General features: G+C 34.0%; 45 protein-coding genes and 9 pseudogenes. 11 read left to right on the forward strand and 43 right to left on the reverse strand.

The annotated features are described in order from the left end of the window. Nucleotides 1–53 precede the first annotated feature (53 nt). The 17 genes and pseudogenes from J2S72_RS07915 to J2S72_RS07995 all read right to left on the reverse strand — a co-directional run bounded on the left by J2S72_RS07915 (nt 54) and on the right by J2S72_RS07995 (nt 16,226). Entirely contained in the window at nt 54–494 is a 441-nt protein-coding gene (locus J2S72_RS07915; protein ID WP_307495296.1) for a hypothetical protein, read from the reverse strand. A 53-nt stretch (nt 495–547) separates the two neighbouring features. Then, nucleotides 548–844 (reverse strand): RNA methyltransferase, encoded by a 297-nt coding sequence (locus J2S72_RS07920; protein WP_307495297.1) that lies wholly within the window; start codon nt 842–844, stop codon nt 548–550. Between the two features lie 105 nt (nt 845–949). Further along, the gene (locus J2S72_RS07925; protein WP_000700631.1) at nt 950–1,429 is read right to left on the reverse strand and encodes a Csac_0668 family 2Fe-2S cluster-binding (seleno)protein; all 480 of its coding nucleotides are present in this window, start codon (nt 1,427–1,429) and stop codon (nt 950–952) included. 398 nt (nt 1,430–1,827) lie between these two features. Then, nucleotides 1,828–2,777, reverse strand: a pseudogene (locus tag J2S72_RS07930) (IS3 family transposase); the annotation flags it as partial. 318 nt (nt 2,778–3,095) lie between these two features. Then, a complete protein-coding gene (locus J2S72_RS07935; RefSeq protein WP_307495321.1) occupies nt 3,096–3,749 on the reverse strand; it encodes a class I SAM-dependent RNA methyltransferase in 654 nt (217 codons plus the stop codon). 225 nt (nt 3,750–3,974) lie between these two features. Then, on the reverse strand, nt 3,975–4,637 hold the full coding sequence (locus tag J2S72_RS07940; protein ID WP_023055108.1) for an MgtC/SapB family protein: 663 nt from the start codon (nt 4,635–4,637) through the stop codon (nt 3,975–3,977). Nucleotides 4,638–4,706: 69 nt separating this feature from the next. Further along, nucleotides 4,707–6,776 (reverse strand): DUF262 and DUF1524 domain-containing protein, encoded by a 2,070-nt coding sequence (locus J2S72_RS07945; protein ID WP_023055123.1) that lies wholly within the window; start codon nt 6,774–6,776, stop codon nt 4,707–4,709. A 262-nt stretch (nt 6,777–7,038) separates the two neighbouring features. Then, nucleotides 7,039–7,770 (reverse strand): annotated as a pseudogene (locus tag J2S72_RS07950) (recombinase family protein); the annotation flags it as partial. 14 nt (nt 7,771–7,784) lie between these two features. Continuing rightward, nucleotides 7,785–7,913 (reverse strand): hypothetical protein, encoded by a 129-nt coding sequence (locus tag J2S72_RS07955; RefSeq protein ID WP_307495307.1) that lies wholly within the window; start codon nt 7,911–7,913, stop codon nt 7,785–7,787. Nucleotides 7,914–7,968: 55 nt separating this feature from the next. Continuing rightward, a complete protein-coding gene (locus J2S72_RS07960) occupies nt 7,969–8,106 on the reverse strand; it encodes a hypothetical protein (RefSeq protein WP_023055114.1) in 138 nt (45 codons plus the stop codon). Between the two features lie 309 nt (nt 8,107–8,415). After that, nucleotides 8,416–10,152 carry an ABC transporter ATP-binding protein gene (locus J2S72_RS07965; RefSeq protein ID WP_023055135.1) on the reverse strand — a complete coding sequence of 579 codons (1,737 nt, stop codon included), beginning with the start codon at nt 10,150–10,152 and terminating at the stop codon, nt 8,416–8,418. After that, nucleotides 10,145–11,818: an ABC transporter ATP-binding protein gene (locus J2S72_RS07970; RefSeq protein WP_238318867.1), complete on the reverse strand. Its 1,674-nt coding sequence runs from the start codon at nt 11,816–11,818 to the stop codon at nt 10,145–10,147. Before J2S72_RS07970 ends, J2S72_RS07965 begins: the two co-directional genes overlap by 8 nt. Next, complete coding sequence (locus J2S72_RS07975; protein WP_023055142.1) at nt 11,733–13,328, reverse strand: ABC transporter ATP-binding protein; 1,596 nt, start codon at nt 13,326–13,328, stop codon at nt 11,733–11,735. Before J2S72_RS07975 ends, J2S72_RS07970 begins: the two co-directional genes overlap by 86 nt. A gap of 1 nt (nt 13,329) precedes the next feature. After that, on the reverse strand, nt 13,330–14,001 hold the full coding sequence (locus tag J2S72_RS07980) for an energy-coupling factor transporter transmembrane component T (protein WP_023055105.1): 672 nt from the start codon (nt 13,999–14,001) through the stop codon (nt 13,330–13,332). Further along, nucleotides 13,998–14,588: an MptD family putative ECF transporter S component gene (locus tag J2S72_RS07985; RefSeq protein ID WP_002834820.1), complete on the reverse strand. Its 591-nt coding sequence runs from the start codon at nt 14,586–14,588 to the stop codon at nt 13,998–14,000. The genes J2S72_RS07980 and J2S72_RS07985 overlap by 4 nt, the downstream gene beginning before the upstream one ends. Before the next feature lie 66 nt (nt 14,589–14,654). After that, complete coding sequence (locus tag J2S72_RS07990) at nt 14,655–15,632, reverse strand: helix-turn-helix domain-containing protein (RefSeq protein WP_023055141.1); 978 nt, start codon at nt 15,630–15,632, stop codon at nt 14,655–14,657. 9 nt (nt 15,633–15,641) lie between these two features. Continuing rightward, nucleotides 15,642–16,226: a TetR/AcrR family transcriptional regulator gene (locus tag J2S72_RS07995; protein ID WP_023055140.1), complete on the reverse strand. Its 585-nt coding sequence runs from the start codon at nt 16,224–16,226 to the stop codon at nt 15,642–15,644. 356 nt (nt 16,227–16,582) lie between these two features. Between J2S72_RS07995 and J2S72_RS08000 the strand changes: the two are divergent. Continuing rightward, nucleotides 16,583–16,675: pseudogene (locus J2S72_RS08000) on the forward strand (plasmid mobilization protein); the annotation flags it as partial. Here the strand turns inward: J2S72_RS08000 and J2S72_RS08005 are convergent. The 7 genes and pseudogenes from J2S72_RS08005 to J2S72_RS08035 form a co-directional block, all read right to left on the reverse strand. Then, nucleotides 16,664–17,200, reverse strand: a pseudogene (locus tag J2S72_RS08005) (recombinase family protein); the annotation flags it as partial. The pseudogenes J2S72_RS08000 and J2S72_RS08005 sit on opposite strands and share 12 nt — an antisense overlap. Nucleotides 17,201–17,468: 268 nt before the next feature. Next, nucleotides 17,469–17,880, reverse strand: a pseudogene (locus J2S72_RS08010) (sigma factor-like helix-turn-helix DNA-binding protein). Nucleotides 17,881–18,142: 262 nt separating this feature from the next. Beyond that, on the reverse strand, nt 18,143–18,376 hold the full coding sequence (locus J2S72_RS08015) for a FeoC-like transcriptional regulator (RefSeq protein WP_023055120.1): 234 nt from the start codon (nt 18,374–18,376) through the stop codon (nt 18,143–18,145). Nucleotides 18,377–18,388: 12 nt separating this feature from the next. Further along, the gene (gene feoB, locus J2S72_RS08020) at nt 18,389–20,410 is read right to left on the reverse strand and encodes a ferrous iron transport protein B (RefSeq protein ID WP_023055138.1); all 2,022 of its coding nucleotides are present in this window, start codon (nt 20,408–20,410) and stop codon (nt 18,389–18,391) included. Between the two features lie 3 nt (nt 20,411–20,413). Next, the gene (locus J2S72_RS08025; RefSeq protein ID WP_002416391.1) at nt 20,414–20,638 is read right to left on the reverse strand and encodes a FeoA family protein; all 225 of its coding nucleotides are present in this window, start codon (nt 20,636–20,638) and stop codon (nt 20,414–20,416) included. Beyond that, on the reverse strand, nt 20,625–22,373 hold the full coding sequence (locus J2S72_RS08030; protein ID WP_036739187.1) for an ABC transporter ATP-binding protein: 1,749 nt from the start codon (nt 22,371–22,373) through the stop codon (nt 20,625–20,627). The genes J2S72_RS08025 and J2S72_RS08030 overlap by 14 nt, the downstream gene beginning before the upstream one ends. Continuing rightward, nucleotides 22,366–24,132 carry an ABC transporter ATP-binding protein gene (locus tag J2S72_RS08035; protein WP_023055132.1) on the reverse strand — a complete coding sequence of 589 codons (1,767 nt, stop codon included), beginning with the start codon at nt 24,130–24,132 and terminating at the stop codon, nt 22,366–22,368. The genes J2S72_RS08030 and J2S72_RS08035 overlap by 8 nt, the downstream gene beginning before the upstream one ends. Nucleotides 24,133–24,348: 216 nt before the next feature. Between J2S72_RS08035 and J2S72_RS08040 the strand changes: the two genes are divergently transcribed. The 3 genes and pseudogenes from J2S72_RS08040 to J2S72_RS08050 all read left to right on the forward strand — a co-directional run. Next, nucleotides 24,349–25,320, forward strand: a complete 972-nt coding sequence (locus tag J2S72_RS08040; protein ID WP_307495312.1) for a helix-turn-helix transcriptional regulator — start codon at nt 24,349–24,351, stop codon at nt 25,318–25,320. 193 nt (nt 25,321–25,513) lie between these two features. Further along, a complete protein-coding gene (locus tag J2S72_RS08045; protein WP_023055095.1) occupies nt 25,514–25,870 on the forward strand; it encodes a plasmid mobilization protein in 357 nt (118 codons plus the stop codon). Nucleotide 25,871: 1 nt separating this feature from the next. Continuing rightward, nucleotides 25,872–26,024 (forward strand): annotated as a pseudogene (locus tag J2S72_RS08050) (relaxase); the annotation flags it as partial. Between the two features lie 230 nt (nt 26,025–26,254). Here J2S72_RS08050 and J2S72_RS08055 read toward each other — a convergent pair. From J2S72_RS08055 to J2S72_RS08070, 4 genes and pseudogenes are all read right to left on the reverse strand, one after another. Further along, complete coding sequence (locus tag J2S72_RS08055) at nt 26,255–26,533, reverse strand: type II toxin-antitoxin system YafQ family toxin (protein ID WP_023055115.1); 279 nt, start codon at nt 26,531–26,533, stop codon at nt 26,255–26,257. After that, on the reverse strand, nt 26,523–26,795 hold the full coding sequence (locus tag J2S72_RS08060) for a type II toxin-antitoxin system RelB/DinJ family antitoxin (RefSeq protein WP_023055106.1): 273 nt from the start codon (nt 26,793–26,795) through the stop codon (nt 26,523–26,525). The genes J2S72_RS08055 and J2S72_RS08060 overlap by 11 nt, the downstream gene beginning before the upstream one ends. A gap of 110 nt (nt 26,796–26,905) precedes the next feature. Further along, nucleotides 26,906–26,989, reverse strand: a pseudogene (locus tag J2S72_RS08770) (nucleotidyl transferase AbiEii/AbiGii toxin family protein); the annotation flags it as partial. Between the two features lie 363 nt (nt 26,990–27,352). Beyond that, nucleotides 27,353–27,970, reverse strand: a complete 618-nt coding sequence (locus J2S72_RS08070) for a helix-turn-helix domain-containing protein (RefSeq protein ID WP_238318866.1) — start codon at nt 27,968–27,970, stop codon at nt 27,353–27,355. Between the two features lie 362 nt (nt 27,971–28,332). Here J2S72_RS08070 and J2S72_RS08075 point away from each other — a divergent pair, with 362 nt between their 5' ends. Further along, a complete protein-coding gene (locus J2S72_RS08075; protein WP_155803720.1) occupies nt 28,333–28,533 on the forward strand; it encodes a hypothetical protein in 201 nt (66 codons plus the stop codon). A 173-nt stretch (nt 28,534–28,706) separates the two neighbouring features. Here the strand turns inward: J2S72_RS08075 and J2S72_RS08080 are convergent, their stop codons facing one another. From J2S72_RS08080 to J2S72_RS08090, 3 genes are read right to left on the reverse strand one after another with little or no spacing between them, the layout of a single operon-like run. Beyond that, on the reverse strand, nt 28,707–30,443 hold the full coding sequence (locus J2S72_RS08080; protein ID WP_023055149.1) for an ABC transporter ATP-binding protein: 1,737 nt from the start codon (nt 30,441–30,443) through the stop codon (nt 28,707–28,709). A gap of 3 nt (nt 30,444–30,446) precedes the next feature. Continuing rightward, nucleotides 30,447–32,357, reverse strand: a complete 1,911-nt coding sequence (locus J2S72_RS08085; protein ID WP_023055110.1) for an ABC transporter ATP-binding protein — start codon at nt 32,355–32,357, stop codon at nt 30,447–30,449. A 50-nt stretch (nt 32,358–32,407) separates the two neighbouring features. Continuing rightward, nucleotides 32,408–33,013, reverse strand: coding sequence for a TetR/AcrR family transcriptional regulator (locus J2S72_RS08090; RefSeq protein WP_023055133.1), 606 nt, complete (start codon nt 33,011–33,013; stop codon nt 32,408–32,410). Nucleotides 33,014–33,340: 327 nt separating this feature from the next. Between J2S72_RS08090 and J2S72_RS08095 the strand changes: the two genes are divergently transcribed. The 4 genes and pseudogenes from J2S72_RS08095 (at nt 33,341) to J2S72_RS08760 (ending at nt 35,118) form a co-directional block, all read left to right on the forward strand. Then, nucleotides 33,341–33,781, forward strand: coding sequence for a hypothetical protein (locus J2S72_RS08095; RefSeq protein WP_238318865.1), 441 nt, complete (start codon nt 33,341–33,343; stop codon nt 33,779–33,781). After that, entirely contained in the window at nt 33,738–34,142 is a 405-nt protein-coding gene (locus tag J2S72_RS08100) for a helix-turn-helix domain-containing protein (RefSeq protein ID WP_036739184.1), read from the forward strand. Before J2S72_RS08095 ends, J2S72_RS08100 begins: the two co-directional genes overlap by 44 nt. A 32-nt stretch (nt 34,143–34,174) precedes the next feature. Next, nucleotides 34,175–34,915 (forward strand): annotated as a pseudogene (locus J2S72_RS08105) (IS3 family transposase); the annotation flags it as partial. A 92-nt stretch (nt 34,916–35,007) separates the two neighbouring features. Next, entirely contained in the window at nt 35,008–35,118 is a 111-nt protein-coding gene (locus J2S72_RS08760) for an IS3 family transposase (RefSeq protein ID WP_370869449.1), read from the forward strand. A gap of 167 nt (nt 35,119–35,285) precedes the next feature. On the opposite strand, the gene J2S72_RS08110 is transcribed toward J2S72_RS08760, so the two are convergent. From J2S72_RS08110 to J2S72_RS08145, 8 genes are all read right to left on the reverse strand, one after another. Further along, a complete protein-coding gene (locus J2S72_RS08110; RefSeq protein ID WP_307495314.1) occupies nt 35,286–37,079 on the reverse strand; it encodes a recombinase family protein in 1,794 nt (597 codons plus the stop codon). Nucleotides 37,080–37,732: 653 nt separating this feature from the next. Then, entirely contained in the window at nt 37,733–38,149 is a 417-nt protein-coding gene (locus J2S72_RS08115; protein ID WP_023054985.1) for a sigma factor-like helix-turn-helix DNA-binding protein, read from the reverse strand. A gap of 315 nt (nt 38,150–38,464) precedes the next feature. Further along, nucleotides 38,465–39,622: an MATE family efflux transporter gene (locus tag J2S72_RS08120; protein WP_307495315.1), complete on the reverse strand. Its 1,158-nt coding sequence runs from the start codon at nt 39,620–39,622 to the stop codon at nt 38,465–38,467. A gap of 11 nt (nt 39,623–39,633) precedes the next feature. Then, nucleotides 39,634–41,343: an ABC transporter ATP-binding protein gene (locus J2S72_RS08125; protein ID WP_023055084.1), complete on the reverse strand. Its 1,710-nt coding sequence runs from the start codon at nt 41,341–41,343 to the stop codon at nt 39,634–39,636. Next, nucleotides 41,343–43,100: an ABC transporter ATP-binding protein gene (locus J2S72_RS08130; protein WP_008901341.1), complete on the reverse strand. Its 1,758-nt coding sequence runs from the start codon at nt 43,098–43,100 to the stop codon at nt 41,343–41,345. Before J2S72_RS08130 ends, J2S72_RS08125 begins: the two co-directional genes overlap by 1 nt. A gap of 1 nt (nt 43,101) precedes the next feature. Next, nucleotides 43,102–44,571 carry an ABC transporter ATP-binding protein gene (locus J2S72_RS08135; protein ID WP_008901340.1) on the reverse strand — a complete coding sequence of 490 codons (1,470 nt, stop codon included), beginning with the start codon at nt 44,569–44,571 and terminating at the stop codon, nt 43,102–43,104. Next, complete coding sequence (locus J2S72_RS08140; RefSeq protein WP_023055091.1) at nt 44,568–45,299, reverse strand: energy-coupling factor transporter transmembrane component T; 732 nt, start codon at nt 45,297–45,299, stop codon at nt 44,568–44,570. Before J2S72_RS08140 ends, J2S72_RS08135 begins: the two co-directional genes overlap by 4 nt. Then, entirely contained in the window at nt 45,296–45,895 is a 600-nt protein-coding gene (locus J2S72_RS08145; protein ID WP_023055085.1) for an MptD family putative ECF transporter S component, read from the reverse strand. Before J2S72_RS08145 ends, J2S72_RS08140 begins: the two co-directional genes overlap by 4 nt. Before the next feature lie 185 nt (nt 45,896–46,080). On the opposite strand from J2S72_RS08145, the gene J2S72_RS08150 reads away from it, so the two are divergent. Beyond that, complete coding sequence (locus tag J2S72_RS08150; RefSeq protein WP_023055086.1) at nt 46,081–47,073, forward strand: helix-turn-helix domain-containing protein; 993 nt, start codon at nt 46,081–46,083, stop codon at nt 47,071–47,073. A 140-nt stretch (nt 47,074–47,213) separates the two neighbouring features. Here the strand turns inward: J2S72_RS08150 and J2S72_RS08155 are convergent, their stop codons facing one another. Both J2S72_RS08155 and J2S72_RS08160 read right to left on the reverse strand, forming a co-directional pair. Beyond that, a complete protein-coding gene (locus J2S72_RS08155; RefSeq protein WP_023055090.1) occupies nt 47,214–47,462 on the reverse strand; it encodes a helix-turn-helix transcriptional regulator in 249 nt (82 codons plus the stop codon). Between the two features lie 34 nt (nt 47,463–47,496). Next, complete coding sequence (locus J2S72_RS08160; protein WP_023055089.1) at nt 47,497–48,318, reverse strand: AraC family transcriptional regulator; 822 nt, start codon at nt 48,316–48,318, stop codon at nt 47,497–47,499. Nucleotides 48,319–48,591: 273 nt separating this feature from the next. Here J2S72_RS08160 and J2S72_RS08165 point away from each other — a divergent pair. Continuing rightward, a pseudogene (locus tag J2S72_RS08165) lies at nt 48,592–48,789 on the forward strand (plasmid mobilization relaxosome protein MobC); the annotation flags it as partial. On the opposite strand, the gene J2S72_RS08170 reads toward J2S72_RS08165, so the two are convergent. Together J2S72_RS08170 and J2S72_RS08175 are read right to left on the reverse strand one after the other, a co-directional pair. Next, nucleotides 48,735–49,022 carry a CD1845 family protein gene (locus J2S72_RS08170; RefSeq protein ID WP_081696559.1) on the reverse strand — a complete coding sequence of 96 codons (288 nt, stop codon included), beginning with the start codon at nt 49,020–49,022 and terminating at the stop codon, nt 48,735–48,737. The pseudogene J2S72_RS08165 and the gene J2S72_RS08170 sit on opposite strands and share 55 nt — an antisense overlap. Nucleotides 49,023–49,065: 43 nt before the next feature. Beyond that, nucleotides 49,066–50,403 (reverse strand): MATE family efflux transporter, encoded by a 1,338-nt coding sequence (locus J2S72_RS08175; RefSeq protein WP_023055087.1) that lies wholly within the window; start codon nt 50,401–50,403, stop codon nt 49,066–49,068. Nucleotides 50,404–50,502: the final 99 nt, after the last annotated feature.

Genomic DNA, 50,502 nt, shown 5'->3' on the forward strand with positions numbered 1-50,502 from the left:
ATTTTTTCATGCTTATTTTTATTCAGTTTTTATCAATATCAATTCTTATATTTTTAGCATTTTACCTCTTGACTTTTAATAGTTAGTCTTTCTATAATTTCCTCCATATTGAGACAATATCCCTTACTATTAAATTCTTGAAATTCCTCATTAAAATTTATTTTTGTAATTGGCATATAATTACAATTTCCACTAGCTTCTCCCGGAGATTTACCTAAAAATAAATTTTCTGAAATAAATTTAAAAAAACCCATATGCCCAGCATATGTTGTTATATTTGAGTTTTCAATATATCTAATGCTGTATTTAATATGAGGATTTTTCTTGTGATAATTTTTTATTATCATGCCTGCATATAACATTCCAAATGGTTCGATCCAATTTACTTGACTAAAATCAAAACACATCTCATCTGCATAACTAATATCATTTAAATCAACAGCTAATTCTATCATTTTTTCCTTTGTGATGTCAGGGAATAATAATTCACTCATTTTAAACTCCTATTATCTTATTGATACGTAATATCATTTTTTATTTACATATTCTAAATCATCCCAAACCATACCAAAGCATCGTCAATAGCCTCTTCCTTCTCTAGTGGACATTGAGGTACAACTCGCTCATCTTTATCTTTCTTACTTACATTGTAATTTTCTCTCTCTATTAAGCCATGTTTTCTCTTTATCTGTGCTATATATAGATTTGAAACTTTAAAACCATATTTTTCTAGAACATATTTATGAATTTCCTTATAGCTAGCATTTTTTGAAAACTCAATTTCTGATAATTCTTCTTCTCCAATTTCAACCTTAATATGTCCGTCGACGTCTAGTTTGGACAATAGAGCTATCGTCTCAACCCCTATGGTTATGGGGAACATATCCACGCTCGTAGATGGAAACATATCAAAGATTGGCTCTTGTTTGTAGGAACATATCGACTGTAATTATTTCATTTTCAAGCCTTTATCGATAGCTTCCTGAATAATCTTATGACAACAAACTCCCAACGGATTGTTTTCTTTACAATTAGAATTTTTCATTGCCCCAGTGATGGCATTTACTTCTTTTACGGATTTCGCGCCATGCTTTACAACTGCTTCAATTACCTGATTTTCTGTGACTTCGCTACAATAACAAGCATACTTAGGATCTGCATCTTTCTTAAACCAGATAGGAACTCTAACTTGGTCTTTCAAGAATTTTATTTCATTATCTAAGTTATAGTAAACAACGTCGCAGTCCTCGTTCATGCAAATCTTATATTGATCTCCGTTAACAGCATTACGATAATCATCTACCACTAGATGTTCAACAGTTACTTTACTAACGGAAATCCCTTCATTATTACATACAGGACAATTGTCTTTAATTTGATCCGGCTTTTCTGTTTTGCATCCACAACAACATTCATTATTAATCTTCATATTCTTAGCCTCCATATTTTCATTATAATTTCTTTTTTAAACTAGGTAAAACCAATTTCATATACTTGTCATTTATTAATAGCGTCAAACATTTTAGCTGGTGTTAATTTACTTAGCTCCCTGTTGTCAGCCAACGCACGTGTAGCTTTTTTGTGTATAAACACATCAGCGTCATGTTACCCATTGCTCGGCATTCTTCTAATGAACCCAAATACATGGAATGGCAACCCTTTTTTAGACAATTTATAACCGAACATTATCAAGCTTGAAAGTTTCTTTAGATTATAAAATATATTCTCAGACAATCAAGGGTAAAGGCTTCGCCCAAATTTCGTTGAAATTTGCCCTTGACAGTCTGTTCATATATTTTATTTAATTTATGAAACTTCCAGAGCTTTTTATTCTGCTTTTCTATATTCTACTGGTGTTTTATATCCTAAAGATCCATGAATTCTTAGGTTATTATACCAATATACGTATTCTGCTAATTTTAGATTAAGTTCTTGGAAATTAGTAAAGTTCTCCTGATATATGAATTCTGTCTTCATTACTTTATTGACTGCTTCGCTTACTGCGTTATCATATGGGCTTCCTTTTTTACTTAGCGATCTTTTTATCCCAAATACCTTTAATATTTCTTCTATTTTTATATTTTTAAATTCTCTTCCTCTGTCTGTGTGAAATATTTTTATACGATTTAGTGGCTGCCTTATTGAGTAAAATGCTTCTGCTACTAGATTTGCATCTTTGTTTTTAACTGATGAGTATCCTATTATTTCACGGCTGTTTAAGTCTATTATTAAACATATATAATTCCATGTTTTTCCTACTCTTACATATGTTAGGTCGCTTACTATTGCTTCTAAATAGTCTCTATTGTCAAATTATCTATTTAAAAGGTTAGGGATGTCTTCTTCGTTGCATTTGGATCTTATTACTTTATATTGTGCTACTGTATAGTTTGAGACTAGGCCATTTTTCTTCATTATTCGGCCTATTTTTCTTCTCGATATTTTATATCCAATTTTCCCTAGTTTTTTTTTTATTTTGCGTGTTCCATAGTTGTTTCTACTTCTTCTGAATATTTCTTTTATTTCTTCTATTAGTTTTTCATCTTCATCTAATTTCACATCTTTTTCTTTGTTCAAATGATAATAGACTAAACTTCTTGTGACCCCAAGTAGTCTACACATTGCACTAATGCTATATTTATCTCGGTTCGAGATAATGAGGTCTATTTTTTGCCTAACAGTAGTGCAGCTTGCTTTAAAATATCATTCTCCATTTCAACCTGTTTCAATTTTTTACGAAGTCTGATTATCTCTTTTTGTTTCGCATCCACATTATCAAAATGGTTACTCTAAGCAGCACACCAACTATTTATTTTTTGAGTTTTAAACTTTGGTAGAAGTCTTGAACTCTTTATATTTACATAACTATTTGCCTCTATCACTATTATGACACGAAACCCTGCACAATGATCTAAAATTTTCAATTCTAACAAGTCTTTTTCAGTATTTTTAACTTCATAAAAACCTCTTTGGCAATAATGCCTAATTCTTCTTTAGTTGTTAAAATTTTTTATTTTACCATCATCGTTCCCCTGATTTTCAATTAATCTTCTTAGGTTATATAAGAAGTACATATCTTTTTAATCTTAAAGTTTTTAAGTCTTAATTTTAAAATTTTCAATCTTAGATATTTTTTTAATCATTCCAAAATACTCTAAAGCATCTTCGATTGCTTTTCCTTTTTCTTCTGGACAATTTGGTACTCTTTGATTTTCTTTCTTGCTAATATTGTAGTTTTCTCTTTCTATTAGACCATACTTCCTTTTTACTTGTGCAATATATAGGCTTGAAACTTTTAACCCATATCTATCTAATACAAACTTTTTAATTTCTCCGTACGTTGCATCTTTTGAAAAGTCAATTTCAGATAATTCATCTTCACCTATTTCTATATCTAAATGATTCTCTGTGTTTAGTTTGGACAATAAAGCTACCGTCTCCACATGGCTTGAGTGGGCAAACATGTCTATGGGCATTACTTTTTCTACTTTATATTTTTCTTTTAATATTTTTAAATCTCTTGCTTGGGTTGATGGGTTACATGATATATAGCCTATTTTTTCTGGTTCAAGTTTTAAGAGCCTTTCTAAGACTGTTTTTTCTACTCCGCTTCTTGGCGGGTCAAGTATGACTTTGTTATAGACTTTTTCTTCTGTTAGTTTGTCTATTATGTTTTCTACTTTTCCTGATATGAATCTTGCGTTTTTTATTTGATTTTCTTCGGCGTTTTTTCTTGCTTTTTCTATTATACAATCTTCTTTATAGTGCGTAAATCAGAAAAAACAGCTCGCTTGAAGCTGCGTTTTAGTAAGTACTTGTTTTAAAGTTATACTTAATCATTAAATGATACTTCCCCATCCCTCAATAAATCCAAAATGTTTTAAATCTACTGAAGGTATTTTCCAAATAAAAAAATGGCTTCCAAGATCATAAGACCTAAAAGCCGGCTATTTTTATTTACTTTATTAATCATTTTAACCACTTAATTTAACGGATTTTAAACTAAGTTCTGATTTTAGATTTTTGAAAAACTCACCAATATTATAACTTTTATGAAAAGATAAGCTCACTTCAATCATTGATTTATCATCCATGTCCTCGTCAATTATTTCTATTTTCCTCACTTCTATATCTTCACTTGAAGTAAATTCTATAAACTTATCCTGATCGAAGTTAACAGTATCAAATATCATAGTATAAGACTTAGTCACTCTGTTATTAAATAAGTCACCAACCCACTTAAGAGATATCAAAGTTAATAGACAGATTGCAGTTGCAATGATTGCTCCTTCATAGTAACCGATTCCCACTGCAAGTCCAATCGCTGCAGATAACCATAGAGTTGCAGCTGTGGTAAGACCTGAAACCTTATCCTTTTTTTGAAGTATAGTTCCGGCACCTAAAAAACCGATTCCGCTTATAACTTGGCCTGCAATTCTTGCCGTGTCTCTCGCCCTGTCAGAAGAGATCGCGCCAATGCCGTCTATGCCTATCAGCATAATCAAGCACGCTCCAACACTTACAATAATGTGAGTTCTAAAGCCGGCTGCTCTGTTTTTAATTTCTCTTTCTATTCCAATAATCGCCCCTAAAAAGGCAGCCAAAAATATTCTAACAGTCACCAACAGTATATGCATAATCTATTTCCTTTCTAATATATCTTCTATCTTATCTTGTTATATTTAGTATCGACTTTTCTTTAATAATCATAATTCTGCCTGTGCGTCAAAGGATTGTTTTACAATTTCCATGATTTGGTCTAATTCATCCTGATGCTTCATAGATACTTCCACATCGCCATTTCCCCAACGCGCTATGCCGGTAATATCTTTGCAAATACCGTTAGGATCGATAATATCTGAAAACTTCATATTAATCGAAAGACGCAATCTATATTTCTTGGGAACAATATCTACAAAATTAGTATCAAGTTTATATGCAATGTACAGCTTTTTATATTCCTTTTTTACCGCCGGAGATAAATTCATAATTCGCTTATCCAAAGATTCATATAATGTTCTTGTAAAATCATTCATATAATATGTTTCCAAAGAATACTTCGTGGTTGTTTTTTCTTCTACTTGAAACTTTGCAAGTTCTTCAGCCGTTAAAGTTGGATATGGCCAAATAGATTCCGCTTTCTTCGCCAATTCCTTTGCTCTCTCTATTATACGTTCTTCATTCCATTCATTTTGTAAAACCACATATTTATTAAGTCTAAGTGCACTTTCTTTGAATCCTCCGGGCATATCCATCTTTTCCAAAAAATGCCTGTCACTCATCTCAGAATTATATGCAGTCAACGTAAGATTACCGATTGTATGTAAATACTTTTTCTGAACCTCATGCCAATCAGCACCAAGATCAGCTTGCCACTCTAAAGATAGATTTTTATTCTGCGGCATAATATGCTCAATTGTGTAATTCTCTATTATAATCGGAGCTTTATTTTCAAAGTTTTCTAAACTACTAAGAATATAATTTCTAGTACGCATGTTATAGATATCACGACTGACAAATGCGACTTCAAATTTATCGTTATCCGGGAATTCTTTGTATGTTTCTTGCATCAAGAAGAATGCCTTAACTGAATTCAAATAATCATTTGGTTTGATATAATTCTTTATCGTTGCAAATGTTTTGTTCAGTGAGTTAGTAGGAATCTCACAAATTGAACGTCTTAATACATAGCTAATGCAAAGCTTTAGAATTTCCTTGAGCTCCTCTAATGTAATTAACCCCTCATCGCAGTCACGATGAATTTTAAGTAAGAATGGATAAGATACTTCCATTTTTAAATCAATAATATCCTCATATAATTTCTTTAAACCCGTGTCGGAATTACGCTCGAATACAATATTTGTATAATATTTTGCATACTCCAACAAATCTTGACACAGTTCTCTTATAGTTCCGAACTCACAATTCAAATGATACAACTTGAACTCTTCATATACGCGTCCCTGCTTTGGAATACGAGATAATTTCATAGTTAGGTAGTGGCGGAAGAAAGCATCCATTACTGTTCCCTGAGTTTCATAGACAAACAATTGTTCCATAGGTCGCCACAAATGTTCATACACATAGGTTTGCTCTGAAGGTTCCAATCCCATCAATATGTAATTACGAATCAAATCAGATTCAGAAAGTTCCTTGCCGGTAGAATTCAAGCTTTCAAAAATTGCCTGTGCATCATCAACAGCTCGATCTAATGTGATATTAACAATTTGTAATTTTCCAATTGACTCATATACCTCAGAAGGCTGAATTTCTTTACCGCCAATCTTATTGCAAAAAAAATTATAATTTTCAATCAGTCTTGATCTGGTGCCTTCCCTAATCGGCTTTTTTTCAATAAGGCTTATGAGAATATCTCTATCTGTTTCAGTTAGTAGCAGCTTATATCTTTCATCACCATATTCATACTCATTTTTTAAAAGCATATTATCTATGCGACGAGCATTTATTGTTTTATCATCAGGATTCTTTATTGCATAATCGCGAAGAGCCAAAAGAAGTAATGTTAAAGTAGTCATTCTCTGTTGACCGTCAATGATCATAAACTTTTGAACACCTGTCGGCATTGCCTGCTCCGCAATGTTTACAATAGAACCGACAAAATGACCGACCTTGCCTTGTTTCTGCATTTCTACAATATCATTCCAAAGCCTTCTACACTGATCAATATCCCAGCTATAAAATCTCTGATAAACCGGAATCAAGAACTGCTTATTTCCATTTAATATCTCATAGATATTTCCTTTATGTGCGTCCATACCGTTCCTCCATTATTTCCTTTCTTCTATTGTCATATGTTTCCCATCTATCAAATTATTATTTCTCCGTAAAGAACATAAACTATTTTCCTAATCTCTTATATTTTAACACTTTTAGGAACTATATCCCACCTATCCTAATAATATAAAGTGGATATATATTAGATATGTTTCGCAATGTATTTCCCAAATAAAAAAAGGCTTAAAAGATTATAAGACCTTGAAAGCCTTTTTTTATTTTCTTGACAACAATGCTATGCTCTCAACATGCGTTGTCTTTTCCTTGGGAACATAATTTTTTATCCTCGTCATTCTTGTAGGAGCACAATTTATTAATGTCATTGTCTTTGGCATTTTTTCTTTTATCTTTAAAGTTATTAGAATTTTGACTATCTTTAACTCCTGTTTTGAAATAGAATGTCAGGTCATATGGATGAACTGTTCCTTCTTTGTCAATTCTACCCACCACGACTTTATCGACTATGCTTTCAAATACTGTCCTGTTAAATTCCTCTATAATTTCTTTGTTTTCTAAGACCTTTTTAAATTGCTTTAGTCTTTCTTTAATAGAGTTTTCATCTTTTATTGTTAGTTCCAGTGTTTTCTTTTCATCAAGTAATTCTTCTTTTTGTTTTGTAAGTTTTTTATACTTTTTAGCATAAACTTCTTCGTCTATACTATCTTCTAAATGAAGAGCAACTAACTTTCTTTCTTGACTAATGATTCTGTTTAATTGGTTTTCTAACTTTTTCAAATCTTTGACTAAAGTATTATCATTTATTTCTTCTTCTACAATTTTTAAAAAGTCATCTATTACTGTTGAATCTGCATGGCATAATTGCCTATAGCTTTCAACAAAAGCTTTTTCTATTGCTGCTTCTTGTATTCCTTTTGAATGAGGGCAATATTTTTTACCTTTTTTTGTTGACCTTACACATTGCCAGTTAATTTTTTTGTAAATTGAACTTGTGTGCCAAGTTCTTCTTGAAAGTATCTATATTTTCTTCTTCAAATACTACACCAACATTGTTTTCTTTCTCTACAATATGCTGCAACACGTTTTAAATCTAAATGTAGTGAATTTCTATTTCTTGCTCCTGTATTTGAAGCTTTTATTAATTTTACTTTAGTATTCATTTTACCTCCTTCCCATTTTGTATCTTTCTACAGTGTTATTATATCACAAGGTTAACTACTTTCTATCCATCTTCTTATAATCATTTTCTATTCTATTTTTTATTTTTGTATATTCCTTATCATTAATTAATTTAAGATCATAAAGTCTACATAACATAGCAAGTCTTATACTATAAATCTTTATTGCTTGCATTTTAACCTTCTATGTAAATTGATTTTTTACCTCTGTAAGTGAAGTAAATTTAAAAAATTCTAATCTCACCTAAGCAATTTCAAAAATATTCACACTTCAAAGTATTTGGATTTGTATAGAAAGATGACAAAATACCCCTCACTTTATAAAGTGAAATTTGCCCTCTTTGGTAACCAAAACTTTTATTTTTTTTATAGTATTTTTAAGTTTCAATGATTAATTTGAATATAAAAAATGAGGACTTATGCTATTAGGCATAAATCCTCTAATCTAAATTTTCCTGTTCAAAGACTTTAATATTTCTTCCTATCAATTATTTAATTTCCATGATTCCGCCTTAGCTTTTGCATTTATAAGGTCAGAATAAAGTCCATTATTTTTAATCAGTTCTTCATGATTTCCACATTCTACTATTTCTCCATCTTTTAAGACTAAAATCTGGTCAGCATTTCTTATTGTCTTTAGTCTATGGGCAATCATTATTACTGTCTTATTTTTTGTTAATGATTCTATTGCTTCTTTAAGCTTATCTTCATTTTCTGGGTCTATATTTGCAGTGGCTTCATCAAAGATTATGATGTCTGCATCTTTTAGCATAGCTCTTGCAATTGAGATTCTTTGTTTTTCTCCACCTGATAGACTTGCTCCACCTTCTCCGATAATAGTATTATATCCTTCTGGTAAAGCTTCTATAAATTCATGACATCTTGCTTTTTTTGCAGCTTGAACTACTTCTTCATGGCTTGCATTTTGTTTCCCAAATTTTATATTGTTTTCAATTGTATCTTCAAATAAATAAACGTCTTGGAAGACCATGGAAATTGAATTCATAAGATTTTCTATCTTATAGTCTTTTATATTTTTCCCACCTATTAAAATTTCACCAGAATTTACATCCCAAAATCTTGCTATGAGATTACAAAATGTTGTTTTACCAGATCCAGATGGACCAACAATAGCAGTCATGGTGTTTTCTTTTATCTCTGCTGATACATTTTTTAAAATTGGTCTATCATCATAAGAGAAAGAAACATTTTTAAAGACTATATCATGATTTTTTATAGGCTCTGTAATACTTCCTTCTTTCATATCAGGCATTGAGTCTATAAAACCAACTGAATCTATAGCATTTTCGCAAGCTCTTAGGATAGCCATGTTTGATCCTGCCCCGATTAAGCCTTCAAAGATAATAAATGATGCCATAATCATAAGAATTGTTTCAGCAAGTGGAAGTTCACCAGATAAATTTAATTTTAATGATACATAGACCATAGCTACTGTTGTTATTCCCATTACAATTCTTTGGATAACTGTGTAAGGTGCTACAGATATTTCTAAATCTAAAAGTATATTTGATGTATCTTTTATAGACTTTCTTAAAGCCCTGTTATTTTCTCCACCAAGATTATAGGATTTTATAACCTGCATTCCTTGTAAAGTTGCTAATACTTCTTTTGTAAGTCTTGTTTGTGTTTCTGTCATTTTGTCTGCATTAGCTGATGATTTTTTCTCCATCATTGATGTAACGATGAAAAATACTACCACACCTGCTACAGCAACCAGTCCTACCTTTACGTTAAAAATTAAAGTTCCAAGGACAAAGACAAAAGTATTTAAAACTCCACCCAGTACAAGAACCAAAAGCATAGGCACCCACATTTCTGCTTGGGAAAGTGAAGATGTAGCAATAGTAGTTAATCTTCCTAGTGAAAAGCTTGAAAAGAAACCCATAGGAACTCTTTTTATTTTTTCTCCTATTTCTATTCTCTTGTGAGCTGCCATAAAATATCCAGCGTGAGTTTGTGCCATTTGAGATGATTTTTGTGTCATTATCTTTCCAACAAGGGATATAACTAATATTCCAAGACAAACAAAGATTGCCTTATAGTCTAAAGTTTTAGAAAATATATTTACTAGCATATAGTAAATTGCACCAAACTCAAGGGCATTAAATACTGCGTGCAAAAATCCAGCGAGAATAGATTTCTTAATATATACCTGTTCCTCTTTTGAAAAATTCCATATCTTTTTAAACACATTAAGCATTTTCATCACCCCTTAAATTTGCAGCATACATTTCCTTATAAAGTTCTGATGACTTTAATAGTTCTTCATGAGTACCATAAGAATTTAATTTGCCATCTTTAATAACAAATATCCTATCTGCATCAACAATTGTCTTTAACCTATGAGCGATTATGATTAAAGTTTTACCCTTAACTAGATTTGCCAAGGCGTTTTGTATGAGAGCTTCATTTTCAGGATCTATATAAGAAGTTGCTTCATCTAAAATTACGATTGGTGCATTCTTTAGCATGGCACGAGCAATAGATATTCTTTGTCTTTCTCCTCCAGATAGATGACCTCCACCTTCGCCAACTCTTGTATCATAACCATTAGATAGATTCATAATAAAATCATGGCAGGCAGATTTTTTACATACATCTATAATTTCTTCGTCAGAGGCATTCTTATTTCCAAGCCTAATATTTTCCTTTATAGTCATATCAAAGAGGAAATTGTCTTGGGATACAAAAGAAATAAGTGAAGATAATTTTTCAAGGGATAAGTCTTTCGTTTCAACATTTCCTATCTTTATAGTTCCATTATCTATATTCCAAAAACCAGCAATAAGTTTTGCTATTGTGGACTTACCTGACCCAGAAGGACCAACGAGGGCTGAAACAGAAGATTCTTTTATTTCCATAGAAAGATTATCTATAACCTTATTTTTTCCATCGTAAGAAAAGTCTACGTCTTGAAGTTCTATATTATAGGATTCTATTTTTTCTCCCTTGTCAATATTTTCTAACTCTCTTGAATCTAAAATTTTTCCTATTTCAGAAGTTATAGTTGATATTCTTGACACATCGTCCATATAGTTCATGATTTTTAAAATACTAGAAACTGTAGCAAAGGATAAGACGATTAAGGTAATTAAATTTCCTAAATCAATACTTCCCTTTATATAAAATAAAATCCCAAAGGGTATGATGGTAATAATTCCCATAGGAGAAAGTAATCTACCTATGGCAACCCTATTCATAGATTCACCCATCCAGTTATAATAAAAGCTTGCATTGTCATAAACTGCATCAGCGTATTTTTTATAAGATGATTCGCTTTGATTAAAGGTCTTTATTACTTCTATCCCATTTATATACTCAACAATAGAATTATTCATGTGTTGACCAATGGCAACTGACTTTCCAAACATTTCCTTATAATGAGCATTCATTACAGACATCATGGTAGCCATTCCTATCACAAATGGAATTAGTGATAGCAAGGTCAATCGCCAATCTAAGGTAAACATATAAATAAATAATAGAACAGGTCCTACTAAATTTGCCGTAAATTCTGGCAATAGGTGGGCAAGAGAAGTTTCCATAGAATCAACTTGCTCAACTATAATATTTTTTAATTCTCCAGATGATCTTGATAATACATCTCCCAATGGCATCTTAAATAATTTTTTTGAAATATCATTTCTAATTTCTCCTAATGAATTAAAGGTTGCCGTATGGGAAATACTTGTTGATATTCCTGCTGCCACTTCTTTAATAACAAATGTTATTAAAATATTTATGCATAGTGGAGTATATAAACTCATATCATTTGCACCATTAATTAAGTTTACAACGATTTTTGCCATGTATATATAAGAAAAAAGCCCAGCCACTACTCCAATTATTGCCAGTAAGATTGACATAAAATATGAGCCTTTTCTCTTTTTTACATATTGTTTTATTAGATCCATCAAATCCCCTCCTAAATATTAAATTTTTTCCCATTAATATAGCTAATATTTTTTCTTTATCCTCTTTTGTAGAAAATTCCTCAAAAGAGTATCCGTCTAAATAAAGAATTTTATTGCAGGAATTACACAAAAATTCATAATCATGGGAAATTATAAGTATAATTTTTTCTTTTTCTTGTAATTTCTTCATTCTTTCTGAAATAATTTGCATATTATGTCCATCTAAACCACTTGTTGGCTCATCAAATAAATAAACATCTCTTTCTAAAAGTTCTGCTGAAGCGATAGTTAATCTTTGTTTTTGTCCGCCTGACATGATTTGTGGATGGATGTCTTTTATATTTTCTAAGTTAAAATCAGCTAATATTTTATCTGTATCTGCATCTTTATTATTTAGTTTTAACTCGTCTTCTGCTGAAACTTCAAAAAGATTACTATCAGGATTATTTGACAGGTAGTATATTCTTTTTTGCCTATTTCTTTTGTTTAATTTTTCTCCATTTATAGATATAAAACCACTATCTTTTTTCATAAGTCCACTTAAAATTTTAAACAGAGTAGATTTGCCTATGCCATTATCCCCAATAATTCCATAAATATTTCCACTTTTAAATTCGTAGGTCAAATCTTTTATAAGGACATTCTTATTATAGGAAAAAGAAATTTTTTCTAAGTTCATAGAATTTATCTCTTTTAACTTATTTATTTTAGGAGATATTTTATTTAAAGAAAAGAATCTTAATCCTAACTTATTGAAAAAATCTTCACTTTTTGATAATAGTTCTTCCTCTGTAAAAACATTGCTAATTTCTCCATTTTCAAGATAATAATATTTATCCACTATTCCTCTAAGGTAGTATAGCCTATGCTCTGAAATGATTATTGTCTTTTTATTTTTCTTTAATAAAAGCATAAGTTTTCTTAAAGCTTCTACACTTTTCATATCTAGGTTAGCAGACGGTTCATCAAAAACATAAATAGGTGGATTAAGTGCATTTATTGAAGCAATTGCTATTTTTTGTCTTTCTCCACTTGAAAGATGAAATAAGTTTTTATCTTTTAAATTTTCTCCATTAATAGATTTTAAGGAATTGTTGATTATTTTATCTATTTTTTCTCTTTCTATCCCATAATTTTCAAGCCCAAAGGCAATTTCATCTTCTACATTTTCTGCAAAAAATTGACTCTTGGGATTTTGAAAAATAGATCCTACTTTCCTTCCTATTTCATATAATTCTTTTTCCAGGGGATTTATTCCATCTATGGAAATTTCTCCCTTTAATTTCCCTCCATAGAATTTATAAGCAAGACCATTTATAAGTCTTGTAAGGGTAGTTTTACCACAACCACTCGCCCCTATAAAGGCAACACATTTCCCATCATTAATTTCCAAATTAATATTTTTTAAGATGTTTGCTGAATCTTTACTGTAGGCAAAGCTTACATTTTTTAACTTGATCATCTTAATAACTCCTCTCCAGGAAAATCATGCTCATTGTGATAAAGATGGTGATTAAACAAACAATAACATCAAGATTTCTAAATTTTATTTTTCTTCTTGAGCTATGTTTTCCAGATGCAGAAATTCCTCTTACTTCCGATGCGGCGGCAAGTTCTTCAGCTATTTTTGAAGATGAAAACATCATAGGAACAAATAAATATTCCATCGTTAAAAATGGTTTTTTAATAGAAATTAATCCCCTTAATCTCAACGAGTCGATAATTTCTTTAAACTCACTTTTAACTACTGGGAAAAATCTCATCATGAAAATAAGTGGCAAAGCAACATTTCTATGAATTTTCATTTTTTTCATTATTGCCATTATCTCTCCTGGAGGTGTTTTTAAAATTGGTATTACTGATAGAACTATAACTAATGTTCTTATAACCATAAACAGAAACATATCGGGAATCAAAATGCCAAAACCTTCTCCATTTGAGACAAATCTCAAAAAACTTAAAACACCCATTGCAATAATTAGTTTTATAGTAGATTTGCTATATCCTTGCAGTGATACATAAATAACTAGAATGGTGGCTAATAAAAAAAGTACAGTATCTTTGGACAATACTGAAACCAAAAATACTGTACTTAAAAATACTACTAATTTGGAACGTAAGTCCAAATGCATCATTTTATTATTCCTGTCTTTTTAAAATGCTTTTCTGTCATCTTATTTCCTAAATAGCAACCAATAATTGCCGCCACAATAGTACATGCTAAAGAAATAAGAATCCATTTAGGATTTGTATAATACTGAGTTTGTATTTGAACTTGTTCTGGAGATACGCCAGACTTAATGAAGGCATCTTTAAAAAACCATATTTCGCTCATACCATGAGCCGCTCTAGTTAATGATGTAATTATCCAAGCAATAGTAATTCTTTTTATATTCCTATAGCTATCTGTACCAAGCATAGATAACTCTGCAATTATCCCGCCACCTACAAACCATGGAATCATAAAAGGACCCATAAAGACAGTTGCTAATATAGCTTGTATAATATTATAAATTAGTGCAACGCCAGGTTTGCCTACTTTCATAGCCATATAAACAAAAAATGGTCCTAAAATTAGTGCAGTAAACACAGCATTAAAAATCATATTGAAAAATAATGATGCCCCTGTAATCATTGAAAAAGCAATGAATACAACAATCATGATTGCAGAAAAGATTCCTATGGTTGCTAAATCCTTTATAGTTAATTTTTTACTTTCCATAATTCAACCTCCTTAGTTGATAGCTGTTATCATTCTATAATAGACTAAGCTTATTTTCTTGACTATTTAGACTAAATGTGCTGTTTTAGATATTTTTCTATATTCTGAAGGAGTGAGATTAAACTTATTTTTAAAAGTATTTGAAAATTTAGCATGATCTGTGAAACCTACCCTAATAGCAATTTCCGTAATTGAAATTGATGTATTATTCAAAAAATCAGCTGCTACCTCCAATCTTTTACTTGTTATCGCTTCCTTAATTGTTTGCCCAAAAACACTCTTATAGCAAGATTTCATTGTGGTAGAATTTATCTTAAAGATTTCTGATAGTTTATCATAAGTTATATTTTTTTCGTAATTATTCTTTATAAATTCATCTATTTTCTTTACAATATCAACATTTGTCTTAATAAAATATTTCCTATCGCTTATCTTGTTACTGGTATCAAAGCTTGAAATATATAGGAAAAGTTCTTGAAATTTTACCCTTAGATATTCAATTAGAATTTCATCTGGAACTTTATAAACTTCATAAAAAATATGTTCAATATGCCGAGTAGCTCTTTGTACAAAAACTTTGTCCTTATTGCATAATTTTCTTAAAACAACTTCAAATTTAATCCCTAACATTTCCTCTAAAAAATATATTTCGCTATCAAATTCATTTGGATTAATATAAAAAGTCACACCATGATAATGAGATATAGGAAAAAAAGATTCCTCAGAGCTGTTACTACTTGCATTGATTGCAAAATCTCCCGATTCCATATAAGTAATAGTTCCATCGCTTAATACGCATTCAAATCTTCCTTCTCTACAATGATTAATCTCGTAGCTTTGATTTAAATTTTTTGATAATTTTTTCTTTATGACGGAAGTGTGTATATCATTATAAAAAACTGTTACCCCTTTGAAAATTTCGTACTTTGAAACTATATATTTTCCATTTTCCAAATTATGAAATTCGCAAATTCTCCCTTTAGAATTTTCTATTATTTTTTCTAAATTTCTTCCATAAAGATGACACATTAACTCCTTACCCATAAAAATCTCCTAATTAATGAGTTTTTCTCTCAAATAACCTTCCAACATCTTTTTGATTGTTTCTTTATTTTCAATAAAAATTTCTTTTTGATTTAAACTTTCATATCCTAAAATCAAAGTATTTACAAAGGTCACTAAAAACTCATCTTCAAAAATAGATGAGAGCTTATCGTTTGGAGGAAATGCAGACGATAAAATTTCTGTGTTTGTTTCTTTTAAATTTTTAAACATTTCACACAATCTTTTATCTTCATTTTGTAGTTTCAAAAAAATTGCATATATGCTTTTAAATTCATTTTCATCATAAATTCTTTCCATCATCATCTCAGCAATTGCGTCTAAAGTCGTTAACTTACATGTGTCGATAGTTTTGCTTTTTTCTCCTCTATATTTGATACCTAATTTCATAAAATCATAAATCATTTCGTAGGTTGAACCATAATGATAGTAAACACCACCTTTACTTAAACTTACTTTTTCTATAACATCTTCCATAGTTGTATTTTGGAAACCCTTTTCTAAGAAACATTTTTTTGCCGCTTCCAGAATTTCTAACTTCCTTTTTTCTCCAACTTTCAATTTTTTATCATTCAAAACTTTATCTCCTGTCAATAAATAATTCCGACGATACCGTCAGTTTTATTGTAACTCATTTGATAATTAACTTCAATACATGAATTATTTTAAATTTTAGTAATCTTATTTAAGATATTTGCTTGAACGCCATTTATACTTCTTAATTAATTTCTTTAAATGCGGTATAATTAATAAAACCTAATAAACGATTGACGCTTATAACTTTAATAGCTTTAATAGCAAGCACAGTAAGTGTACGGACACTTACGAAAAAATTAATGGAGCAGACCTTTATGGCATGCTCCATTTTTTTAATTTTTACCTTGTTAGGGAGAACCCTAAGACCCCAATAATTTATGATAAGGAGATATACTATGGATAATAGAAAAAGAAATAATCAATTAAAAATATATTTAACAGATGAAGAAAAAGAAGTTTTTGAAAAGAAAATGAAACTTGCAAACTGCATCATCTAACAATTCTTCTCTAATTTGCTTACTGAATGTACACTTATGACCTCTTATCATCTGCCTATGTTTACAACCATAGTAATAAAAATCTTTATACTTTGTGCCATCTTTCTTTTTCTTGGTACACTTGTTTCCAAACATTCCCACTCCACATATTGGGCATTTTACAATTCCAGAAAGCAAGTGCGTGCGTGTATCTTTACCTTTATTCACATGCTCATATTTCTTTGCTTGAGATTTTAACTTAACTTGAGCAGCTTGCCAAACTTCGTCGGAAACTATAGCTTCATGTATCCCTTCTGATATTAGATATTCATCTTGTTCAACCTGCTTATATTGATTTCTTGTACCATGAACTTTTTCTAATGTTCTTCTTCCAAAGGCTATTTTTCCATTATATACAGGATTCTTTAATATCTTTCTTATAAGACCTGCATCAAACAAAGGATTCTTTCCATTCTGTCTTGGGATTTTTCTAATTCCATGATTCTCTAAGTATTTAGATAGCCCATTGGCTCCTATTTATCGCTCGCTTTCTTGTTTCCTTGATTTCTCAGTATTCATAAAACCAAAATTTCTTTCAGCAGAAAGGTCATGGCGTAAGTCATAATTCTCCACAAGCAGATAAAGTCCTACCTTGGTCTATTCAGTTTTCAAGGAACAATAGCCTAACGGCTTTAAGAGAGATTCTCTTCAACTTTATGGTTTTCATCACTTCCTTAAATAAAATATAAGGACAGATCTCCCTTCAATTTATAAAGGAAAATTTGCCCTCTTTGGTAACCAGAAACTATATTTCTTCTATAAATTTCTTTAGTTTTTCTAAAATCTTATCTCGCCTTTTTATTAAAGCAGGATGTGATATATTTTGAGTCTTTGCTACTGCACGAAGTGTTTCATCATTGAAATATAATCTTTCGATTATTTCCCGTTCCTCCTCATTTAACTTTGACATAGCATTTCTTAGTGCTTCAATCATTATTTGTGTAGCTACAACTTTTTCAACATCAACATTTTTATCTTCATAGATTATTTTCAAAATTCCCATCGTGATTTAGAGACGAAAAAAAGAGCAAGTGGTTTTTCTTGTCCACCTGCTCCAAATACTTTTCGTGTTCTTTTTCTCGCCAGTAGACTTTATAAATATCTTCACTGACTTTCACCTTTTGTCCTCCGACATAAAGGTAATACTCTTTTGCCATAAAGTTTCCTCCATTTCTTTTTTATCTGTTTGTTTTTCAGACAAAAAAGGAGGACTCCTGCATCTTGGCATAAGAAGTCCTCTAAAATGAACGAAACCCATTCTTTCCTTAATTGTATTTAATTGTTTAGACGAGTGAGTATATGAAAAGACTGACAGATATAAAGTCTATAGAAAAAAGGGCTATTTTTATTGCGACTTATTATTTGAAATAAACATATAGACCTTCCCATTTTATTCCTCCATTTATTTGCCGTTTATTATCAATCTTTTACAATCCAAATATCATCTTGATTAACAACACAATTCGAGCATCCCAAACATTGACTTTGGCATTTACTTATTGCAGACCTTTTCGTTTTTACCAAATATCCATTATTTTCGAGATATTCAATTTTCATTTTTACACTATCTAAATCCTCACCTGTCAGTTCAGCAAGTTCTTGCAAAGTGCAAGTCTTTTTCTTTTTCAATACTTCTAATAGTTGTATAAGCATACTTATCACACCTTAAAAAATCAGTAGTCCAATATGATACGCCACACAAGATATAATTAGAGCCGATAATATATAATACAGTGCTATTTTTATCGTCCATTTTTTTGAATGTGTTTCTTGTGCGGTAGCTGCAAGAGCCATTAAACAAGGCATATTGAAGAAAAAGGCAAAAGTAAATGCTAAGGCTTCCGGCTTTGAAATCATTGTCAACATATTATTGCTTAGAATAGCGGTATCTACTGTCCCTTTAACCTCAACTGCATGCCATATTCCTGAAGAAGTAAATAATGATGCCATTACTCCTAATGCCGATTCTTTTCCCATTGCAGAAGCAACAAAAGCCATAAATAATTGCCATGGTAACCCAAACAATTTTGTTACAGGCTCTATAAATGTTCCTACTTTATAAATAAGGCTGTTAGCTATATTTCCATCAGGCGTATAGGCAAGAATCCAAAATATAACAGAAATAAGGATAATGATACTCAATGCCCTTTTCAGTACATTTCCCATCCTATTCATTACAGAAGAAAGTAAATTTTTCCAATGTGGCTTGTGATATGGTGGAAGTTCCATAATCATTCCAAAATGTTCACTTCCCTCATAAAGCGATTTTCTAAAAATCCTATATGTGATTAGTAAATGTAGAAAAGCAACTACAAATAGGCTTAATATCACAAATACTGCCTGTTTTCCGAAGAATGTTCCTGTAACAAGCCCGACTACTCCCCATGTTGACCCGCAAGGGACTACCCAAGATAATGCAATCGTCATAACCCTCTGTCCCCATGAATCAATTACTCTCGTTCCTGTGATTCCACCTATATTACAGCCGAAACTTAACAAGAACGGCATAATTGCTTTTCCTTGCAATCCTAATTTTGACATAGTGTTGTCAAAGACATAGGAAACTCTTGCCATATATCCTACATCTTCCAAGAATCCAAATACTAAGCTAATTCCCAATACATAACTTGCCATTTGCAATGCAAAAGTAATTGCAGTCATTACGGCTCCACACAAAAGTGAAATCAGCCAATTTGATACTCCAATGGCGACAAGCCCCTTTGCCAACAATGTTGATATTTTAGGTATAACAAACCCAAATAACCCCATTAGCGGAAATCCGATGAGCATAGAAGCAACTAATCCTAAAATGATAACTCCGATAGCCATAGGTTTTCCGAAAGCTTTACTTGTGGCTATACGATCAAATTTGCTTCTCTTAAATACTCTCTTTTTCTGAATAACATTTGCATTGATAAGTTTATCTATCCAATCGAATTTGCAATTACCGGTTATCAGATTCCCATTTTTGATGCCTCTTAATATATCCTCTATTTCTTTAAATTTGTATTCATCAACATTATCTTTTACCAATTCGATTACTTTCACATCTTGATCGAATAATTTCCCGACAATCCATGATTTTGAAAATACGCCTATCCCTTCATCAGGAATGTAATTTTTCAGCAATTTATATTTATCTCCGGCGACACTTTCATATGCTCTTTCAAAATTATTGTCTGCTAAAATCCTTCCGCTGTCTGAACGCTCCAGAAAAGCATAAAACTCTTTGTATTCCTTTTTATCTGCCGCAACGATAGGAATGACAGGTATATTCAAGGATTTTTGTAACCCCTTTATATTTATATTTTTCCCTTGACTTGTAGCAACATCCATCATGTTCATGATTAAGACAACCGGAATATTTATTCCAATGTAGTCAGAGAGCATAAATAGACTTCGATTTAATTGTGAAGCATCTGCCATAATAGCAATTAGGTCTGCGTTCCCGGTTTCTATATATTCTCTTGTTATAACTTCTTCCTCTGAATTTGCTGATAATCCGTAAGTTCCTGGTAAATCCACAATCGTATAATTGGTATCTTTATACGAAAATTCGCCTTCTTTTTTCTCAACGGTTTTACCCGGCCAATTTCCAACATGTTGATTTGAGCCTGTCAACCCATTAAACAAAGTCGATTTTCCAGAATTAGGCTGCCCCAGCAAAGCAATCGTTATTTTCTTCATATCTCAAAGCACCTCCATCATTATTTTCTCTGCCTCTATCTTATTGACAGCTATCATCGTATCTCTACAATAAATGAGAATAGGTTGCTTTTTATAATTCTGGATAACTTCAACATCGCTTCCGACAGTTATTCCGATAGATATTATTCTGCTTTGAAAATGTGTATCACCAATAATTTCAACAACTTTACCTTTTGTCTTTTCTTTCAAAGTACTAAGCCTCTCCATAACTATTCTCCTTTATCATCCACTTTTTCGCTCTTTCCTGTGTATTTACCATTTCATAGTAATGTCCTTTTTTTCCATAAAGTTCATTATGATTTCCTTGTTCTTCAATTCTTCCGTTATTTATCAAAATAATTTGATTAGCGTTTTTAATGGTATTCAATCTGTGAGCAATAACAAAAACTGTCTTTCCTTGCATTAAATGCTCCAAAGCATTATTGATTTTAGCTTCATTATCAGGATCAAGAGAAGCTGTAGATTCATCCAACAAAAGAATTGGTGCATCCTTCAGAATCGCTCTTGCAATAGCAATCCTTTGTCGTTCACCGCCGGATAATGTACTTCCTCCATCTTTTATTTCCGTTTCATATCCATCCTTCATTTTCAAAATAAATTCATGGCAACAAGCTAATTTTGCAGCTTGATAAACTTCTTCCTTTGTTGCATTAGGTTTTCCAACCCTGATATTGTTATAAACAGTATCGGTTAACAGTACATTATCTTGAAAAACCTGACTAACATATTTAAGCAACACATCAGGTTTTATGGATTTTATATTTTTTCCACCAATTATAATTTCTCCACTATTTACATCCCAAAATCTTGCAATCAAATTAGCGATTGTAGTTTTTCCTCCACCGGAAGGACCAATTAAAGCTGTAGAAGTTCCTTCTTTTGCTTCAAACGAAATATTGTTCAGAATCGTTTTATTTCTATCATAAGAAAAATTTACATTCTTAAATTGAATATCAAAATTTTCTAATTCAACTTCATTTTCAGAATAAGGCAATGGCTTCGTTTCATAAGCTTTCTCAAGATTACTTGCAGCTAATTTCAAATCTTTCAATAGTCCATAGGAATGTTGAAAGGCAATAAGAAGTGCAGATAATGCTAAACTCATAAGCATAAAAGCTACAAACTGTTCAGTTTTAACACTACCATCTATAAGCAAATATCCTCCTATAAGAAGAACTATCGGAAGCAAAAAGTTAACTGTGATAAAGTACATACTTGTAGGTAACGCCATTTTCTTTTCTGCGTTTACGCTTGTCTTTCTAACATTTTCAAGTGTATTTATCATTCTTTCAAAATGTTCACTTGTCATATTAGCTGACTTAAACGCTTTCATACCTTGAATGTACTCTAAAATAATAGAAATCATCTTAGAATTTAAATTTCTTTTTCTTGCCCCGTATTTTTCTATCAATTTGTTGCCCCATATCAACATAGGATATGCGATAAGCAATACTAAACACTCTAATAATGCGAGCTTCCAATCGATAAAAAATGTGCCTAATAAAATCAATATTGCTGTAACTGCCGTTTTAATAACCGATGGCAAGGTGTGCGTTATGATCAGTTCAAAACTACTCAAATCTTTTGTAAGAGTTGATAATAGATAACCACTACTATTTTTTTGGAAATGACCAAGGCTCAAACTCCTATAATGATTTGCTAAATCCAAACGCATATCTCCACACATTTCAGCTCCTCTTGAAAAGCTCAAATAGTATGCATGCCTATAAATCAGTATCCTTGCAATCATACTGATGAAACATATTACCGTATATTCTATGATTAAGGTTTTAGTTAATGTATTTTGCAATATACTAACTACGGTAAAATAGAGCATTAAATACAAAACAATGCTTCCTATCGAATCAATAACCATTAGAAAAATCGGTAAATACAATTTTTCTTTTTTATCTTTCAGAAGTGTTCTAATAATCTTAAGCATTTGCACTTACCCCCTCTCCAAAGTAATCTTTTGTGTATGTGTTCCACATACTTTCATAGACCCCTTTTCTTTCTAAAAGAGTTTTATGTGTTCCAACCTCTACGACTTCCCCTTCATCAAATACAACAATTTGATCTGCATTCTTAATAGTATGCAAACGATGAGCAATCATAATAATTGTTTTATTTTTCAACAAGTTTTGAAGTGCTAACTGTATCTGGTACTCATTTTCTATATCTGAATAGGAAGTTGCTTCATCAAAAATAATAATTGGAGAATCTTTGAGTATTGCCCTAGCGATTGAGATTCTTTGTTGCTGTCCACCTGACAATTTCACCCCTTGATCCCCGATTCTTGTCTGATATCCATTCGGTAAACTCATAATAAAGTCATGAATTTGTGCTGCTTTTGCAGCCTCAATAATCTTATTTTCATCTGCATCTGTTCCCATACGAATATTCTCATAGAGAGTGTCCTCCAAAAGAAATACATCTTGAAAAACAAATGATGTAATGTCCATCAAATTATCTATTTTTAATTCATTGATCGGTATGTCGTTAATTTTAATTGCTCCACTTGTTACATCCCAGTACCTCCCAATCAATTGTGCAGCAGTTGTCTTGCCTGCACCGGAAGGTCCCACAAAAGCATTTATTGTATTCGGTTTTAAGAATAAATTTATATGTTGTAATGCTTTATTTTTTGTTTCTTCATCGTCATAACTGAAAGTAACGTCTTTAAAATCTATTTTCATACACTCATTCTTGTTTATGATTTTTGTTCCGTCTTTCAATTCATCCATATCCATTATTTTTTTTATGTTATCCAATCCGCTTCCAAGCTCCATAGATTGCATAAAGATTGTTACCATATTTAAGAACGAAACAAAAAAGCACATTGTAAGCATAATAAATAGCAAATAGGATGTTGCTGATAAAGAATTTCTCAAAAAGAAATATCCTCCGAACGGCAATGTAAATAAGATTGCTGAATCCAAAACCACTAAAGTTATTGATAAAGGATAGCAAGAACTCACACACATCTTTTTCCAACAAGTAATATACGCATTCAATGAGCTTCTATATTGTTCAAATTTTTCTGCTGTTAAATGATACATTTTTATTACAGGCATAGCCTTTATAAATTCGTTTGCCGAAGCATTTAAATCAGCAATATCTTCGGATAGCTCCGTTGACATATCCGGATAATTTTTTATTAGCATCATAGGAATTCCTAATCCCAAAATCATAGGAATAAGCATAACAAATGCCATCATCCAATTTAATTTCAACATGAAAATGAACATAATAACCGGAACAACTGCCACCTGAGCTAATTCCAAAGTGCTATGAGCCAAAAAATTTTCAACTCTATCTACATCATCAAACAACAATGTTTTAATTTCTCCGGGGGCATGCTCTTGAAAGAATCCCAAATTAAATTTTGAAATATGATTTACAACTTTCAGCTTAATTCTGTGTATTGTGTTAAAAGCTGCTGTATGAGATAAAATGCCCGCAAAGGACATTAGTATTGCTTGCAAAACAGCACTTATAATTCCTATACCTGCCCACATTAAAATTTCTGTATACGAAATGTTTTTCTGGAATATCATTAGTAATATCTTATAAACTACAAAATAAGGAACTAATGATAAAGCCGCAGAAATGACAGATAAAAACATTCCTAAATGTAGCTTTTTTCTCTCATTTTTTGCTAATTGGAATACATAAGATATCCCTGTCTTCTTTTTTTCCATTAGTTATTCCATCTCCTTTCATAATTGTTAGCCGTATCTAACTAACTACATTCATTATAAAGCTAATTTTTTATAACTCAAAATCTAACTATGAATTTTGATATTCCTTGTAATCCCTTTATTTATAAGCTTTTTATCAGTATTTCTATTTACATTTTTATAAATTTGTGATATAATAAAATAAATTTGTGATATTAAAAGAGGTGAGTAGAATTGATGGATAGAACAGTTATTGATTATTTAACAAACTTAGTACATGGCGCTCCTTTTATTCCTGTTCCAACTTTATCAACTGAAAACAAACAAATCTTTAAAATAGATCCCCATTTTGGCAAAGGTACTTTTCGCATACTAAAATTTGACAGCCGTTTAATTCTAATTTTAATTGCTAACTTTACTCCAAATGAAACAATGGAGAAAATAACCGAAGTATCTGAAAAGTATTTAGAGATTAGCCAATTTGAAACAGAAAGCAGTTCATTTAAAGTCGGTGGCAGAAAGTTAAATAATGTAGAAAAAGGTATATATTGTTACTTAAATACAGAAAAGAAAACTTATACCTATTGTGAGGCAAATAAGCCTGTAAAGTTTACGAAAATAATCCTAACCAAAGAATACTTTGATACTTTCTTAAAATTAAAATATGATGATTTTGAATATGAAAAAGCAAAGATTCTTAATTCTTATTTGTTAAAAACTCAAAATTCTCCGCAGTTGAATTTTATATTTCAACAGATAAGAGAATCCCAAGCTGAAGGAAAGATTTTGCCTTTATATTTGGAAAGCAAAGTTATGGAACTATTATCTATCATAATTACAGAGTTAGAAGAAAAGGAAAAAAATATATCCGTTGTCTTAACTAAAAAAGATAAGCAAAATCTGAAAAGGGCTGTATCAGCTATGAAAAAAGATTTATCGGTTCATATTGACGGACTTGAACTCTCTAAAATTGCTTTAATGAGTCCTGCACGATTTCAATTAGCTTTTCGCAAATACTACGGTGTTCCTCCCTACGAGTACTTAAAAGAACTAAGGCTTAATAAGGCATTATTATTGCTGAAAAATCCCGAGTATAAAATATCTACGATAGCAGAAAAAGTTGGCTATACACACACAGGACATTTTGCTAAAATATTCAAATCAACTTATGGAATCACACCAAGTAAATATAGAAGTACAATTACTTAAACTAATATTAGAATTCAATATGTGCTTAAAGCTGTTCTTATACTATTAGTATATGAGCAAGCACAGTAAGTGAGTACCCACTTACGAAAAATTGATGAAGCAGAACCTTTATGGACTGCTTCTTTTTTTTATCAATTTTACCTTGTTAGGGAGAACCCTAAGACCCCAATATTTTATGATAAGGAGATATGCTATGGATAATAGAAAAAGAAATAATCAATTAAAAATATATTTAACAGATGAAGAAAAAGAAGTTTTTGAAAAGAAAATGAAACTTGCAAATTGCAAAACTATGTCCCACTTTCTTAGAAAATGTGTATTAGAAAAAGAGATTTATGTAGTAGACTTAGAGCCATTTAGAAACCTACAATGGCTACTTTCAAATGCAACAAATAATATAAATCAGATTGCAAAAGCTACTAATACAACTGGTGTTATTTACAAAAATGAAATTGAATCAATGAATAAACAGATAGAAAAATTATCAAAAGAAATATGGCAGATCCACTCCCTACTTCTTAATAAATCAAAAGAAAGCAATGGTGACTAATATGGCAATTACAAAAATACATCCTATAAAATCAACTCTAAGTTTGGCAATAGATTATATAACTAAGAGTGAAAAAACTGATGAGAAAATCTTGGTATCTTCATTTAAATGCCATCCATCTACAGCCCATACTCAATTTATAAAAATACGAAAGATCATATTCTATAGCATATTTTGAAACAAAAAAGAAGTAGAATAATTCCACTTCTCCAATACTTAATATTTTCTTGTCTATAATTTGCTATACAGTGTCTGTTAAATTACATCTCATTAATTCTATTTGATAAAATTGTAACTACACCAACCACCTTATCAAATGTCAGATCTCCAATATACTTATTTTCATTAAGGTACAGGTCATAGAAGTATCTCATTCATATTGTTTTACTTAAACAAATCTGCGTGTGAGCCAGTTCTTACTAGAGATAATACTAAAAACTCTTCTATTTTTTCATATATCAACAAAAAATCTGGCTCTATATGACATTCTCGAGTCCCTTTGTAATTTCCAGCTAATGAATGATCTCTATATTTCTCGTCAAGAGCTTCATCTTTTGCTATTTTTTCAATAACATCAAAGAGTTTCTCAATATCTTTTCCTTGCTTTTTAGCCTGCTTTATGTCTTTTTTGAACCTACTTGTAAACTTTATTTTATACTTCAAGGGCCTTCCTCAAATCATCCATATTATCGTAAGCTCTGACCTTATTATCTTTTGCTATCATTCTTCCTTCTTCTATAGCTTTTATAGTTTCATCATTTGGAATATCAAGTTTTAGATCAAAAGGAATGCCACTTTCTCTAATACTCGCCCTTAAAAACATGTTAATTGCAGTAGTCATATTTAAACCTAAACTAGAATAGATTTTTTCTGCTGCTTCTTTTATTTCTTTATCAGTCCTTATATTCAAATTTGTTGTAGCCATTTCATCATCTCCTTTAGGATAATTATATAGGTTTATTCGTGCAGCGTCAATACATCGTCATTATTAAGTGCTTTTATCTATTTTATATTTATTAAAATTTTTTTATTCAATATTTGCAGAACTTCTTGTGACTTTAGATTTTTCTTCTCTGCCAAGCTTCTTATCTTGCCCTTTATACTCTCGATATTAATCACCTATATAAAAAAAGAGCAGCCTTTTAAGCCACTCTTGTAGAAAGTACAAAATGAGTTAATTATATTTTTTGTGTTTCCTCATACTAGTCTCAAAACTACTCTTACATCCATGTAGTTTTTTTGAGTCTTTTTGACGTATCCTTCTTCATCTTTATCAAATACAAAATGCTTATAAAACTGCTTAAAATGCAGGATTTCTAAATTTATATCTTTTGTATCAAGGCTAGACTCTTCAAGTGAAACGGGTGAACACTAAGTATGTCATGAATTCTTGTATGTATGTGGAAACATATCCACATGCTTTTTAACGATAACATAAGCCTATCCTTAAAAGGCATTCGCTCTACAAACCGGGAGTTGTCATCAAACCGGAGCTCCTGTTGTTCGTCTTTTCAACAAAATAAAGCTTATGGCACAAATACTAATATACACTATAGCAAACAATACAACATGAGCTATGCTGATAGGGTATGGGGCAATCCACCCTTGTTTGAAAAATGCGATAGAAATTACACCCGTAACCATAGAAAGTGGCATGAACAAGAACCCGCTGAGATTAAGCCAGTTGACAACGAAAGGTGCCCTTGCTGCAGAGAGTAACCGCCCTATAAAGTATCCAGCAATTCCAACGGCCTTAATAATCATTGAACCCCATAGGGTATCCATGGTTTGCCTTTCATACCAGCCTGCAAAAGCACTAAATAATCCAATCCAAACAAATGCTGTTGATGCGATATATAGTATCTTGCTTTTTAGCTCAGAGCTTTTCTGTTCTTTATCTGCAACTGGTTCAATTCCTTTTAGAATGTAATCGGTTGTAACTCCGAAGTAATCGCTCATGGTAATTATTTTTTCCAAATCCGGCAAGCTTTGTCCACTTTCCCATTTTGAAACCGCCTGCCGAGATACTCCAATCTTGCCTGCAAGTTCTTCCTGTGAAATTCCTTTTGTTTTTCTCAAATACTGTATTCTGTCTGCCATGTTCATAACGCACACTCCTTTCTTATATGGTTTAGTTATATCAAACAAATCGGTTTCATACTACCAAGCTGCCTTGGAAATATGTCAACCAACAGTTGCAATGCTGTTTTTTTATTAAGCCAATATAAACAAGCTATCCTAAAAATTCTAATTTATCTTTGTTTAAAAATAAATCCCATTATATAATTCGATAAACTCTTTAGTAAACTTTGTGACAAATTCATAATCAAGTTCAGTGGCTAAGGTTTCTTCATTTTACTTAGTTCTTGACAACAACGTTATTGCCTCCACATGTATCAAGACTACCCTGATGATAACCCTACATCAAGAAATAGGTCTGCGTGCTCGTTGCAGGACGAAAAATGGCAAAGGGAATGCCGTATAATGGTCTGATCCGCAGATTCATCACCAAGGGAAAACAAATTGACAGCTGCTCCGACGAACAGATTGCTCAGATTGAGATCTGGTGCAATGACCTTCCACGGAAGTCGTTCGGCTACCGCCCCCCCCCAGATACACTCTTTGAGGACGAACTTGACAAAATTTACTCCTGTGTTGCCTGATGAACGATTCAACTGCCAATGTTCAACTTGTTATTGCAATTTACGTAATTTAAAAATCACGATATAAAAGCGACTAAGTTATTTTATTCTTAATCGCTTCAAAAATTGTCTATATGTGCTTTACAAAGCTTTTTAATTCTTAAATGTCGGTTGCTTTTAATCGTTTACTTTTTTTACAATCTCCAGCTTGCAGCTCGCTCTCTTGCCTTGATAAATGCTGAATAAATTCCTTCTCTATTTATCAAATCGTTATGTTTGCCTTCTTGAACCAATTTACCGTCATCAATCACTAGTATCTGATCGGCTTTTTTCACAGTTGAAAGTCTGTGAGCTATCGAAACTACAGTGTGTCCTTTGGACAATTCCTCAACCGCGGCCAAAATCTCATATTCATTTTCAGGATCAACGGAGCTGGTCGCTTCATCTAAAAGAATAATAGGTGCATTTTTAAGTAATGCTCTAGCAATAGAAATTCGTTGTTTTTCACCACCGGAAAGAGAACTGCCACCCTCACCTACCATGGTGTTATAGCCATCAGGAAGTTCCATAATAAAATTATGGCAACGAGCCTTTTTAGCAGCTTCCACTACTTCTTCATGACTTGCCTTAGGATTTGCAAAGCGAATATTATTCTCTATAGTATCTTGAAAAAGATAAACATTTTGGAAAACAAGTGAAAGATTTTTCAGTAAACTTTCTACTTTATAATCTCGTATATCCCTATTTCCTAATCTTATTTCACCACTGTCAACATCATAAAAACGAGAGATCAAATTGATTATTGTCGTTTTTCCGGATCCTGACGGTCCTACGATAGCTGTCTTTGACCCTTGTGGAATAGTAAATGAAAGGTCTTTTAAAACAGGCTTCCCTTTGTCGTAACTAAAGCTCACCTTATCAAAGACGATATCCTGATTTTCCATAACTTCCAAAGTCCCGTCACTTATTTCAGGAATATCTAAAACCTCATCCAAATATTGCATATTGGCAGGATTTTTAACCATGAGGATGGCTGCATTTTCAAGTTGTTTTAAACCGCCGAAAATCATAAAGCCGGCAGCTGAAACAGTAAGCGCTTGTGGTAATAAAACTTCCCCTTTCGTATAAAGATAACAAGAAAATAATGTAACAAGTAGACTCGAAAGATTAATAACAGTAGAAAAAATTCTTGCATAAATAACAAAGACGATTTCAAAATGTACTTGAGAGAGTCTAAGTTCTTCAGAAGCATTTTCCAATTTAGAATGTATTTCTTCAACAACACCTTCATCTGCAAACGGAAAACTGCGAAGCACAGGAATCCCGCTAATGCTATCAACTAACGCATCACCCACCTTTGTAATAGCTGCATGCTCACGTGCAACCTCTTTTTTTGCTTGATTAACCATAAGAGACATGCATAGCCAAATAAGAATTAAACAAATTAAAGTTAAAAATCCAATTTTAGTATTTACACCGAACATCCCAACCAACAGAAAAAAGGATATTGAAATGCCTGAAACAGCAAAGTCGATACTCATTGCAGAGTAATTTTCAAGACTCTTCATAACATTGGTAAATGCCGCCATAATTCTTGATAGGCTTTGTTCTGCAAAATATCCCATAGGCGCCTTTTTAAGTTTTTCGCCAACTGCAAGTCTGTAGTCCTTGAAAATGCCAAAGAAAACACCGTCACTAAGACCGCTTTTCGCCCAGCCTGTCAAAAAATTAAAAAGAAAGGAAGCAAAAAGCACTCCGAAAATTGTCCAAATATGCTCCCATGTAGTTTCATTCATCCAACCGAATGCAAGAAAGAGAGCGAAAAATCCAAACAGCATTGAAGCATTTTGCAGAAAAATAAGAAACATTCCTGCCTTAAGACGATTTTTATACTGTCCTGCCAGTTTGAATGATAATCTTATAAACTCCATGTCTTATTCCTCCCCTAAATATTGTTTCCACAGGCTTGCATAAAGTGGCTCTTCCATCAGTTCTTCATGTTTACCCTTGGCTATAATTTGACCTTTATCGATTAGAATTATTTGGTGTGCCTGCTTGATTGTATTTAACCTATGAGCAACCATCACAAGATTTTTCCCCTTTACGAGATTCGATATTGCTTCTTGGATGAGAGCTTCATTTTCAGGATCGGCATAAGCTGTTGCCTCATCCAAAATAATGGTTGATGCAGGTTTCAAAATTGCTCTGGCAAGAGTTATTCTCTGTCTTTCACCGCCTGACATTGCTCCTCCTGCTTCTCCTGCTTTTGTATCATACCCTTTAGGAAGTGCCATAATAAAGTCATGGCAATGAGCAGCTTTTGCTGCCGCAATAATTTCATCTTCGGATGCATTAGGCTTTCCAAGACGAATATTATCTCTAATACTTACATCGAAAAGAAAATTATCTTGTGAAACAAAAGAAATCTCTTCAGCAAGCTGTTTAAATGAAATATTCTTTGTATCAACATTACCAATGGAAATTTTACCCGATGACTGATCCCAAAATCCTGCTAAAAGCTTTGCAATTGTAGATTTTCCACCACCTGAAGGCCCGACAAGCGCAGTCACTTCTCCGGGGCTTGTTTCAAAAGAAATATTATGCAATACCTCGGTTCCGTCATGATAAGAAAAACTTACCTTATCAAATTTTATTCCCTTGCCCCTATCTATAGTAACTTTATTTTCTGCATCAGGACGTTTTTGATCAGGCATATCAAGCAATTCTTGTATGGATACCCAAGTATTGGAAGCCATCTGAAAAAGTTCAAAGCTCATCATGATTGCAAAAGCTTGTGGAAGGATAGCAATTGGCAGAATAAGTGATAAAAGCAATGTTTCAATGCCTATTTGCCCGTTCCCATATAAATAGAAAGCTAAAGGTAAGCTCACTATCTGTGGTGTCATCATTGCAGCCGTCATAAGTGCTTTGCCAAACCAACTTTGCTTCCACCATTTCATCGTTGAAAAATGATAGAATTTTACTGCATCTGCAAACTTTCCATACGAAACTTTGTCTTGTGCAAATGCTTTGATTACAGGAATTCCACGAACATACTCCGCACTTCTGTCGGCAACATTAGCATAACTTGATAGCCACACCGCCATTCTACTACGGTATTTATACATCATTGTAATCATCGCTAAAAAAACAATTGGTAGCGGCACAAATATTGATAATCCTATGCGCCAATCTAAATAAAACAAAATAACTGTGCAAAGTATCGGATGCAAAAGCCTGCTAGGTAGTTCAGGCATCAAATGGGCTACCCAGTCTTCCATATCTGCTACTCGATCCATGATAATTACCTTAATTTTACCTACAGGATTATCCACCAAGTACCCCATTGGAATTACCTTTAATTTTTCAAACAAAGTCTGTCTAAGTTTTGCAAGTATGGAAAAAGAGGTTTTATGTGAAATGGTTGTGCTGAATCCTGAAAATATAAAGTAAAGGAGCAGTGATCCTATTGCAAAAAAAGCATATTTCATTAACGCATGAAAGCTGACCGGATTACCCCCGGCATTTTTTATAAGCCATCCTGCTGCATAAGCACTAAAAAAATAAGTAGAAAAACTAAAAAGCTCTCCAATGCAGGCAAAAATAACAGAAATTCGCATCCTACCCTTATACTCAGGTGCTACACTCATAAGTGCTTTATTTAAACCACCCATACTGATTTTAGGTTTTTTTTCGCTTTGCTCTACATCACTTTCGATTCGCTGCATAATCTCATCAGGAACATCCAAGTTTAAACTCTCTACCTCTTTTATTAAATTTTTATTTTGCTTGAGTTTCTTGCTGTCCGAAGCAGAGCAAATCAACTCATCATTTTTTTTCTTCATTAACTCATCTCCTTTTCAGTTAGCTTATACTAACTATTAGTTTAAAAAAATTACCTTATTTTACCTTTTTCATAACTGTCAATAAACAGTTTTATTATTTCTATAAAAAACTCTCTATTATTTATAAAGCTATCCCTTGCCCCATCTAAGATTTCACAACCTAGTATAACTGTATTCATAAAAAATATTAAAAAGTCATTTGTGAGATATTCACACCCATCTTTCTTTGCAACTTTAACTCCTATATATGTAGCCTTTAAGGATTCTTCGACCAAAATTGGGAACAAATTCTTTAGGTCCTCATTGTTTTTCGTAGCCTGAAGATATATGGCATATACGCTCATGAGTTCACTTTCATCAAGTACTTTATCGACAATCATATGTGCTACAGCATTAGCATCTAACTCTCCCGGATACTCTGCCAGAACTTCATTAATCTTATCGACTCGATAAGCCATACCTTCTCGCATTAAATCATGTAATATTTCAACTTTATTTTTGTAATGGTAATACACACCTCCTCGAGAAAGCGAGGTTTCAACAATAATATCTTCCATTACCGTGTCAGCAAAACCCTTCCTTAAAAAAACCTTTTTAGCTGCATCTAATATTTCTTTTTTTCTGATTTGACTGACTTTCTGTTTTTTCCCTTCCAAAATCTATACCTCTCTTTGTAAATAAAACTGACAAAACTGTCAGTTTTATTGTAGCATCATTTTAAGTTAGCGTCAACTAACTTTTTCGGAATACACTTTATGGTGACTTGTAATATGAAATGCAACAAATAAATAAAATAATCCATGGCTAATCTGATAAAGTGTTACTACCCACAAAAACACAAAGGAGAAGCCATGGATTAAGTATATTGTACCACTACTCGAGAAAAAGGAAGCCATTTAACTTATCAAGATCGTCAAACCTTAGAAAGGATGGTCATGGAGAATCACAGGAAACCTGCTAAGGAGAGAATATCAAAGAGTAAGATGGCAGAAATGCTTGGCGTTCATCGCTCAACAATCAGCCGAGAGCTCAAAAGGGGCGAAATCACGCAGCGTGATATCCTGTGGAAAGAATACACTTCCTATTGCGCCGATGTAGCACAAGATCTCATTGATTCCAATACCACGGCAAAAGGTCCCTCTTTAAAGTTAGGTAAAGATCAGCTCTTCCATGATTTTGTTGAATACTGGATAATAGAGAAAAAGTATTCACCGGATGCGGTAATCATGAAGATCGAAAACGAAGGACTCTCTTTTGAAACCGAGATTTGTACAAAAACCCTCTACAACTACATCAGCAAAGGTTACTTCCTCAATCTGACAAATAGAAACTTACCCCGTAGAGGTAAAAAAGTCAAAAGAAGATATCAAGGAGCAGGAAATGTATTCAAAAGAACAACGAGAAACCGCATTGCAACTGCATGATGAGTTTCAATCAGTTACTAAAGTCATACAAAAGCTTGGCTATCCCAGTCGGCAAGGTATGTATAAATGGATCCGGGGACGCTCAAATCCTCCTGAGGATAAAGCAGAGCGCAAAAGGATAAACAACTCTAAAGAGCATCCTTTGCATCCTTCTGTAGAGACCAAGTTCGCAATTTTAGAGCGTTGTTTTATGAAGGGCGAAAACGTACAATTGGTTTCTGAGGAAACCGGTTATAGTCGGACATCAATCTACAGATGGAGAAAACTATATGTATCACAGGGAGTAGCCGCACTAATGAATGAAAAAGATAGACCAAGAGGAGAACCGGAAGAGGGGCCCAGGCCTCAAAGGATGAAATAGTAGAGCTAAAACAGCAAATACTCGAAATGCAAATGGAGATAGATATCTTGAGGGAGGCGATCAAAGTCATAAAAAAAGACCCGGGCATCAACCGGAAAAACCTGAACAACAGGGAAAAGACAACGATCGTTGACGCCTTAAAGAACCGCTACTCGTTGTCGCAATTGCTGTCAATCCTGCATCTTTCTCGGAGCAGCTATTATTATCAAGAGGCAACACGCAAGAAGCCGAATAAGTATACTCGCTTAAGAGTTCGTATTGCAGAGCTCTTTGCCGAAAATCGAAAGTGTTACGGTTATCGTCGCATTCATGCTTTGCTTCAGCGTGAGGGCATTACCGTTTCAGATAAGGTTGTCCGCCGTATCATGAGCGAAGAAAATCTTGTAGTTACCGTAAAAAGGCGGAGGAAGTACAACTCCTATCAGGATGAGGTTTCCCCAGCTGTTCCTAATTTAATCCGGAGCGACTTCCATGCAGAGCAACCGAATAGCAAATGGCTTACTGATATAACAGAATTTGCCATACCGGCCGGCAAAGTCTACCTGTCTCCAATCGTAGATTGCTTTGACGGTATGGTTTGCGCATGGTCAATCAGCGTCTCTCCGGACGCTAAACTAGTTCACGAGATGCTGGAGAAAGCAATAGACACTCTTCAGAGCGATGAGAATCCCACGGTCCATTCAGATCGTGGATGTCACTACCGTTGGCCGGGTTGGATTCAGCGTATGGATGAGGCGGGCCTTACTCGCTCCATGTCTAAAAAAGGCTGTACTGGCGACAATGCTGCTTGTGAAGGCTTTTTTAGAAGACTAAAACCGAGATGTTTTACAATAAGGATTGGTCAGGGGTCAACATATTTGAATTCATGCAGGAGCTTAATGATTATATTTCTTGGTATAATGAAGAGCGTATTAAAACGTCATTGGGAAATCTTAGTCCTGTAGAGTATAGGAGAAAACTTGGATTTGCTGCATAAAAACTGTCCAACTTTTTGTCCGCACCCCCGTACCTTTTTTAAATTTTATTCGTTTATTTCACCAGCAATATCTATATATTCTTTTAATTTTCGTTGTAATAAATTCTTGTCTATCAATTTTAGACAATTCATCTTCACCTATTTATATATCCAAATGGTGCTCTGTATTAAGTTTGGACAAAAGTGCAACCGTCTCCACATGTGTTGTCAATAGGATAGGAATACAAATTATTAACCTCGTCGCTTGAATGAGGATACAATTTGTTGTCAGTTTCCTCATTAACTTCCTTGGCATTTTTTCTTCTGCTCTTAAATAATCTTCCGTCCTGAGAATCTTTTTTTCCAGTCTTATATATGATAGTAATCATTGCAGGATCAATTTCACCTTCATCGTTAGTTCCCCCAATGATGATTTTATCTACTATACTTTCAAATACTGCCCTATCAAATTCCTCAAGGTATTTATTGGATTCAAGTAATTTTTTAAAACCCTCAAGCCTTTTCTTCAATGCTTTTTCATCAGTAAGTGTTACTTCTAAAGTCCTTTTTTCTGCAAGTAATTTCTCTTTGCTAATGGCTATTTCATTATACTTGTCCTGATATATATCCATGCTGATTGACTCATTCAGCCTTAATTCAACAAGATCCTTTTCTTTCTTTAGTATCTTATCAAGTTGATTTGTTATCTTCTTCAGGTCTTTAGCTAAACTGTTGTCTTTCAATTCTTCTTCCACAGTTTTAAGGAATTCATTAGTAATTTCAACATTATTGTGGCATACCTGACGATAACTTTCCATGAATGCTTTTTCTATGGCTTCTTCTTCAATCCCTTTACTATGCGGACAATACTTCTTTCCGTTTTTAGTAGCATTGACACACTGCCATATAACTTTTGTATACTCTGAACTCGAATGCCAATTTCTTCTTGAAAGATTATGACCACAAAATCCACATTCAAGCATACTGCTAAAAGCATATTTTCTTGAATACTTTTCTCTCTTACCACCATTATTAGCAACGGTATTTCTGTTTTTTGACCTTCTTAATCTAATACCTTGAGCTTTTTCAAAATCTTCTTCCGAAATGATTGGCTCGTGATGGTTCTCTATATAAAACTTATCCTGTTCTCCGAAATTATCCAATCTTCTCTTTGAAATAGGATCAACCGTATAGGTCTTTCCCATCATAAGATCCCCTTTATATTTCTCATTTTTTATGATTCCTAAAACTGTTGTTTCCGTCCATCTTTTATTTCCTCTTGGCGATAAATATCCTTGTTCTTCAAGTTCTCTGGAGATTACCATACCGCCAACACCTTCAATATATCTTCTGAAAATATATCTTACAATCTCAGCTTCTTTTTCATTGATAGAAATGCTTTTAGTTTCCGGATCATAGTCATAGCCTAAACACCCTTGAAAGCCTACCATTTCTCCTCTTTCCATCTTCATTCTCAAACCTTTTTTGACATTGGCTGAAATGTTCTCTACTTCCTGTTGCGCAACTGAACTTAAAATTGTTAAAAGCAACTCTCCGTCCATTGTTAAGGTGTTTATGTTTTCCTCTTCAAAAAAGACCGCAACATTAAACTCTTTCAACTTTCTTACATACTTTAAGGTGTCTAATGTATTTCTTGCAAATCTTGATATAGACTTTGTAATTATCATATCTATATCGCCGTTCATACAGTCATTTATTAATCTTTGAAAGTCAATTCTTCGATCAACCTGTGTTCCTGTTATCGCCTCGTCAGCATATATTCCGGCAAGAGTCCACTCTTTATTTTTCTGTATAAATTCTGTGTAATGCTCTACCTGAGAATTATAGCTATTAATCTGATCTTCAGTATCCGTACTAACTCTGCAATAAGCTGCCACTCTCTTTATTGAGCGTTGAACACACCCTGATGCAGTTCTTTTCAGTGTGGTATCACCTTTAATAACTTTAACATCCTTTTTCACTGCACTGCCTCCTTTTTGTATCTTTCTATGCAGTTCTATTATACCACACTTGCAAAACATTATAAATATAATTCTGTAGAGATATTATACTTTTTCATCAGCTTTAGTTTTATCTTTTTATATTCAATATCACTGAGCAAGTGCTTAGAAAGTAACATAGACAGCATAGATAATTGGAGGCTATATCTTAATAGTTCATTATTCATTCTAAATCCTCCTCATATAATTTTATCTAAGGTTTTACGACATTGATAGGTGCTTGGCAGCAACATAGGAATCTCACCTCCGCCTCTTATTCCAGACGAGCCGGCTTAAACTATTGAAGTATCATTATCACTACTTGCTTCATTGAACAGGTTGCCAAATCTGTTTTTATGTATTCTTATTTATCGCTCGCTTTCTTGTTTCCTTGATTTACTCAGTATTCATTAAACCGAAATTATTCTCAGCAGAAAGGTCATGGCGTAAGTCATAATCCTCCACAAGTAGATAAAGTCCTACCTTGGTCTATTCAGTTGTCAAGGAACAATTGCCTATTGGCTTTCAGAGAGATTTTCTTTTAAGTAATTCTTGAAAATAATTCTTCAATTAAATTAAGAGGACAGATCTCCCTTCAATTTATAAAGGAAAATCTGCCCCCATCTACAAGGCGTTTACTTTATGAATTCTTTTAAAAGCACCTTTAGCTTTTTAAGAATATTGTTTTTTCGCCATTGTATAGCTTGATAGCTCACTTTCTTACCTCTCGCTATGCTTGATAGCGTTTCATCATTGAAATATAATCGCTCTATGATGTCCCTTTCCTCATCGTTTAGTTTTGATATAGCATTTCTGACTGCCTCAATCATCATCTGTGTTTCAACAATCTTTTCTACATCAACGCTTTCATCAGCGATGTTATCTATAAAATGTCCATCATGATCCAAAGAGGAAAAGAAAAGCAGGTGGTTTTTTCTGTCCACCTGCTCTAAATACTTCTCGTGTTCTCGTTCTCGCCAGTAGACTTTATAAATATCTTCACTGACTTTTATCTTTTGCCCTCTAACATAAAGGTAATACTCTTTTGCCATAAGGTTTCCTCCATTTCTTTTTTGTCTATTTGTTTTTCAGACAAAAAAGGAGGACTCCTGCATCTTGGCATAAGAAGTCCTCTGAAATGAAAGAAATCCGTTCTTTCTTTTACTATATTTAATTGTTTAGACGAGTATATGGAAAGACAAGCAACTGTAAATTTTATAAGAAAAAGGAAGGATTTTGTTTTGAGTTATAACTTCAAAAAAATATACAGCCTCTATCATATCCCGTCCCTCCATTTTACAGCTAACTATTCCTCATAAATTAAGCCCTTCTACTATTTCAGGTATCCACGCACATAATAAAAAATCTTATGCTTGTACTTTTTCTTTGCTCATCTTATTTAGTTCTCCAAGCATCATGAAGATTCCAACAACAATCATAATAAAATCAACAAGGGGCTGTGTGAACCAAACAGCTTTTACTCCAAATACCATTGGCAAAAGAATCATTGAAGGGACAAACAGGAATAGCTGTCTAAGCATAACAATAATCCCCGCTTTCTTTCCGTTCCCAATAGATTGGAAAAATGTAATGCTCATGACCATTACTCCATATAAAATAAATACGGAATAGAACAGTCTGAAATTCCCAACTCCCTGTGTTATGATACTTGCTTCTACTCCAAATAAGGAAAGTATCTGACTTGATAACAGCAATGATGGAATCCAAAAGACTGCTGCAAGAACAAGTCCTCCGATAGAAAATACCTTCATTGCTTGCCTTACTCTGTCATATTGCTTTGCTCCGAAGTTTGTTCCGACAACAGGCTGCAATCCTTGACTCATTCCCCAAAGTGGAATGAACGAAAAGGCATATACACGAAGCGATGCTGCCATCAAAATTCCGTTTGGATCTCCGCCATACTTAAATGCCATTTTATAAAGCATAGTCTGTTGAATCATGAGCAGAAGCTGCATCATCATAGCTGATGAGCCTACTCCAAACATTTCTTTTTTTATTTCTTCATCGGACTTAATCTTATGAATTTTAACGACTTTACTCTTTTTCAGGAAGTAGTGCAGCGTTACAACCGCCTGAACAAACTGTGCTGTAATCGTTGCAAGGGCAGCACCTTCAATGGCGTATTCACCCATAACTGTCATTAAAATCGGATCAAGAATGATATTCAGTAAAGCTCCAAGTCCCATTATCATCATGGCTTTTTTCATTAGACCTTCGCCACGCATAACCATGTTTGCGGACTGCGTAAAATTTACAAAGAGGGAACCGATAAAGATTACTCTTAGGTATCTGATACCATAAGCTTTGATCTCGGTCAGGTGCAGGAAATAGTCGCTGTCCATCGTGAGAAAGCCACCGTCCCGCAGGGTTGCTACTACATGGCACACACTGGGCTTTGACACCTCCATGTGCCGAGCCACATCTACGGAGCGTACCATACCGAGTTTCTTTTGAAGAACAAGAATGGTTTCCAGATAGTCCTCCCCGGACGCATGAAGTTTCATTAAGACCTCCCTTATGCAGATAATTTCTGTTCGGCGTTCCACATGGCCGCATACTTTCCGCCTTTAGCCAGCAATTCATCGTGAGTACCGGCTTCAGCAATCTTTCCGCCAGATACCACAAGGATTTGATCTGCATTTTTGACGATGGAAAGGGTATGAGCAATCATTACCACAGTCTTTTTCTCTTTCAGCAGATTGGCGATGGCCTGCTTTACTGCCAGTTCGTTCTCGATGTCAAGGGACGCCGTTGCTTCATCCAAAAGCAGGATCGGGCTGTTTTTCAGGATAGCGCGGGCGATTGAAATTCGCTGACGCTCACCACCCGAGAGAAGGTTTCCGTTTTCGCCGGTCGGCGTATCGTATCCCTTTTCCATCTTGCGGATGAAGCCGTCACAATTAGCCTCCCGGCAGGCAGCCTCGATTTCCTCGTCCGTGGCATTGGGGCGGGCGTGCCGGATATTCTCACGAATGGTATCATCAAAGAGAAATACATCCTGATCTACCATCGAAATTTGTTCCAACACACGCTCAGCGGATATAGGACTGATTGGCTTACCGCCGATACGGATTTCGCCGCCAGTCGGCTCATAGTATTTGGCGATCAGGTTCAAGATGGTGGATTTACCGGAACCGGAATCACCAACAATTGCAGTCAATTTCTGATTTGGAACTATAAAGGAAGTTTCCTTCAAAACTGCTTCGCCAGGAATATAGGAGAAGTCCACATTATCAAAAACAATCTCATAATTCTTAACTGTGAACGGTTCTGTACTGCCGTTTTCTTCTGGCTCATGGATTACTTTTAAAATATTGTTTTTTGAAATCACAAGGTTTTTGTAGCTAAACAAATCTACTGAAATTGCCCCGATTAGCTTTGCCAGCAACATAGGGAGCATACATAAAAGCAGAAAATCAATCGTCTGAATTTCTCCTGCCATCCACGGAGAAATCCCAATAAACATAATAAAAGGAACCATAAGCCAGTTAATAATGTTAAAAGCAAAGTTTATGGGAATACCATGTGCTTCATATTCAAAGCTGACCTGACTGAACAATTGCATTGCTTCTGTGGTTGCCTTATTTTTTGTGCCAGCCACGCCGTATGCACGAAACGTCTGAATACCTTCTATATATTCCACAATGCTGCTTACTGTTTCAGATGAAACCTTATTTTTTCTGGTTCCATACTTTTTTACCGTTCGGAAAGAAAGCCACATTTCAGGAATCAGCATGGAAGTAGAAAGCAAAAGGATCCCTCCTGCGGGCAGATACAAATAACAGATAAATACAATAACCATAACGGCCAGAGCAATATTTTTGGTCAAGTTACTTACCTTGTGTGTCAATATTTGTTCATAACTATTTACATCGCACGTCATTGTATTTACATATTGCCCCACCTGCCCATGTGTGAAGCGAAAGAGAGGAATCCTCTTAAATTTATCTCCAAGGAAAAGGCGAAGATTTTTTGAAACGGCAGCCCCGCCGATCTGGTTCTGTGTATAACCTATACTGTAAATAAGCACTCGCAAAGCATAGACTACGCACAGAATTCCTGTGATCGTTAAGATGTCTGTTGTAGTTGTTTTCTTGCCGAGCAGGATCTGAATGACTAGGTAAATCGTCATATAACTGCATCCAGAAAGAAAACCTTCAATAACCGTGAATATCACGCCTATATTAAAGTGGATATTTTTATGCAATGGCCCTGTTTCTTTCATTATGCTTCATCTCCTTTCCCGCCATAGACGATTTTTCTTGAAGCATTGTAATCGCTCCATGCCTTTCTATAATAATTATTTCTGGAAAGGACTTCTTCATGGGTGCCTGCATCGGTTATCGTGTGATTTTCGACAATTGCCACTTTATCACACATTTTAACTGCACCCAAACGATGTGCGACAATCAAAACGGTTTTCCCTTTGCAAAGATTCTCAATTGCCCGATCTATTTCCAACTGATTTTCGGGATCGGCTGCACTTGTGGCTTCATCTAATATCAGAATAGGAGCATTTTTTAAAATAGCTCTTGCAATCGCTATCCTTTGTTTTTCTCCGCCAGAGAAACGGGAGCCAAAACTGCCTACTTTCGTATCATATCCATCTGGCAAAGACATGATGAAATCATCAATCTGTGCCTCTTTTGCGGCTGCCCTCACTTCTTCCAGAGTGGCGTTACTGCCCATACGGATATTCTCCAAAACACTGTCGCGGGTCAAAAACGTCTTTTGAAATACAATGGATATGTTTTGAAGCAATTTTTCATAGTTTATGTTTTTTACATTTATACCGCCGATTAATACCTGACCTTCCTGCACATCGTAAAATCGGGAGATCAGCTCAATGACTGTGCTTTTACCAGCACCGGAAACACCAATCAGAGCTATTTTCTCTCCTTCAGCTACATACAAACTGCAATTCTCCAGAACATTCTTTTTCCCATCATATGAAAAGGAAATGTTTTTAACGGCAATATCACAATGTGTAGGAAAATCCCCATCGCTTTCATAAACAGGCAACTCCAGTATTTCCTTTGTCTTAGTAACTCCATTCAATGCCTGTGCAAAGGTTGTTCCTAACTGCTGAAGTGGAAGTAGCTCAGTTAAATATAGAGAACCAACATAAGCGAAAAGCAAAAACACACTGGAAGTGATAGAATTTCTTAAAAACAGCATTCCACCAATAGGAACCAAAAGAACCATTCCACATTCCAGAATAATAATAAAAATTGCAAAGGGAGGTCCCATTTTACGCGAGATCAAATTCCATACTCTGTTTTCCTCTTTAATGGCATCCGAGAATTTTTTGAACGATTTACTTCCCATATTATAGGCTTTAATTAACCGCATTCCGCGAATGTACTCAATCATAATCGAATTAAATGCAATAAGAGATTGGTTTGAATCATGCATGATACTTGACATACCCTTAAAAAGATGTATCATAACAATTCCTGCAATCGGAAGGGGAATCAAAGAAATTATCGCTAATGGAATGTTTACTGTCATTAAATAAATAAAAATGACTATCGGACCAGTGAGATAACTTACCAACTCTGGAATATTATGAGCAAGGCATAGTTCCAGTTTTTCAATATCCTCATTTAAAACAGTTTTGATTTCTCCCGTGCTATGATCATCCAGTACGCCTAACGGAACTTTTGCCAAATGTTCCACTATCATACAACGTACACGATATAATGCACCATAAGCTCCTTTATGAGAAAGAACGCCTGAACAAGCCAAAGTAATCATACGCAGGATAGTTGTTGCAGAAATCAGTACGATATTATTCACCAATAACCGTTGTGTTATATTTTCGGATAAAATCGCATCCATAAGGTTATAAATGCCAATATACGGCCCTATTACAAATAAGCCGCTTGCAAAAGCACAGGCGACGGACGCAAAAAGATACCGTTTACTTTTCCCCGACCATGACAAAAGAAGTTTTATTGGGTTTTCTTGTTTCTGCTCCATATCACTTTTTCTCCCCCTGTTCCATAAGTGCATAAATTCTTTCCTTGTTTTCTATACAAACGGGAATATCATCTGCCAAAACGTGACAATCAAAGCGAATCAGACGCGAGCATGTTTGGCAGACAAATTCATAATCGTGAGTGACAACAAATATGACTTTATTTTTTGCAAGGTCCTGAATCAATTTGCTAACTTGCTCCATGCTGTCATAATCAAGACCCGAAGTTGGTTCATCAAAAACCACCACTTCCTTACCGCATATCATACTAACGGCTACAGCAACCCGCTGCTTTTGTCCTCCGGAAAGTGTGTTCGGATGCCGTTTACGGACAGAAAGAAGGTCCAAATCATCTAATGCTCTTTTCACCAGCGCAGGATCAGTGTATCTGATTCCAAACGTACATTCAGCTTCTACACTATCTGCAAACAATTCGTAGTTAACATCCTGCATAACCATAAAAGATCGCTTCATGCGTTCCTTTTCATTTTGTGCATTGCCTTGCCACAAGAATTTCCCTGTGGATCCTTTATGCAACCCACATAAAGCACGAAGGAATGTCGTTTTCCCAGCTCCATTGCATCCGACAACGCCAATGATTTCACCTTTAGAAGCCTGCATTGAGATGTGACTGATAATCATCTGCTTTTTGTAAAATAGTGATACATCTTGTATTTCCAGTACAGGTTTTTGAATTGGAACATTGGCAACAACGGGATACACAGTTTCTAACGCCACAGCGCGCAGCCCCATATTCTTTCTTTCAACATCCGAGAGCTTTCTGAGTTCTGCTGACGTCCAAATTGCCTGGATTTCCCCTTCTGACAAATATACAATGCGATCTGCTATATCAAGAAGATAATAAAGGCGGTGTTCAGCAATTAAAATTGTTTTTCCCGCTTTTTTCAGAAGCTGCAAATATTTTTTTAAGTCCGCTATTGAGGCCATATCCAAGTTAGAAGACGGCTCATCCAACAAGTAAATATCCGGGTCCATTGCATACACAGACGCAAAGGCAACTTTTTGTTTTTCGCCCCCGGATAATTCAAATATATTTCGTCCCTGCAAATGACGGATATGTAAGACATCAAGAGTATTTCCAAGTCTACGATGCAATTCCTCCGGTGGGACAGCCGCGTTTTCTATTCCAAATGCGATTTCACTGTCCACATCTACATTAAAGAACTGGGTCCTCGGATTTTGAAATACAGATCCGATTTTTTCAGCAAGTTGATATGTAGGTGTTTCAAAAACCTTCAGGTCATCCACTTGTACATCGCCATTTAACTCGCCAGGGAAATAATTAGGGATAAGTCCATTAATCAATTTTGTAATTGTTGTCTTACCACACCCAGAACGACCGCAAAGCAAAACGCATTCTCCTGTTTCTACAAATAGGTCAATATGTTTTACTCCGATTTCGGAAGCGGTTGTCCCTGCATAGGCAAAGCCAACATTTTTGAATTGGATCATACCGCACCTCCAATCTCACCTGCGTTCAACGCCAAAAGAAACAAGAAACAAATGATTACCAAAATATCCTGTATTCTAAATTTGATTTGTATCAGACAGGTCCGTGAATGAGGATTTTCAATGCCTCTTGTTACAGATGCAATTGCAAGTTCATCAGCTGCCTTGGACGCAGTCATTAAAAGCGGGACATACAAACACTCAATTGTCATCCCAGGGTGATGAATAAAACCCTTAAAAGAAAGTGATACATCTCTTAAACGCATACCGTCTTTGATATAGTGCCAATCTTCTTGAATTGTCGGAATATATCGCAACATAACCGCCAACGGAATGTATATTCCTTTAGAAAGATGTGCTTTATTCATTGCTGTCAGAAATTCATTTACTCTCGTTGTGGACAGTATGATTCCAGCGAGCATTGCACAAGGATACACTTTGTAGAAAAGCCCCATCCATGCGACAAACATCGTATATACAACACCCGTTTCAAGAGAGAGAACGTAAAGGGTCAGTAAATAAAATAAAGCAAAAAAGATCAGATGGCATAAAGAGCGTTTGGCTTTCCCGCATGTGCATCCAAAAAGTGTGATGAATAACACTAATAGCCATACATGCCGCAACGATGGAGCCATCGTTGCGGCAAATACAGTGATTGCAAGTAACAAGATTTTTGTACGTGGATCAAACGTACACAATCCACTATGAATTTTTGTGTACTGTATATTCATGCTGTGATACCCGCTTTTTCAAACTGTTTCTTTAATAGCTTGCTTCCAACAAAACCGCTGAGCAAAGCAATCACTATTGTTCCGATCAACATTGTTACAAGTACAATCCAACTGGTAGATGCAAGCATACTATCAAGATATTCCTGTGTCGTTCCTTTTTCCAGCATAGTATTTACCCATGTTTGCGGGTTAATAAAATATGCAATATATGTGCCAGTTCCACCCAAGCAAAAGAATACATACGAAAGAATATTCATTTTTTTGCTTTTATAATTTGCAGTGTGTGCGACAATTTCTGCAAGTACTCCACCAATTAAATAGCCGATTGTCATTCCAATGTGCATACCTGTTACAAAGCAAAAGATTGCCATAAGCGCACTTGCAATAAAAATGGGGCCTTTCTTTGGTACTTTCGCAACCATAAGCAAATACACTGGACCAGCAAGAAGAGCAGCACCGACAGGATAGTAGAAAGTGAGTGCTGGCATCATCGCAAACACACCACCGCTAAGGCTGATACAGATAAAGATAATTGCGGAAAAGACACCTGTTACGATAAGTTCTTTGACAGAAAGACCGGATTTCGTGTTAGACATTTTTTGTTCCTCCATTTTGATATATTCCACATTTGACTTTCTAAAATCAATGTGGTAGGCTTTGATTAGTTCCAGCTAACCGCTGTAAAAAACTATACATGAACTGATTTGCTTTCGCAACACATTCAGCCCATTGTCGTCCGATGTGTCTGAAAGTATGTCTAATGTGTCTGAGGAGGATGATTATGTCCGATATTGCTGCTCAATTCAATACTATGTTGATAAAAAGTGGTTTTCAGAAAATGCCACCAAATGGAAAATTTAGCTCTATTGGAAACTTTTATTGTTTGCCTGAATCATTTGGAGAGGGAATTTATTGGATATACGGTGAAAAAAACCTATTTAATATCAAAATACATGATTTCTATTTTTACGAGGATGAATTTTTCGATCAGGAAAGCCTAAACTGGCCGGAGAGCCTAAGCATCACCTATTACGAATCTGTATCTGGTGAAGAAATCATGCCTTACCGGCGCCTTACCGCGGGATGTATAAAAACATTCTTTGGAGGCCAGCACCCATACAAGGCAATTTTTCATAAAAACATACCAATTCGGACGATTGGTATAGAGATTATGCCTGCTTACTATGAAAAGTATCTAAAAGAAGCATTTCCAGATGAATATATAAATCCAGATGAAGCATTTCGCGAGATTGATCAAGCAAATGATTTCCCTGAAATGGTTTCTCTGTTACGCAAAATCTGGAATTATAATGGAGATGGAATGGCCGCAAAACTATTCTTCCAAAGTAAAGTTTTCGAGGCAGTAGCTTTGATTGTCGAACATAACAAAAAGAGTCCAGAAAGAGGGAAAGTCCGTATTTCATCACAGGATATAAAATCTCTTGAAAATGTCGCTGCGTATATCAACGATCATTACAACAGAAAAATTCTTTTAGATAAACTAGCGCGCATTGCCTGCATGGGAACAACAAAGTTGAAAATTACATTTAAGCAGGTCTATTGCTGCACCATTACGGAATATATTCAACAGCGGCGTTTATCTCAGGGAGAAAATCTCCTTTGCTCCACCGATTTTTCAATTGAGCAAATTGCTCTGGCTGTTGGATATAGTAATGCTGGTCGTTTTTCAAGAGACTTCAAAAAAAGTACTGGTCTATATCCTTCTGAATATCGGAAGTGGGCACAGCAAAAAAAATCAATAAAAACGATATAACAAATCATTCTGTTTAGAGAAGTTCCTCTATAAACTATTGAAATATCATCTTCTTTCTCTTGTGCTTAGCAAAGCAGAAGGAAAATATTTCGACATATTCGAAAATCCCCTTGCTTTTTTCTACATAATAGCAATCATGTTTAGTTGGGCAAGAAGCGAGCGTCAGGGAATTTTTCTCTGGCGCCCATTTTATGGCACCGAATAGGAATGATAAAATCCCCCAGTTCAACTGGGGGGGCAATAATGCCCTCTTTGGAGAGCCACCACCGGAGATAGGCCCTTATAGTGCCTATCTCCGGTGGTGGCTCTCCAAAATGTTTTTTAAAAGCTGAAGAAAACTTGCCTTGATTTAAGTATCCTGCTAAATCCGCTATTTCTCCGATAGACATACTTGACTTATGAATTAGTAACTCTGCTGCCGCTTCAAGACAAGTTTTTTTTAATGAAACTGCCTATTGAATTTCCGGTTATATAAGCAAAACATCTTTTAAGACTTGATTCAGAAATTGCATATTTTTTTGCCAGTTCAGAAATAGAATATCTGTCAAAAGGATTTTCCATAAGAGCTTTGTAGCATTCTTGAGTTGCTTCGTACACAGGCTCAGAAAAGGATGGAAGTTTATGTGTGTCTTTACTTTCAACTAAACTCAGAAATAGTAATAGTTCTATTGTTTTAATTATTGAATATGGAAGCTGTATCCTCTCATCAACCCTATATAATTCACCAATAATATGATTGATTTCATGACGAGAGCGGATAATTAACGCCGCCCCATTTTTGCACACCTTATCCCGCATTTCAAACAAATCTATATTTCCATATGGAAAATATTTTGAAATGGACTTTTGTGCTATACTCATATCAATAAAAAGAGAAAGCCCAACATATTTTTTCATGGGAATACAAGAGTTTTCAAACGGTACTTTCCCAAGTTCTAAAACACTTAAATCTCCTTTCCCAATAAATGCGCGTTCATTATTTTCCAACTTAAATTCATAGCACCCTTCAAGGCAATGATCAATTTGTAAGATTCCTTCTTTAGGTGTTATTTTTTGATGTGTTGTTCCCATATTTAAGTTGTTATAAGATAATTGAATTCCTTCAAGCAAATCATAACAACGCATTTCTCCTGTACCCGTTTCGTTTCTAAAACGATAAACTTTCGCATTATCAACATTTTTCTTCTCCGAAAAAATATACCCATTGTAGGCGTTTTCGATAATACTCTTTCTATTTAACTCCATACCTTTTGTCTCGCTTCTTGATAATTTTTTGCTATTATACCATAAATATGAGCCTCCCTCTTCCCATCTCTTGTTAAATTTGATATACTGTTCTGAAAATATGCTTAATGCTTGCTATCTTAATCGTTCTTTTGTAGCAAGCACAGTAAGTGTACGGACACTTACGAAAAATTGACGAAGCAGCCCTTTGGGATCTGCTTCTTTTTTTATCAATTTTTAACTTGTTAGGGAGAACCCTAAGACCCCGAAATACACTCAAAGGAGGAACTAACTATGGCAAATAGAATAAGAAACGAAAGACTTGAAATTAAACTAACTGAAGAAGAAAAAGCTCTTTTTGAAGAGAAAAGAAAACTTTCAAAGTGTAGAAACATGAGCCATTTCATCCACAAATGCGTTTTGGAAAAGGAAATTTATCAAGTGGATTTAGAGCCTTTCAGGGATTTACAAGGCTTACTTTCTAATGCAACATATGCTCCAATCATTGGTACGCCGTATAGACTAACTAAAAATCCAATAATCAATACTTCGATTCCGATGGTAACTTCTTTTTGTAAGAAAGATGCTATTGCTCCAAATATGCAAAACATCATCAGCAAATATAGCAGTGCCGTTCCTATTCCGAGTAAGAATGTCAGAAAGGCAGTGAGAATACTAAGCAGGAAGCTGATTGGGAAAAAGATTATTTTTATTATCCATCTCATAAAATATATTCCCTTTATTAAAGACTTAAATTCTTTAACTCTCCTAAAACTTTAAGCTAAAATCATCTTTTTTAATTATTTCGTAATAGATGGATGAAATTATGAGGTTAACTAACCAACCTAAGGGAACTACGTACCAGACCATCTCTACTCCTATTTTATGGGCAAGGGTTATAGATAAAGATACCCTTACAAAAAGATTTATGAGATTTGCTAGGGTGAAGACTCTTACATCTCCCACTCCCCTTAAAGATCCATCAACACAGTGCTTGCTTCCTACTAGGATAAAGAAAAAAGCGATGAATTTTAGATAGGCATTGGCTGTGTTTATGGCAAGAGCTGAAGAGTTTTCATTCATAAAAAAAGCCGTTATGGCAGGATAATTTATTCTTAGTATTATTAAAACTAAGAGGCAATAACAAATGGTTAAGCTTAAGGATGCTCTTAGTCCTTTTCCTATCCTTTCTAGTTTTCTCGCTCCAACATTTTGAGAAGTGTAAGAAGAAACTGCGTTGCCAAGGCTTGTTATTGGAACTATAATTAGGATTTCAATCCTCATTGCTGCAGAAAAGCCTGCCAATATTTCTACACCGAAAGAATTTACAACTGATTGAACGAGAAGCTGACCGATAGTAATGGTTGATTGTTGTAAAATTGATGGAAGGGCAAGATTTGTGACAAGTTTTAGCTCCTTAAGGTCAAAAACCCTGTCAATTTCCACATCAAATTTCCTCAAGTGCCTTATAAAAATTGCAAAAGAAAAAATAGCTGACAAACCTTGGGCTAGGAGGGTGGCGTAAGCTGCTCCCTTAATACCGTATCCTAAGTCTTTAACCATGTAAATATCCAAAATCACATTCAATACTGATGAAAATATCAAAAAGTATAGGGGGATTTTTGATTCTCCAAGAGCCTGATAGAGGGCTGATATAATATTATACATAAACAAAAATGGCAAGCCATAAAAATAAATGTCTAAATAAAGAATCGACATATCCATAATATCTGCAGGAGTATTTAAGATAGCCATTAATTTTTCAGAAAATATTAGTCCAAATATCGAAAGAGCTAAGGATAGGAATAAAAATCCTATCATGGATGTATAAATAGAACTTTTCATTCTTTTATAATCTCTTGATCCAAAATATCTTGCTATAAGAACTGAAGCTCCTGCCCCACCTCCTACTGCTATACAAATAAAAATGGTAGTTAGGGCAAAGCTTGCTCCAATAGAAGCAAGTGCTGCTTCGCCAACGTATTTACCAACGACAGCAGAATCTACTAAAGTATAGACCTGTTGGAAAAGTGAACCGATAATCATAGGCAGGGCGAATTTAATAATCGCCTTACTCGGCTTTTCATCAGTAAGATAATGATTCATATAAACTTCCTTATATAATGTATTTAGGTTGTTAAAGGTAACCTATAACCCTTTTTCGACTAAGTATTATTCAGGTTTGCTGTATAATATTGTTATTAG

The organism is Peptoniphilus koenoeneniae (genome assembly GCF_030812875.1).
GTDB lineage: Bacteria > Bacillota > Clostridia > Tissierellales > Peptoniphilaceae > Peptoniphilus_B > Peptoniphilus_B koenoeneniae.

Coding starts and splice junctions, on each gene's coding strand:
- J2S72_RS07915 (WP_307495296.1), bottom strand. CDS start 494: ATGAGTGAATTATTATTCCCTGACATCACAAAGGAAAAAATGATAGAA.
- J2S72_RS07925 (WP_000700631.1), bottom strand. CDS start 1,429: ATGAAGATTAATAATGAATGTTGTTGTGGATGCAAAACAGAAAAGCCG.
- J2S72_RS07940 (WP_023055108.1), bottom strand. CDS start 4,637: ATGCATATACTGTTGGTGACTGTTAGAATATTTTTGGCTGCCTTTTTA.
- J2S72_RS07945 (WP_023055123.1), bottom strand. CDS start 6,776: ATGGACGCACATAAAGGAAATATCTATGAGATATTAAATGGAAATAAG.
- J2S72_RS07955 (WP_307495307.1), bottom strand. CDS start 7,913: ATGAATACTAAAGTAAAATTAATAAAAGCTTCAAATACAGGAGCAAGA.
- J2S72_RS07960 (WP_023055114.1), bottom strand. CDS start 8,106: ATGCAAGCAATAAAGATTTATAGTATAAGACTTGCTATGTTATGTAGA.
- J2S72_RS07965 (WP_023055135.1), bottom strand. CDS start 10,152: ATGCTTAATGTGTTTAAAAAGATATGGAATTTTTCAAAAGAGGAACAG.
- J2S72_RS07970 (WP_238318867.1), bottom strand. CDS start 11,818: ATGTCAATCTTACTGGCAATAATTGGAGTAGTGGCTGGGCTTTTTTCT.
- J2S72_RS07975 (WP_023055142.1), bottom strand. CDS start 13,328: ATGATCAAGTTAAAAAATGTAAGCTTTGCCTACAGTAAAGATTCAGCA.
- J2S72_RS07980 (WP_023055105.1), bottom strand. CDS start 14,001: ATGATGCATTTGGACTTACGTTCCAAATTAGTAGTATTTTTAAGTACA.
- J2S72_RS07985 (WP_002834820.1), bottom strand. CDS start 14,588: ATGGAAAGTAAAAAATTAACTATAAAGGATTTAGCAACCATAGGAATC.
- J2S72_RS07990 (WP_023055141.1), bottom strand. CDS start 15,632: ATGGGTAAGGAGTTAATGTGTCATCTTTATGGAAGAAATTTAGAAAAA.
- J2S72_RS08015 (WP_023055120.1), bottom strand. CDS start 18,376: ATGCTTATACAACTATTAGAAGTATTGAAAAAGAAAAAGACTTGCACT.
- feoB (WP_023055138.1), bottom strand. CDS start 20,410: ATGAAGAAAATAACGATTGCTTTGCTGGGGCAGCCTAATTCTGGAAAA.
- J2S72_RS08025 (WP_002416391.1), bottom strand. CDS start 20,638: ATGGAGAGGCTTAGTACTTTGAAAGAAAAGACAAAAGGTAAAGTTGTT.
- J2S72_RS08030 (WP_036739187.1), bottom strand. CDS start 22,373: ATGCTTAAGATTATTAGAACACTTCTGAAAGATAAAAAAGAAAAATTG.
- J2S72_RS08035 (WP_023055132.1), bottom strand. CDS start 24,132: ATGGAAAAAAAGAAGACAGGGATATCTTATGTATTCCAATTAGCAAAA.
- J2S72_RS08040 (WP_307495312.1), top strand. CDS start 24,349: ATGGATAGAACAGTTATTGATTATTTAACAAACTTAGTACATGGCGCT.
- J2S72_RS08045 (WP_023055095.1), top strand. CDS start 25,514: ATGGATAATAGAAAAAGAAATAATCAATTAAAAATATATTTAACAGAT.
- J2S72_RS08060 (WP_023055106.1), bottom strand. CDS start 26,795: ATGGCTACAACAAATTTGAATATAAGGACTGATAAAGAAATAAAAGAA.
- J2S72_RS08070 (WP_238318866.1), bottom strand. CDS start 27,970: ATGGCAGACAGAATACAGTATTTGAGAAAAACAAAAGGAATTTCACAG.
- J2S72_RS08075 (WP_155803720.1), top strand. CDS start 28,333: ATGGCAAAGGGAATGCCGTATAATGGTCTGATCCGCAGATTCATCACC.
- J2S72_RS08080 (WP_023055149.1), bottom strand. CDS start 30,443: ATGGAGTTTATAAGATTATCATTCAAACTGGCAGGACAGTATAAAAAT.
- J2S72_RS08085 (WP_023055110.1), bottom strand. CDS start 32,357: ATGAAGAAAAAAAATGATGAGTTGATTTGCTCTGCTTCGGACAGCAAG.
- J2S72_RS08095 (WP_238318865.1), top strand. CDS start 33,341: ATGGCAGAAATGCTTGGCGTTCATCGCTCAACAATCAGCCGAGAGCTC.
- J2S72_RS08100 (WP_036739184.1), top strand. CDS start 33,738: ATGTATTCAAAAGAACAACGAGAAACCGCATTGCAACTGCATGATGAG.
- J2S72_RS08760 (WP_370869449.1), top strand. CDS start 35,008: ATGCAGGAGCTTAATGATTATATTTCTTGGTATAATGAAGAGCGTATT.
- J2S72_RS08115 (WP_023054985.1), bottom strand. CDS start 38,149: ATGGCAAAAGAGTATTACCTTTATGTTAGAGGGCAAAAGATAAAAGTC.
- J2S72_RS08120 (WP_307495315.1), bottom strand. CDS start 39,622: ATGAAACTTCATGCGTCCGGGGAGGACTATCTGGAAACCATTCTTGTT.
- J2S72_RS08125 (WP_023055084.1), bottom strand. CDS start 41,343: ATGAAAGAAACAGGGCCATTGCATAAAAATATCCACTTTAATATAGGC.
- J2S72_RS08130 (WP_008901341.1), bottom strand. CDS start 43,100: ATGGAGCAGAAACAAGAAAACCCAATAAAACTTCTTTTGTCATGGTCG.
- J2S72_RS08135 (WP_008901340.1), bottom strand. CDS start 44,571: ATGATCCAATTCAAAAATGTTGGCTTTGCCTATGCAGGGACAACCGCT.
- J2S72_RS08140 (WP_023055091.1), bottom strand. CDS start 45,299: ATGAATATACAGTACACAAAAATTCATAGTGGATTGTGTACGTTTGAT.
- J2S72_RS08145 (WP_023055085.1), bottom strand. CDS start 45,895: ATGTCTAACACGAAATCCGGTCTTTCTGTCAAAGAACTTATCGTAACA.
- J2S72_RS08150 (WP_023055086.1), top strand. CDS start 46,081: ATGTCCGATATTGCTGCTCAATTCAATACTATGTTGATAAAAAGTGGT.
- J2S72_RS08155 (WP_023055090.1), bottom strand. CDS start 47,462: ATGTCTATCGGAGAAATAGCGGATTTAGCAGGATACTTAAATCAAGGC.
- J2S72_RS08160 (WP_023055089.1), bottom strand. CDS start 48,318: ATGGAGTTAAATAGAAAGAGTATTATCGAAAACGCCTACAATGGGTAT.
- J2S72_RS08170 (WP_081696559.1), bottom strand. CDS start 49,022: ATGAGATGGATAATAAAAATAATCTTTTTCCCAATCAGCTTCCTGCTT.
- J2S72_RS08175 (WP_023055087.1), bottom strand. CDS start 50,403: ATGAATCATTATCTTACTGATGAAAAGCCGAGTAAGGCGATTATTAAA.